Genomic DNA, 57,285 nt, shown 5'->3' on the forward strand with positions numbered 1-57,285 from the left:
CCTGATCGACTTGCTGGGCGGCGAAATAGTCGTCGAATACCGCCTTGCGATATTCCTGCTCCGTCCAATCGCGGTCTTTCAACGCCTGAAGCTGAATCTCGCGCGCGTGGTTCTTTTGATCAAGATCGCGTGCCTTGTCCAGTGCATCGATCGCCCGGGTCACGTTGTCCTGGCAGGCAACTACGTCCCCGCCTTGAGCCTTGCAGGCCTCACGCGCGCGGTCAGCCTCCTCGATCTCACCATGCAGCAACCAGTTGTACTGGGTAGCACTGGCGTTGACCGCCGCTGCCACCTGCACGCTCTTGTCGTCACCGCCCTGCAACGACGCCGACAGCACGCCGATCAGTTGCGAGTTCATCACCAGCAGGCGCTGCTTGTCGTCCGGGTCCATGTTCTTGTAGGCGTCGGACAGCGACTTGACCATCGCCTCGTTGACCCCGGCCGCCAACGCGCCGGTCTTGAAGTCGCCGCCCATGGCTTCGGCCGCCAGCCCGCCCATCAGCGCGTGCAGGCCGATCTTCGCGGCGCTGCCATCGTCTAGGTGGTACTCATGACCGATATCGCCGACCAGGTTGAAGCCGGCAGCCATGAAGGTGTTGACCAAGCTCTGCTGCAACGCATCGCCCAGGCTGCCCTTCTGCCCCAGTGCCTTGCTGAGCAACGCCGAGGTGCTGTTCTGCAAGGCCTGGTTGGCTGCGAACTGGCCGACGCCCGACCAACTGGACAGCGGGCTGAGGGTCTGTACCGGGCCGCTATTGAGCAGCGCGGTGCTGTTGCTGCCGCTGTTCTGCGCCGTAGTTTGCGTGGCGCCTTGCGTGGTGCTCGGGCCGGTTTCGGTGCTGGTCCATTGATCGTAGAGGCCCGTGGTCAAACCGGCCGTCACACCGGAGATCGCATACCCCTTCAACGCATCCTTGGAGGTAGCCTGCTTGAGCGCCGCGCCGAGGTTGCCACCGTTGTTGATCAGGCCGATCGCGGCATTGGTTTCCATGCCCACCAGCACGGCGGTCATGGCGGCGTTGGCCCAGCCGGCAGCGACGGTGGTGGTGACCGTGGTGGTCGCCGCGCCGACGGTGGTGGTCGAGACCATGGTCGCCGAGCTGGCCCAGGCCGCACCGGCAGTCGTGGTTGCCCCCGCAGTACCCGCCGCGCCTGCTACCAGTCCGCTGGCTGCACCGGCAGTGAAGTAGGCGATGATGATGGCGATCACCAGCTGCGCCGCGCCACCCAGCCCGGAATGGCTGTACTTGTACGAGTCGTGCACCTCCTTGACCCGACGCCAGTCCACATCGCCACGTGCTTCGGCGTCCTTCAGCCAGGCCAGGTCCGGGTTCACCTCGACCATCGCGTCGATGGTCTGCTGCACGGTCTGCTGGTTGACCTCCCTGACGTCGACGGTGATGCGCTGCGCGGCCTGGATCATCAGCTCGCCCTGCACCGCCATCTCGGTCTGGCGCACGGTCTCGTCGGTGCGCCCCTTGCCGCTCATGCTGGTCCACACCAGCGAGTTGCTGCTCTTCTCGTGGCTTTCCTGGTGCAGGTCCTTGACTGCGGCAAAGGTGATCGCGCCGCCACTGTCGATGCTCAGGTCGCGCGCGGTTTCAAGGCGCGCGCCCTGGTAGGTCTGGTCGCCAGCGCTGGCCAGGGTGAGGTTGCCGCCAGCCTTGATCTGGCTGCCGACGTAGGTCACGTCGGTGACTTCGTCGCGGCGGGTCTTCTTGCTGCCCCAGCTGCCTTTGCTGCTCTTGTCGTACAGGCTGTAGTCGGTGTTCTGGGCGGCCAGCAGGTTGAGCTGGTCGCCGGCATACAGGTACGCCTCGCCGCCTGCGCTGATACGGCTGGCCGACAAGGTCAGGTTGTTCCCGGCAATGGCGTTGAGCGAGCCGCCGGCCTGAACGACACTTGCCACCTGCTGGCTGTGCTCCTCGCGCTGCTCGAGCTTCTTGCCGTGGCCTTTGTAGCGATAGGCGAAGCTGCTGTCGTTGGCCGCAGAGATCAACGACAGGTCGTTGCCCGCCTGCAAAGCAATGTCGTTGCCCGCCTTGAGCTGGCTGGCGATCACTGTCAGGTCGTTGCCGGCAAGGATGTTCAGGTTGGTGCCGGCGCTCACTTCGCTGGCGTGCTGGGTGGTGTCGCTGCGGCTGATGTTGTGGCGCTTGTCCTGGCGACTGCTGGCGTTGCTTTCTTCGGCGGCGGCGATCAGCACGTCGTTGGCTGCCTGAAGGGTGGCCTGCGCGCCGGCCTGGATGACGCCACCCACGTTGGCGATGCTGTTGCCGGCAGTGATGGTCAGGTCGTTGGCGGCTTCGATACGCGCCGCACTGTCGACCACGCTGGTGCGCTGGCTGAAGCCGGTGCCGCTGTTCTCGGTGCTGCTGACAGTGCGTTCGTTGATGAGGTTGCCGGTGATCGCGGTCACGCTCACGTCACGCCCGCTGAGGATTCCCCCGGCGCGGTTGCTGACGTCGACGCCAGCGGTAAGGTCGAGGCGCTCACCAGCCTGCATCAGGCGCGTGTTGGTGATGTCTCGGGCCGCTTGCACGCTGAGGTTGCGCGTGGCGCGCAGGGTGCCGCTGTTGAGCAGGTCCTGGCCGCTGATCAGGCTGACGTCGGTGCCTTGCACCAGCGCGCCGCTCGGCGCCAGGCGGGTGTTGGCGTTGGCCAGGTACAGTACCGGCACCAGCACATGCTCACCGCGCACCACCTGGTCTTCCATCCACACGATGTCGTGGGTCAGCGCCGCCACTTGCTCAGCGCTCAGGGCCACGCCCACGCTCAGGTTCAAGGCCTGCTTGCTGACCAGAGCGTTGTCCATCAGGTACTTGAACTGCGCCTCGTTGCTGGTCTGGCCATCGAGCAAGGCTTGGCCGGTGCGAGCGGTGATCGCCTGCTGCACCAGGCGCTGCTCGTAGAAACCATCGCCCAGGCGTTTCCAACTGCTGTCGGGGTTGTAGTCGAGCAAACCGAGCAGATAGTCGGAACTCATGAATTGGCGCATGTCGGTCAGCGCCGGGTTGGTCTCGATCAAATAGCGGTGCGCGATGCTGGGGTTGTTGGCCAGCGTGACCGCGCCTGCGGCATCGGCAAGATCGGGGTCGCTGAGGCGGAACAGGCCGTTTTCACCGCTGGGCAGGTCGAAGCCGGGCAGCGTGGTGGGGTTGACCTGCTGCTGGGCAAGGTCGGCCGGCAGTTGCGCATTGAGCTGTACCACCAATGGCTGGGCCACGCCGGTGGCGCGGGTGTCGCCCACTTGGCTGGCACCTGCGTCGGAGGCCTTGTACTCGACCACGTTGCTGATGTTCTGCGTGGCACTCAGGTGCACGCTGCCGGCAGCCTGGATCACCGCCGCGGCGGCAATACCGGTGTCGCTGATGGTGGTGATGTCGCTGACCTGCGACCAGCTGTTCAGCGCCCCCAGAGGCAGTTCCTTGGGCAAGCCCTGGACGTTGTAGGGGTACACGTAGGCGGCGCGGAAGCGCTCGTCGGTGCCGTCGGTGACCCGGCCGGTGTTCCAGATGCGCGTGCGCTGGGTGGTGGTGCTTGCAGCGCCTTGGTTGACGATGTTGTCGGCAGTGATGCTGATGTCGCCGTTGGAGGCGATGGTGCTGTAGTGGTTGGCCAGGCTGGCCGCGTCGACGATCAGGTTGCCGCCGCTTTGCAGCGTGGCCGCCGGAGAGTCCTCGGTGACCTGGCTGGTGAAGGTCTCCCGGGCCACGTAGTCGACGTTGTGGTGGTCGCCGCTGCAGTCGTAGCAGGTGACGGAAATGTTCCCCGCCGTGAGCTGGTCGACGTTGTTGAAGACATCCTTGCGGTTGGTCACCGTCGCGGCCCTGAGCAACATGCCGCTGCCTGACTCCAGACTGCCGGAAATGTTCTCCAGGCTCTCGGCGCGGCTGTTGCCATCGGCGCCATCGACCTGCATGCCGGCGAAGCTGTAGAGATCGCCGTAGCGGTTGGTCAGGGTGCGGGCGTGCAGGCTCATAAGCTCGCCGCTGAACACCAGGCCATGGTCGTTGAGCAGGGTGTCGACCCAGGCTTCGAGGCTACCGGCGCTGCCCAGGGTGCCCTGGTTGTGCAGGGCATTGGCACGCAGCAGCAAATCACCGTTGCTGGTGACGCGCCCGGCACTGGTCAATGCACCGGTCACGTTCAGCTGACTGTCGCCTCCCGCGCGCAGCGTGGCGCTGTTCCCCAGGTTGACGCTGGCGGCGCTCAAGCCCAGGGTGCCGGCTGCGTCGGCCTGGCCGGCGCCGCTGTAGGCGCCGCCAAGGGTGAGCGACAGGTTGCCGTCGGTGGCGATCTCGCCGTCGTTGACCCAGTCGCTGCCTTGGCCGGTGAAGCCGTTGATGCCGAGCAACTTGCCTCTGGCAGTCTGGGTCAGTTGGCCGACCTCGACGTTCAGCGCACTGGCCAGAATGGCCGTGCTGTTGGTCCAGCTGTCGCCACGCAGGTCGAGCGCGCCTCGCGTGCTCAGGGCGCCACCGGCATCGTTGAGCAGGGACAGCGAGACGCCCAACTGGCCACTGCCGGCATGGGTGATCTGCCCGCCACCGTTGCTCAGGCGGGCGGCGCTCAGGCTGAGGTCCTGGTTGGCGCTTTCCAGGGTGCCGTTCTGGTTGTCGAGCAGACCTTGCAGGTTCACCTGGGTACTGTCGCTGCTGCCCAGCGCACGCAGGCTCCCGCTGCGATTGTCGAGGCTGGCCGCCTCCAGGGTCAGGCTCTGGCTGCTTTCGATGATGCCGCGCTGGTTGTCCAGGACGCCGCTGAGTTCGGTGCTGATGCTGTTGGCCGCCACCTGGCCGTGGTTGGCGAAGCTGTCACCGATGACCTTGAGCAGGCCCTGCGCGACCAGGGTGCCGGTGCCGTTGTCGTAGGCGCCCACCTCAAGCAGCGCAGCGCCGCTGTTGGCGATCAGGCTACCGCCGTCGTTGCTGGCACGGGCACCAGTCAGGGTCAGGGTTTCGCCTTGGGTGAGGCCACCGCTGTTGTCGAAATGCCCGGCGTTCAGGTCCGCACCACCGGCCTGGCTGTAAAGCAAGCCGCCATCGGTGTTGTCCAGACGGCCGCCGACCACGATGCGCAACAGGCCGGCGCTGGCGGTGTTGCCTTTCTGACTGTTGTCAAAGCTGCCTGCCAGCAGGCTCAAGGCCCCCACGCTGGTCAGGCTGCCGCCCCGGTTGCTGAAGGCTGCGCCCTGGTTGTCGATGCTCAGGCCGCTGGCGCTGTATAGGCTGCCGCCATCGTTCTGGCTGGCGCCGCTGAGGGTCAGCGTGGCCAGGCCCTGGGCCTGAACCTGGCCACCACGGTTGTCGAAACCACTGGCATTGAGGGTCAGGGTGGTGCCGGCATCGATCAGGCCGAGGCTGGCATTGAGCAGTGCGGTGCTGGCCTCAAGGGTCAGGGCCGCGCCACTGGACAGCACACCATTGCTGTTGTCGATTCGCGCGGCACTGGCCTCGACCTTGCCCTTGGCGACCAGAGCGCCCTGCTCGCGGTTGTCCAGCGTGCCGCTCAAGGTAACCTTGAGGTCACCGTCGCGGCTGGCGACGGTGCCGCTGGCGCGGTTGTCCAAGTGCTGGCCGGCCAGCGTTACCCCTTGCCGCCCGGACAGCACGCCGGCCTGGTTGTTCACCGTTGCGCTGGCAGTGACGTCCAGCGTGCGGCTGGCGATCACTTGGCCGTGGTTTTCGACCGTCGCGCCGCGCAGGGTCACATCCGCGCTCTGGTTGCGGGTGTTGTCGCGGTTGACGCCCGCTTCGACGATGGCGCTATTACGCAGCGTGCCACCAGCGGTCAAGGCCACATCACCGGCAGCCGCCAACGTGCCGCGGTTTGTCAGGGTGGTATCGGCCTGCACCGTCACCTTGCCGGCCGCGTAAGTGGGGCCGGTCAGTTCGACACTGCGGCCATGCACGTCGATGTTGCCACTGGCAGCGGCCTGGGCCACGCGCAAATGGCCATTGGCGTCGAGCTGCATGTCACCGGCGCTGGCCGCCAGGTTGCCGTCCAGCTTCACACCGACACCCGCCTCGTTGCCCACCAGGCGAATCGTGTTGGCGTACATGCCACCCAGCGCCGAGGCGTCGATGGCAAGCTCGGGGGCATTACCATCGCTGGCCCGCGCGGTGGTGGCCAGGGTATCGGCGGCGACGTCGTTCTGGCCGGCGATGATGGTCAGTTTGCGGGCGTGGATCTCGCCGTTGATCTTCGCCGAGCGGGTGATGATCTCGAACTGGTCGATATTGCTGGCATCCAGCCCGTCGCCCTCGATGCCGACCTGTCCACTGTCGACCTCGAAGCGCTGCAATCGGCCGTTGTCGTCGAGCACCGGCTTGCCAGTGGTGAGCGTGGCGCGTGGGGTGTTGATGAAGCCGCAGCCGTTGCAGGTGATGCCGTAAGGGTTGGCGACGATCACCCGTGCCGAACGCCCGGCCACTTCCGTGTAGCCGTTGAGCTGGCTGGGGCTGCCGCCCTTGACCTCGTTGAGGATCGTGCTGGCGGCGTGCCCTTTGAGGTTGGGGTTACCGACGATGATGCCGCCCAGCTGCGTCGATTGCAGGTTGCCGGTGGCATTGTTGAGGATCAGGCCTTCCTTGCCGACGTTGTAGGCCTGGAACTTGTTATGCGACAGGCCGCTGCTGTTGGGCGCAGCAATGTTCACCACCGGCACGCCGTTGCCCGCCTGGGTCAATTGGGTGGTGCCGTTGCTCACCACGATGCCTGGGGCAGCCTGCGCCCAGAGGGGTTGCCAGAACAGTGCGTTGATCAGCAGCAGCACGATGCCGCGCTTGGGCAGGCCGCAGAAGGTGGCCGGGCGTGGGAGGGCGTCCATGTCGTGTCCTCGAAACAGCGGTGAAATGACTTACAGGAAAAAATCGACGCTGAAATACAGCGGGTGCTCGCGCTTGGGCAGCGCCTCGGGGCGCTCCAGTGAGCGGGCCAGGGTCAGGCTCACGCCCATATGCTGGCCACGGGCAAACAGCTCGAAAGCGTTGCCGGTGACCCGACCACTGCCGCCCTGGTTGTAGCGGCCATGTTCGATCACACCGACGTCGTAGCCCACGCTTGCGCCGTACTGCTGGAACAGCGGCTGCAACGAAGGTCGGGTGACCGGGCGCACCCAACGCAGGTCATTGCGCCAATAGCCGCCGCTGTCACCGGTCAGGAACTGATTCTTCAGACCGCGAATCGAGGCCAACCCGCCCAGACTCATGCGCTGCGGGCTGTACAGCGCATCTTCACTGTGCTGCCAGGTGCCCAGGCTGGTGAACTGCAAGCGCTCGCCGAACAGGTCGAAGCCTTGCAGGTAGCTCAGGGTGCCGGTGTATTTGTTGTATCGGGCGGTGGGCTCGCCCGGTTCCGGGTGGTCATCGCCCTGGGCGTCGAAGGCGCCGATGCCGCGCTGCCAGCCCAGGTCGAGGTTGACGAAGGCATTGCCGATACGCCGGCCGTGGTTGAAGCCAAACTGCGCCTCGGTGATGCGGTTGCTGCTCAATTCCAGCCAGTTGTCGTCGATGTAGTTGTTGGTGCGCAGCACCGACAGGCCGGCACTGAGCGCGGTCTTGCTCACGCTATCGCGATGGATCACCCGCTCGGCACGGGCGCTGTGGTTCTGGCTGTCGCCGGTCTGAGCGAACGTGCGGCCCTGGGCGTCGAACTTCGAGCGGAAGTCGCTTTGGCTGTAGCGGTAGTCGAAGGTCCACCACCCCCACGGCAGGCTGTAATCGATGCCGCCACTCTTCGAGGCGCGGGTGTGGTCGCTGACCGCATCGTGGCTGCCGCGCACGCGCAACTGGTCGGCCAGGCCCAGCGGGCTGTCCCACTCCAGGGCCGCACTCCACTGCTGCTCGCCGGTGCTGCGCTGGCCGTTGTTGTGTCGCGACAGCGACGCGCGCCAGGGCTTGCTGGTGGTGTTGTTGACCTGTACCTGGCTGGCGCCGATCTGCTGGCCGGGTATCAGGTCCATCTGCACTTGGTTGGACGGCAAGCGGTTCAACTGATCGACCATCTGCTCCAGTTCACGCAGGTTCAGGGCATGCCCAGCTTCGCCAGGAAACGCCATGGCCAGCTCACGCGGGCTCAGCCCACTGCTCTCGCCCGGCGCCAGGCCCTCCAGACGACCTTCGACCACCTGAACGCGCAGGTTACCGCTACTCAGGTCCTGCTCGGGCAGGTAGGCGCGGCTGGTCACGTAGCCCCGGGCAATGTATTGGGCGGTAATGGCCTTGAGCAGCGCATTGAGTTGCTGCACCCCCACGCAACGGCCTTCATAGGGGGCGACCAGCTCGCGCCGGGTTCTCTCGGGCAGCAAGGTCACGCCGTCGAGTTGTACATGTTCGATGGGAAAACAACGGCTGGGCTCGGCACCGGCGGCTTCGGGCGTTGCCTGCTGCTGACCGGGCAAGTTGCGCAGCTCGTCGATACGCCGCTGCTGGTCGTCCAGCAAGCGCCGCTGGCGCTCCAGCAACAGGTCTTGCTCCCCCGGGGTGGGGGCTGCGTGCACACCGAGGCTGACTAGCAGGCAGGCGGCGGCAAATAAGAGATACTTCATTCTGCTTCCATGCAATATCAAGGCGACATCAATGCAGAGCGCACATTGCTGGCACTTGAGTCGGGCTGTGATTAACCGCAACTCTGATAGCGCATTTCGTATTTAGTTCTGGCCCTGCCCATCTTTGATCTGCGTATTGCGGAGCAATTCTCAAAACCGCTGAGCGCCACGGATTACCTGGCCTGGACGTAAAAATCGGTATCTTTTTGCACCCGTTTGGATAGCGCGCGCGAAGGAAAAACTGCCGAACGAACACCCGACAACAAGCGTTTGGCCCGCATGTGGCGTACCGGACTGGCCGATGTTTTCCAAGACCGATGCAACATGCGGCCATGACGTTTTTCAATCGCCTCCATGCCGTTTCCTGCATTGCCGTGCAGAGCCGGGTGCCGGATGCTTTATTTACTCCGACACATCGCTTTTTCCACCCACCGAGGCCTGTATGAAGAACGTCGAGCAAATCCTCAAAGCCAAGTCGCAGCACAACACCGTGTACACCATCGGCCCCGATGACTCGGTACTCGATGCCCTGAAGCTGCTGGCGGAGAAGAACATCGGCGCATTGCCGGTGGTGGAAAACCAACAGGTGGTGGGGATCGTCAGCGAGCGCGACTATGCGCGCAAGCTGGTGCTCAAGGGGCGCTCTTCGGCGGCAACCCCGGTGCGCGAAATCATGAGCGCGCCGGTGGTCACCGTGGAGCCGAAACAGAACCTTGAGTACTGCATGAACCTCATGACCAACCGCCACCTGCGCCACCTGCCAGTGGTGGACAACGACAAGCTGCTGGGGCTGTTGTCGATTGGCGACCTGGTCAAGGAAACCATCGCCGAGCAGGCCAGCCTGATCGCCCAGCTGGAGCAGTACATTCGCGGCGAATGACCGCGCTCAGTGGTAGCCGCGCTCCAGCTCATCGAGCTGATGATCGAAACTGCGCAGCCGCGCCGACCAGGTGTACACCAGCACCTCCAGGTCGCGGTTGAGCACTGCCGTGTTGCCACCGTCGCGGGCGGGGGCATCGCACAGGTCCAACTGGTAGCGCTCACGGGCCATGGCCGTGGCCACGCTGGACAGGTCCCGGGCATTGGCCAGCCAGTGGTGATGGTGATCGTGGGTCTCACGGTCGAGTTCGCGGCACTGGCGCTTGAGCGCCTCCAGGCTCTGCTCCAACGGTGTGCCCCTGAGTTCGCCCATGACCTCTTCGAAGGTACGCCCGGAATGCCAGTAGCTGCCCCAGAAGTACCGGTCGAACACCGTCTCGACCCGGCGCAGCGCGACCTTGGTGTTCCAGATGGTCAGCAGCGTTCGGCCCTGCGCCACTTCGCGCCGGTTCAGGTGCAGGTACTCCCAGGCGATCCAGGCGAGCGCGCACAACGCCACAGCTGCGGTGATGGCGGCAGCGGCGTACAGGAACTGCACAGCCTGGTTCATCTGCTGGGTATGCCGGATACCGTAGAAGTAACCGGTGGTCAGGGTGCCCAGGATCGTCACGGTGCACCAGAAACCCGGTGCGTAGGGATCTTTCATCGCGCCATCCCCTTATTGTTTTCCTGAGCATAGCAACGGCCCGACCACCATCAGGTGCCGCTCGGCGCTTTATTTTCGGGGGCGTCGCAACGCCTCATTGAGTTGATCGAAGGCCACCGCCCAGTCGGCATCCTCGATGATACTGTCACGCAGGAAGGCGCGCTGTGCGTCATTCCAGAACGGTGCGTCCACCAGCTTGATGTCGTTCTTGAGCGGAGAATGCGAGGTGATGAACTGATCGATGCTCGTCGCATCGTCTGCCAGCCCTAGTTGCTTGAACAGTTCGGCGAATGGATGGATCGGAGCCTGCATGTGTCCTCCTCGAACCGAGCAGGCCCTCCACGACGCCGGCCCGGCATGGGTTGCGAGCATCAGCTCTGGGCGCGTTCGCATGCGCGTGAGGCGCTCCTCGAAGCGCATGCCAGGCAGGTGATCGTGGTCACCCGCCTGGCCATAGACATCGCCTGAGCAGGAAATGCTGCGCACCGAGCACCGGAAGCTGTCCACGGGACAAGCAAGCGGTGAGGCTCAGGCGCTTATCAGAGCGGCGCGCGACGTAGCGTGGCGAGGAACGTTGCCGCGCCGAGGAACAGCCCGGCGAAGGTGCGGTTCATGCGCTTTTGCTGCTTAGGCGTGCGCAACAGGCGCAGCACTTTCGACGCAAGGCCGGTGTACCCCGCCATCACCAGCATGTCGACACCGATCATGGTCACGGTGATCGCGACGTACTGCGCCAGCAGCGGCTGGTGTGGATTGATGAACTGCGGCAGTACCGCGAGCATGAACACCAGCGCCTTGGGGTTGCTGACGTTGACCAGAAAACCCCGAAATACCAGGCTCAGCGGCTTACCGATCGGACGCACGGCAGCGTCATCGCTCATGTCCATGGGCAGCGCGCGCCATTGCCGATAGGCCAAGTAGACGAGGTAGGCAACGCCGAACCACTTGATGATCAGGAAGGCCGTGGCCGAGGCGGCCAGGATGGCGCCGACGCCAGCGGCGATGATGGCGATCTGCACGATCAACCCCAGTTGCAGGCCCAGGGCGTTCCAGTAGCCACGCCAGAAACCGTATTGCAGGCCACTGGACATCGAGGCAATCGCCCCGGCGCCCGGCGACAGGCTGATCACCCAGCACGCGGCAAAGAACGCCAACCACGTTTCCATCGACATCACACACCTCGCTCGCACAGATGTTGCAAAACGTTAAGCTAAGGTCTTGATGAAAAAATAACCAGTGGTTTTTGCAAGGCTCACCGCGAGCACCACGCAGGTCAGTCGTTGGCGACCGGGGTTTCCTGCAAGGCAACGCTGGCCTCGGGCCCGCGCCAACGCCGGACGGCCTTCTGGAAGAACTGGCTGTTGGGCACCTGCACCAGCGCCCCGCCGGCCTCCGGGGTTTCCATCAAGGTGGTATACAGCAGGTTGATGGCGATCACCCGGCCCTTGACGCCCGGCTTGTCAGTGGTGTCGACCAGCTCGACCACATCGCCGATACGAAACGGCCCGACCGTGAAGATCAGCACGGCGCAGAGCAAGTTGGACAGCACGCTCCAGATGGCGAAAAACGCCACTGCTGCGACGGCGACAAAGCCCGACAGCGCCGTCCACAACACCGTTGCCGACACCCCCAGGCGCTCCAGCACGAACAACAGCGCACTGCCCATGATCAGCCAGCGCAGTGCACCCCGTACCGGCACCAGCAGCTCGTGGGGCAGCGGATAGCGTTCGCCCAGGCTGTGCAGGCCACGGGCGACCATGCGCTGCAAGACGAAGGCGATGGCCAGGATCAAGACGATCTGCAAGCCCAGCCATAAGGTGTCCATCCACTGCCCCGGCAACAGCGCGCGCAGCTCGTCCATCAGGACAGCGCCTCAAGCTCGGCCTGCATGCTCTCGAGGGTTTCCAGCGCCTCCATCCAAGCCTCTTCCAGCTCGCCTTCGCGTTGCTTGAGGGTGCTCTGGCGGGCCAAAAGGTCGCGCAATTCATCCTTGCGCGCCGCTTCGTACACGCCGCTGTCACCCAAGGCAGCCTCGACCTCGGCCAGCGTCTTGTGCAACTGGTTGAGTTCGCTTTCCAACTTGTCGGCGGCTTTTTTGTGCGGCGCCAACTGCTGGCGCAGCGCGGCGGCGGCCTGGCGCTGGGCTTTCTTGTCGGTCTTGTCCGGGTTGGCCGACGCACTGCTGGTCGGTGCATTGCGCTGGCGGTACTCGACCAGCCAACGGCTGTAGTCGTCCAGGTCGCCATCGAAGGTCTCGACCTTGCCATCGGCCACCAGCAGGAAATCGTCGGTGGTGCTCTTGAGCAGGTGGCGGTCGTGGGAGACCACCACCACGGCACCGGCGAACTCCTGCAACGCCATGGTCAGGGCCAGGCGCATTTCTAGATCGAGGTGGTTGGTCGGCTCGTCGAGCAGCAACAGGTTCGGCCGCTCCCAGGCAATCAACGCCAGCGCCAGGCGGGCCTTCTCGCCACCGGAGAAATTCACCACCGGCTCGTCGACCCGATCGCCGTGGAAGTCGAAGCCACCAAGGAAATCGCGCAGCGTCTGCTCACGCTCGGCCGGAGCGATGCGTTGCAGGTGCAGCAGCGGGCTGGCCTTGTCATCCAGCGAATCGAGCTGGTGCTGGGCGAAGTAGCCCACGGCGAGGTTCTCGCCGCGCACCAGGCGCCCACCCAACGGCTGCAACTCGCCAGCGAGGTTCTTGATCAGCGTCGACTTGCCCGCCCCGTTGGGGCCCAGCAGGCCGATTCGCGCACCAGGGGTGAGCTGCAACTTGACCTTCTCGAGAATGGCCTTGTCGCCATAACCCAGGCGCGCTTCGGACAGGTCCAGCAATGGGCTGGAGATCTTCTGCGACTCGCGGAAGACGAAGTCGAACGGAGAATCGACGTGGGCTGCCGACAATTCCTCCATGCGCTCCAGGGCCTTGATCCGGCTCTGCGCCTGGCGTGCCTTGGTGGCCTGGGCCTTGAAGCGGGCAATGTACTTTTCCATATGGGCGCGTTGCGCCTGCTGCTTCTCGTAGGCCTGCTGCTGCTGCGCAAGGCGTTCGGCGCGGGTGCGCTCGAAGGCGGTGTAGCCGCCCTTGTAGAGGTTGAGCTTGCGCTGCTCGACATGCAGCACGTGGTCGACCACCGCGTCGAGGAAGTCGCGGTCGTGGGAGATCAGCAACAGGGTGCCCGGATAGCCTTTAAGCCAGTCCTCGAGCCACAGGATGGCGTCGAGGTCCAGGTGGTTGGTGGGCTCGTCGAGCAGCAGCAGGTCGGACGGGCACATCAGGGCCTGGGCCAGGTTCAAGCGCATCCGCCAGCCACCGGAGAAGTCGCCGACACGCCGGTCCATCTGCTCGTTGGTGAAGCCAAGGCCAGCCAACAGCTTGCGGGCGCGAGCATCGGCGGTGTAGCCGTCGGCACTGTCCAGCTCGCTGTGCAAACGGGCCAGGGCCGCGCCGTCGTGCGCCTGCTCGGCGGCGGCAAGCTCGGCCTGCACCTTGCGCAAGCGAACGTCGCCGTCGAGCACATAGTCCACGGCGATACGCTCAAGGGTATCGACCTCCTGACGCATATGGGCGATGCGCCAGTCGCCAGGCAGTTGGCAATCGCCGGCATCGGGCGACAGCTCACCGCGCAGCAGCGCGAAAAGGCTGGATTTACCGGCGCCGTTGGCACCGATCAGGCCGGCCTTGTGACCGGTGTGCAGGGTCATTTCAGCGCCTTCTAGCAGGCGCTGAGGACCACGCTGTAAAGTGAGGTTCGATAGTCTGATCATGATGGTCGCGGAGTCTACCAGCTTCCCCGATCACTGGCGCGAGCGAAACCATGCACACCGACCTGTGGAACCATGCCCTGACCCTGTACGCACGACCGGGAGTCGAAGCCGCCTGCCTGGCCCTTCAGGGACTGGGCGCCGATGTCTGCCTGTTGCTCTGTGGCACCTGGCTACAGGCGCGTCAGGTGCGTGCCGACGAGCAACGCATCGCGGCCTTGCAGGCGCTGGCCGAACCCTGGCAGCGGGAGGTGGTGACACCTCTGCGCACCGTGCGCCAACAGTGGCGCGCGCAGGCGCAGGCCGAGCCGCAGTTGGCGCGTCTGCGTGAACAGGTCAAAGACTTGGAAATGCAGGCTGAGCGCACCTTGTTGGAGCGCCTGGAAGCGATCACCGACGCATGGCCGGCCGAGGCAGGCAACGGCGAGGACTGGCTGAGCCGACTGGTGCCCGTGCAAGCCCGGGACCACGACGCGCTGCATCGTTTGCGCGTCGCGGCCCACGCGCTTCAGGAGGCCGAGGAAGGCGCCTGAGTGGAGGGATTGGCTGGCGCAGCCGGGCTGGCCGCAGGTGCCGGCGCAGCGGTGCCGGCAGCGGGCGCCGCAGGCTTGCTGGCCACGGGCTTGGCAGCTGCCGATCTTGTCGCCCGGGTGGCGGGTTTTGCCGCAGGCTTGGTCGAGGCTTTTGCAGCCGCTGGCTTGGTGGGCGCTTTAGCGGCGGCTGGCTTGGCTGCGGACTTGGCCGCCGGCTTGGCTGGCGCCTTGGACACTGCTGGCTTGGCGGCTGCTGGCTTGGCAGGTGCCTTTGCCACCGTAGGCTTGGCGGCCGCAGGCTTGGCTGACGCCTTGGCAGCGGCAGGCTTGGCAGCGGCAGGCTTGGCTGCGGCGGGTTTGGCCGCAGCGGTTTTGCTCGGTGCCTTGGCCGCCACCGACTTGGCGGCGGGTTTGCCTGGCGCCTTGGCAGCAGCAGGCTTGGTAGCGGCTTTGGCCACCGCAGGCTTGGCAGCAGCAACCTTGGCTGCGGCAGGCTTGGCGCTCGCCTTCGGTGCCGCCGCGCGGGCGTCCAGTGCCTTGGCAGCCGCTTCACGCACCTTGCCAACACCTTGGGCCAACTTCAGGCTTTGCTGGGCATCGCGCTTGAGTTGCTGGATATAGGCACGGGTCTGGGTCTGGCGCTCTTTGAGCGAATCGAGCAGTTGCTCAAGTTCACCGGCAGCTTTCTGGGCCTTGCCCTGTGCCTTGGCTTTACCGGCCTTAGCCGCGTCCTGCAACTTCAGGCGGGCGTTGTGCAGTTTTTCTTGCGCCTTGCCCCGTTGTTTTTCCAACTTGGCGAGCAGTTTCTCAGCATCCGCCAGCGCTTGAGTGCAGGCGTCTTCCAAATGTTCGAGCAGGCTGCCCGAAAGTTGTTGAAGCAGGTGCAACGGCGTACTGACGGGCTTCTTCTTGGCCGACATGGTTTACCTCCTGGCTGACGAGAGTGCGGCTCATACTATGCTTCTGCTGCTACCGCCGCTAGGGCATGTTGACAGTATCGGTAGCGCCACGTTGCATGCCTGGGCAAAGTTGTTGTCTTGCAGCAAAAAACCAGTGTAGTTGCCAGTGACTTGCATGCGGATATTTAACCTTCCCTGCGCAACAACGCTGGCATACTTTGCCGTCATTGCAGCAGGAGTCGAGCATGCCCCGTTACCTGATTCTCGGCCTGTGCCTGGTGGCCCCACTGTCACAGGCCAGCCCACAGACCACGCCCGCCAGCGAAAGCGACCTGTCCTACAGCATCGGCGCCAGCGTGGGCGAACGGCTGCGCCAGGAGGTGCCGGGCTTGGAGCTGGATGCACTGGTCGAAGGCCTGCGCCAGGCCTATCAGGGCCAGCCCCCACGCCTCGACAAGTCGCGTATGCAGGCCATCCTGCAGCAGCATGACGAACAAGCCAGCGCCGCCGCCGAGCAGGCCGAGGTCGACAAGCAACTGGCCACGGAGAAGCGCTTCATGGCCAACGAGCGCGCCCGCGCCGGCGTGCACGAGCTGCCCGAAGGCATTCTCTACAGCGAACTGGCCAGCGGCAGTGGCGCACAGCCCGAACCCAGCGGTAGCGTGCAGGTGCGTTACGTGGGGAAACTGCCAGACGGCACGGTGTTCGACCAGAACCAGCAGCCCCAATGGTTCAAGCTGGACTCGGTGATCGAAGGCTGGCAAGTGGCACTGCCGAACATGAAGGCTGGGGCGAAATGGCGCCTAGTGATCCCATCGGCGCAAGCCTATGGCGCGGAAGGCGCGGGCGACCTTATAGCGCCCTACACCCCCCTGGTATTCGAAATCGAGTTGCTGGCAGTCGCCAACTGAATCAGGCCTGCACGACGTCTTCCTGCTTGTGTGCGTTGTGCAGCACTTCGATCAGGCAGTCTTCGAGTTCGAAGCGCTCGTGCAGCAGGCTGCCGAGCTTGCCGAGCTTCTCTGCGAAGCGTTCGGTGTCGGTGCATTCGCCCTTTTCGCAGTGGTCATTGAATGCCAGTGCGATCTGGGTGATATCGTTGATGCGCGGGTTGATCTCTTCGGCCAGCTGGAGGGCCTTTTGATCACCGAAAGCCTTGGCTTCGGTCACCAACTGCTCGCTGACCTCGAAATGCCACGCCGACACATAGTCGACCAGCACCGCGCAGAAGTCGCGGTTCTTGTCCTTGTCGGCGAACGCCGGACGGACATCGCGCAAGGTACGAAAAGCCTGGACCAGCTCCTCTCGCTCCTCGAGCCAACGATCGATCAGCTTGTGAACACCGCCCCAGCGTTCCTGAGCGTTCTGGCAACTATCGAGCATGGCGATCTCTTCCCTTTTGGATAGATGCCGCTGCACTTAATGACACAAGTCCGTGGCACAAAAGTGACGTCAGCAGAACGGCATCGAACAGGTGTGTTTTCGGTATGCGTGCTGGGAGATTATTCCCGCACGTCTTGCCCTTCAAGGTACGCAGCACACAAGTTTCATACAAGCGTTTAATACCGTTCCTACAACCCACTGGTCGAGCCATGACTTGCACATTGCTCTGGATCAAGCCGTGACAAGCTGGCGGAAGCGATACGTCAGCAACCAGGACACCGGGGGTACGGCCAGCAGCACGAACGACAACAGACTCCACTCTGGCAGGGTCAGGTCCAGGAAGCTCCAACTGATCGACACGCAGTCCGGCCCACCCAACAGCAGCCGGCCCAGCACGTCGCCCACGGGCTGGTCGAGCAGCGGCCCAGGTGGCAAAGGACAGCCCGCCGGAGGCAGCACCTCGCCTTGCAGCCACACTTGCCGACCCGCCAGCCATACCCCAGCCAACGCACACAACGCCGCCAGCCAGGCATATCTACGCCGCCCACGACGGCGCGGCCCATGCACCAACGCCAACAGGCACACCAAGGCATACAGCGCGAGCATCAGCCGCTGGCTAAGGCACAACGCGCACGGCGCCAGCCCAACAATCGGTTCGAGCCAATACGAACCCGCCAGCACGCTCAACGAGGCAAGCAAGCCGGGAAAGAAAAAGCTGCGCAGGCAGGCCAGCGACATGGGGTGTCCGCGAATAGGGAAAGGGTTCTGAACGGTAGAGGAAACGCGCGCTTTGTATCAAGGCGCTACAAGGCGGATTCGTCGCTATTTGGCAATGAATCGACACCGATGCGGGTAGGAGCTTTCTGAGAGATCCGTAAGTAGTATCAGCCTATACCCGCAAGAGCAGGTGGAACTGCCCGCTGGCCCGCGCCTGGCGTGGGCCAGCACAGCCTTATGCGCGCACGCCTTCAGGCAACGGCAGGGCTAGCAGGCGCTCGTCCAACAACCCCAGCCCTTCCTGGAACAACTGATTGCTGCGCTCGGTCTCACCCAACCCTGCCAGCAAGCGGGCCAGTTCTGCGCAGGCCTCAGGATTGCGCTCCATGCGCAGGCTGCTTTCGAAGTAGTCCCGGGCTTTGCCCCACAAGCGGTTCTGCAAGCTCAGTCGGCCCAGCGTCAACAACAGGCTTGGATCCTGTGCATGCTCCTTGAGCCAGCCCTCGGCGGTCTGCAACTGACGCGCCGGGTCGTCACCACGTACCAGGCCATACAACCGCGCCAGATGGCTTTCGTAACCACGCTTGAGGGCGGCGCGTAGCGCCTGTTCGGCTTCACCCTGAGCCCCCAGCTGACGCAGTTGCTCGGCGTAGGCCAGAACTAACTGCGGCTCCTGGCGCTGCGCGGCGGTCAGCTGTTGCCAGGCACGCTCCAGGGCTTGGCGCGCGGCCTGCTGGTCTTCACCACGGGTGGCGGCCAGGTTGAGGTTCTGGCCCCATGCGCGTTGCTCGAGCATAGCCAGCTCGCTGGCCGGCAACACCTTATGCTTGCGCAGCTCAGGCAACAGACGGATCAGCGCCGGCCAGTCGCCACGTTCCTGGTGCAGGCGTTGCAACAGGCGCAGCACCTGGGCGTTGTGCGGGTGACGCTCATGCATGGCCTGCAGGGCTTCAAGGGCGCCTTCGGTCTCGCCGCGGTCCATCTGCAACTGAGCGTGAGTCAGGGCTACGGCAAGCTCGGCCTGAGGCTGGCGCTCCAAGGCGCGCTCCAACAAATTGTCACGCTCCTCGACACGGCCCAGCTCGTTCGCGGCGCGGGCTGCGCCGAGGTAGTACAGCAGCGGCTGGCGGTCGGACTCGGCGGCCCGTTGCAGGTGGCGCTGGGCACTGGCCCAGCGGCCTTCGGCCAAATCCAGCTGGCCTTGCTCGACAGCAATACGGGTGCGGCGGCGACGGTTGCGCCCCGACCACGGGTTGACCGCACCGGTCGAGGTCAGCACCAACCTCACCAGATAGCGCAGCAGCAACAGCAGCAGGACCAGCACCACCAGCGCGCCCAGCGCCGCCCACAGGCCGGACTGGTAGCGGAAGCCGCCATAGGCGATCAGCACGTAGCCGCTATGCTTGGCGATGGCAATGCCCAGCGCCGCGGCGATCGCGATCGCCAGCACCGCCAGCAGGTAGACGCGCTTCATGGCTTGGTCCCCTCGGCTTCGGCCGGCAAGTGGCGGCGCTGGATGTAAGCCTGCACCGCAGCCAGGCTCTCGCTCAGGTCAGGCGTGACCACCGAGACCGGCTGGTCGGCCAACTGGTTGAGACTGTCGAGCATCGCCTTGCTCTGCGGGTTGTCCGCATTGAAGTTGGCCAGCAACACGCTGCGCGCATCGTCCAGGGCCTGCCGGTAGACCTTTTCCTCGCCATTGAGCGCCGCCCATTGGGCCTGCTCGATGGTCAAGCTCAGGGCCAGGCGCAACTGATTGAGCGATTGGCCCGAGAGCAGCGGACGCACGTTATCGTCGGCGTTGAATTCGATGTGGAAGTACTTGGAAATCTCGGCCCACCAGCGTGACCAGCGGCTTGCACCGTCACCGTCGCCCGTCAGCGCACCGAGCGCATCGGCGTTGCTGGCGAACTCGGGAGACTGCGCGCTGAGTTGCTGGACCAATTCACGCTGCGCGGCCAGCTTGAGGAACAGCCCGGTGCGGTCGGGCTGCTGAGTGCTGTTCAGCGTGGCCAGGCTGCGCGCCAGTTGTTCGCGGGCGGCGAAGGCGCCTGGGTCACTCTGCTCGCGCAGAATCTCGTCGGCGCCTTCCACCAGGGCCTTGGCGCTGGTGATGTCCTGCAACGCCGACAGGCGCAACGTGGCCAGGCGCAGCAAGTGCTCGGCCTCGGCCAGGCGCCACTCCTTGCGGCTCTCGCCCAGTACGGTTTCCAGGCGCTGGCTCAGGCGCTGCTGGTCGCCCTGTAACTGCGCCACCAGTCGGCGGCGGTCCTCCAGCTCGCTGGCCGGCGGCAAGCTGGCCAATTGAGCAGTGAGTTGTTGCTCACGCTGCTGCAACGCATCGGCGCGCTGGTTGAGGGCTTGCAGGTGCTCACCCTGGCCTTGTTCGCTGCCTTGTAGCTGACGCACCTGCCAGACGCCCCATCCGCCCACCGCGACGCCGGCAGCGCCGACCAACAGGGCCAGCAGCGCAAGGCCGGTGCCGGAACGACGGGCTGGCGTGGCAGTGGATGTTTCCGGCGCATCAGGCGCCGCAGGTTGTTCGGTGTGGGACAAGACAGTTTCGCTCACGTATCCATCCTTTGCATGGTGGCCCAGCGCTCTTGAGCGTGGTGCCTTAAAGGGCAGGCGCAGCGGTACGCTGCACGGCTGCCAGCAAGGCCGCGGCACCTGCGCCACGGCAATCCACAATCTGCAGGGCTCCCAGCTCGCGAGCCTGGTCGGCAACACGCGGGCTGGGGACGAACAATGGCAGGCATGAAAGCCTTGGCCAATCCGTACCTGCTATCTGCTGCAAGTGTGCAAGACCCTGCCCACTGCTGACCACTAGGCCGTTGAGGCGTTCCCCATCGATCCGACGCGCCAGCGTGCCCGGCGGGTACGTTGGCAGGCAGCGACGATACAGTTCCAGATAATCGACACTAGCACCTTGCTCTGCAAGACGCTCGGCCAGCAGTTCGCGACCTCCCTGGCCCCGCACGATCAGCACCTGTGACGCCGGGGCCGCCAACACCTGGCGCAAGGTCGCCAGCGCCAGCAGCGCTTCGCTGTCATCGCCCGCCGAGGGAAACGCTACCGTCAGCCCGCGCGCCTGGAGAATCCGCGCGGTCGCTTCGCCGACGGTGAACCAACCGGTGGCGGGCAAAGCGCTGCCGGCCTGGTCGAGCTGTTCGAGCAACAGGCGCGCTGCAGGCTTGCTGACCACAATGATCGCCTGAGCCTGGGCAACCTTGGCCAAGCCCTGGCGCAACGCTGCGTCCGGCGCCAGGGGCTCGATCGCCAACAACGGCAGGCTGGCACTGGTGATGCCCGCCTCGGCGAGGGTCTGGGCCAGTGCCGCACACTCCTCTTCAGGGCGGGTCAGCAGCAGGCGCCAGCGGCTCACGGATGGCCGGCCTCACCGTAGACCGCCTTGAGGATCGCCTCGGCGCCCTGCCCCAGCAGGGCATCGGCCACTTGCATGCCCAAGGCTTCGGCGCTGCCACGCGGGGCTCGCGCGTCGGCCACCAGCAAGGTGCTGCCGCAGGGCTGGCCGACCAACCCACGCAGCCACAACTGCTCACCTTCGAGCACCGCGTAACAGGCGATCGGTACCTGGCAGCCACCGTTCAGGCGCTTGTTCAGGGCACGTTCGGCCACGACCCGATCGGCAGTGTCGGCATGGTGCAGAGGTGCCAGCAGCGCGTGAATCTGCGTATCGGTACTGCGGCATTCGATGCCTACCGCACCCTGCCCGCCCGCAGGCAGGCTATCTTCGACGCTGAGGGTCGAGGCGATGCGCGCCTCGAAGCCCAGCCGGATCAAACCGGCAGCGGCGAGGATGATGGCGTCGTACTCGCCAGCGTCGAGCTTGGCCAGACGGGTGTTGACGTTGCCGCGCAGGAACTGGATTTTCAGGTCTGGACGGCGCGCCAACAACTGGGCCTGGCGGCGCAGGCTGGAGGTCCCGACCACGCTGCCAGCCGGCAGCGCGTCGAGACTGGCGAAGGTATTGGAGACGAACGCATCGCGCGGGTCTTCACGTTCGCAGATGCAGTACAGGCCCAGGCCCTCGGGGAAGTCCATGGGCACGTCCTTCATCGAATGCACGGCGATGTCGGCTTGGTTTTCCAGCAGGGCGGTTTCCAGCTCCTTCACGAACAAACCCTTGCCGCCGATCTTCGCCAGCGGCGCGTCGAGCAACTTGTCGCCACGGCTGACCATCGGCACCAGGGTGACCCGCAGGCCGGGGTGCGCCTGCTCCAGGCGGGCTTTGACATACTCGGCCTGCCACAGGGCCAAGGCACTTTTACGGGTGGCAATGCGGATTTCGCGAGTGGACATGAAGCGCCCCGATGCAGAGAAATGCTGCCGATGATAACAGCTCTGCCAGGCCGGCAAGCAGATGTGGGTCAATCGCAGGGGCGGCCCCTCCCCCACGCGTGCGAATACCCCACGCGCTTGCGTTCAGAGGGTCTGCATCATCTTGCGCACACCCGCAACATGGCGCCGGCTGACGGTCAGGGCATCGCCGTCCAGGCCTTTGAGATACAGCTGGAAATGCCCAAGCGGCGTGCGTTGCAGGCGTTCGATACGCTCACGGGCGACCAGTGCATTGCGGTGGATGCGCACGAAGCGCTCGCCGAACTCGTCCTCCAGCGCCTTGAGCGGCTCATCCAACAGCACCTCACCGGCCTCATGGCGCAAGGTGACGTACTTGTGGTCAGCGATGAAGTAAATCACTTGCGGCAGCGGGATCAGTTCGATGCCTTTGCGGGTCCGTGCGCTGATATGGCTGCGCGGGCCACCCGCGGTGTCACCGCCCGGACGGGTCAGGGCAGCCAGCTGGGCGCGGTTGGGTCTCTCGGCGCGACGCAGTGCATCGCGCAGCGACTGTGGCTGAATCGGCTTGTCGACATGGCTGAGGGTGCTGTCGCGAAACGCCTGGCTGCCGTATTCGTCGTCGCCAGTGCAGAACACCACCGCCGGCGGTGCATCGCGCTCGCATAGCCGGGCAGCAACCTGCAGGCCGTCCAGACCTGGCATGCCGATGTCCAGCAACACCACGTCAGGCTTGAGGCTTTCGATCAGAGCCAGAGCCTCTTCGCCGTTGGTGGCGCTGGGCTCCATCAGGGTGTAACCCTCCAGCTCGCCGAGCACCCGGCTCAGGCGCTCGCGGGCTTGGGGTTCGTCATCAACGATCAGGACATTCATAATTGCGCTGGATTCCTGAGTGAGTCTCGCACGGGTATAGCGTAGACAGGTGTGGGGTGACCATAGCCTCTGCACAAAAAGCCTTGATACTTGTTCATGCTGCGTTGAAAACAGCCTCGCAATGCTCGTGTACTCCAGCACACGGCGCTTGCTCGCCTGTTTTCGCCTTGCCTGACCTGCGTCTCATGACTTTTCATGCAGAGCCTAACGCGTCACGCTACAGACCGATGCGAAGGCCAAAGATTCACTGGCCTGGCAGAATCACCGCCAGTCCTTTGTCCAACTGTAGACGCTCCGTGGAACACTGCCGTTCATTCGTTGAATAAGCCTCACCCCCCACTTCTGGCACGATTCTCGCGACCGGCGCCCTGCGGTGGCGGGCCCAATCCTGCTATGATCGGCGCCACTTTTTTCCGTTCACGCCTTCAACGAGTGAATCCATGAGCACCGACAAGACCAATCAGTCCTGGGGCGGCCGCTTCAGTGAGCCCGTCGACGCCTTCGTCGCCCGCTTCACCGCCTCGGTCGATTTCGACAAGCGCCTGTATCGCCACGACATCATGGGTTCGATCGCCCACGCCAGCATGCTGGCGCAGGTCGGCGTACTCAGCGACGCCGAGCGCGACGCGATCATCGATGGCCTGAAGACCATCCAGGGCGAAATCGAGGCTGGCAGCTTCGACTGGCGCGTCGACCTCGAAGACGTGCACATGAACATCGAGGCACGCCTGACCGACCGCATCGGCATCACCGGCAAGAAACTGCACACCGGTCGCAGCCGTAACGACCAGGTGGCCACCGACATCCGCCTGTGGCTGCGCGACGAGATCGACGTCATCCTGGCCGAGATCACCCGCCTGCAGCAGGGTCTGCTGGAGCAGGCCGAGCGCGAAGCCGAGACCATCATGCCCGGCTTCACCCACCTGCAAACCGCTCAGCCGGTCACCTTCGGCCACCACCTGCTGGCCTGGTTCGAAATGCTCAGCCGCGACTACGAGCGCCTGGTAGATTGCCGCAAGCGCGCCAACCGCATGCCCCTGGGCAGCGCCGCGCTGGCCGGCACCACCTACCCGATCGACCGCGCGCTGACCTGCAAGCTGCTGGGCTTCGAAGCGGTGGCCGGCAACTCGTTGGACGGCGTCTCGGACCGTGACTTCGCGATTGAATTCTGCGCCGCCGCCAGCGTCGCGATGATGCACCTGTCGCGCTTCTCCGAAGAGCTGGTGCTATGGACCAGCGCGCAATTCCAGTTCATCGACCTGCCGGATCGCTTCTGCACCGGCAGCTCGATCATGCCGCAAAAGAAAAACCCTGACGTACCGGAACTGGTACGCGGCAAGAGCGGCCGCGTGTTCGGCGCCCTGACCGGCCTGTTGACCCTGATGAAAGGCCAGCCGCTGGCCTACAACAAGGACAACCAGGAAGACAAGGAGCCACTGTTCGACGCCGCCGACACCCTGCGCGATTCGCTGCGCGCCTTCGCCGACATGATTCCGGCGATCAAGCCCAAGCACGCGATCATGCGCGAAGCGGCGCTGCGCGGGTTCTCCACCGCCACCGACCTGGCCGACTACCTGGTACGTCGTGGCCTGCCGTTCCGTGACTGCCACGAAATCGTCGGCCATGCTGTGAAGTACGGCGTCGACACCGGCAAGGACCTGGCCGAGATGAGCCTGGACGAGCTGCGCCAGTTCAGCGACCAGATCGAGCAGGACGTGTTCGCCGTACTGACCCTGGAAGGCTCGGTCAATGCCCGTGATCACATCGGCGGTACCGCACCTGCGCAGGTGCGTGCGGCGGTAGTACGCGGCAAAGCGCTGCTGGCTTCGCGTTAAGCGGCAGCTGCAACACCCCGCGCGGGGCAAGTCGCATCGGTGCATCGATGCGGCTTGCCCCGCGCTCGTTTGCGCCTAGCGCTTGCCGCTCTTGATCATCTCCAGGAACGCTGGCATCGTCGCTTCCTTGTCCGCCACGATCTGCGCCATATGCGGGTTCTGGCGCAGCGTCTCGAGCAGCGCCGCTGCCTGCGGGAAGTCCGCCAGAAAATCGAGGTTCAGCACCTTCTTGCCCACCAGGCAGGCCAGGTCCACCGAGAAGCAGAACATCAGGTCAGCGATGCTCAGTTGTTCACCGGCCACATAGGGCGCGAAGCGTCCATTGCGCTTCAAGGTGGCGAACCCGGCCAACAGGTCGGCGCGCGCCCGCTCCTTGATCAACGGCTCCACTGCCGTGCCGAAGAACGCCTCGGCGTAACAGGTCCGCGCAGGCAGCTCGATGTACAGCTCGATCTCCTTGAGCAGCTCGCGCACCTTGGCCTGACCGAAGGCATCGGCCGGCAGCAGCGCCTTGCCGGGCTGGGTCTGCTCGATGTAGTCGAGGATCACGCCGGTCTCGCTGATGAAGCCATGTTCGGTCTCCAGCACCGGTATCTTGCCGCGCGGGCTGACTTTCAGCGCCTGGGGCGACTGACCACCGAAGAACAGCACCTCCTCGAAGGCCAGGCCTTTTTCCAGCAGGGCCAGCTTGACCATGTTGTAGTAGTTGCTGACCGCGAATCCATGAAGCTTGAGCATTGAACAGCCTCCAGGCCGTGTGGGGATGGCCCGGCTTTTATAGCCGCCTTGCCAAGCCTTGGCCAGCGCCATACCCGGCGTCGATGATCGGGCATTGCCGTGACGGGCATGGCACACTGTACGCCTCACCACAGGAGTATCGCCATGCGCGAGCGCAACGACATCGACAACAACGATGAAGAGGCCTTCACCGAGGCCACCCTCACCCAGGCCATCGAGAACCAGATCGAGAGCGGCGAACCGGCAGCGGCCAAGGCCACCTTCAACAAGTTGACCCTGGTCGGCTACGAACGCGAAGACATCCTCAACCTGATGGCCCACGTGCTGGCCATCGAGATCGATGCCATGCTCGACGAAGACCGCCCGTTCAACACCGAATGGTACGAAGGCGCCCTGCGCGCACTGCCCGAGCTGCCACCTGAGGCGGATCAAGGCGAGATCGAATAAGCCTGACTACACTCCTGGCTTCCATCCTTGTCTGGAAGTCAGGAGTCGAACCATGTCCTTCACCCCCGAACTGATCGCCGAACTGGAAGTCCTCGCCCTGTTCAACCTGGACAGCCACAAGGAAGGCATCAAGGTTCACAGCAATGCCTCCCCTGCCCTGATCGCCGCCGCCCAGCGCCTGCACGACAAACAGCTGACCGATCAACCCGATGGTGGTTACCTCACCAGCCTCGGCCTGGATGCCGCGCAAAGCGTCCAGCAACTGCTGACCATCCTCAAGACCCCGCAGCCAGCCTGAATCCCTGTCGACCGCTTCGCGGCACTGTCCGCGAAGCAATCGACGCAGCGCTGAATAAATGACGTCAAAAAACCATTTAACCCTTATCCGAGTTGCGCGCTCAGGCTAAACTCGCCAGTGCTTCCCCGGCCCGCCTGAGTGCCCCATGAACCACCCCCACGAAATCCGCCCCGATATCGCCCAAGGCATCGACCGCAAGGAGCTGTCACGCCTGCGCGCACGCTTCCTGAAGCTCAACCAGGGGCGGCTGGCGCGGGCGATGGAGGGCCTGTCCACGCGCCAGCAGCAGGTGCTGACGCTGCTGCCGCTGTTCTTCCACGTCAACCACCCGTTGCTGCCCGGCTATGTCTCCGGCAGTACGCCGGCCGGGGTGTCGGGGTTTGAGCCAGACCCGGACCTGCTGGCCGAGGCCCAGCGCCTGACGCGTTCGTTCACCTACCGGGCGCGCCACGGCAATTCACCCCAGCCGATTCACGGCCTGTTCCTGATGGGCAGCCTCGGCACCCTGGCCCAGGCCGAGCAGAGCGACATGGACCTGTGGGTGTGCCACGCACCGGACCTTGGCGAGCGCGCCCTGGCAGAGCTACGGCGCAAATGCCAGTTGCTCGAAGCCTGGGCTGCCAGCCAGGGCGCCGAGGCGCATTTATTCCTGATCGAGCCGCAGCATTTCGTGCAGGGCGAACGGGACAGCCAACTCAGTTCCGATGATTGCGGCACCACCCAGCATTACCTGCTACTCGACGAGTTCTACCGCACCGCCCTGTGGCTGGCCGGCCGTACCCCGCTGTGGTGGCTGGTGCCGGTGTATCAGGAACATGACTACCACGCCTACACCCAGACCTTGCTGTCCAAGCGTTTCATCCGCGCCCGCGACAGCCTCGACCTGGGCAACCTGGCGCATATTCCGCCCGGGGAGTACGTCGGTGCTGGCCTGTGGCAGTTGTACAAGGGCATCGATTCGCCCTACAAGGCGCTGCTCAAACTGCTACTGACCGAGGCCTACGCCAGCGAGCATCCCAACGTGCGCTGCCTGAGCCTGGCCTACAAGCAAGCGGTCTTCGCCAACCGCCTGGACCTGGACGCGCTCGACCCCTACGTGATGGTCTACAGGCGCATCGAGCATTACCTGCAACAGCGCGGCGAGCACGCGCGCCTCGAACGGGTACGCCGGGCGCTGTACCTGAAGGTAAACAAAAAGCTCAGCGGCCTGGCCCGTTCGCGCAGCGGTGGCTGGCAACGCCGGCTGCTCGCGCGGCTGGTCGAAGAGTGGGGCTGGGACGAGCGCCAACTGGCGCTGCTGGACAGCCGCAGCCAATGGAAAGTGCGCCAGGTAGCCGTCGAACGTCGCGAGCTGGTGGCCGAACTGAACCACAGCTACCGCTTCCTCACCCAGTTCGCCCGCCGCCAGAACGCCAACAGTCGCGCCGACCAGCGCGACCTCAACGTCCTCGGCCGGCGCCTGTACGCCGCCTTCGAGCGGCGTGCCGGCAAGATCGAGGTGATCAACCCTGGCATCGCACCGGACCTGGCCGAAGATACCCTCACCCTGGTGCAATCGCCCAACCGTAAGGAGCCCGGCACCCATCACTGGGGTCTGTACAACGGTAATCTGGGGGTCAACGAGTGGGAGCATTTCAGCCCACTCAAACGCTGTCGCGAGTTGCTTGAACTGCTGACCTGGGCCCATCGCAACGGTGTAATCGACAGCAGCACGCGCATCGCCCTGCATCCGGGCGCGAGCGACCTCAGCGAGTTCGAGCTGTTCAACCTGCTCGGCAGCCTGCAGCAGGCGATCCCGCTGCCGCTGGAGCCCGTCAGCGAAGTGCGCCTGCTGCAACCGAGCGTGGCCGATGACATCCTGCTACTGGTCAACGTCGGCATCGATCCGCTGCGCCATCACCGCGACTTGAACATCCTGATGACCACCGAGCGCACCGATTCGCTCAGTTATGCCGGGGTGCGCGAGAACCTGGTGCTGACACTCGACCAGATCACCCTCAACAGCTGGAACGAAGTGCTGGTGCATCGCTACGACGGCGAGCACGCACTGGTGCGTTGCCTACGCGACTTCCTCAACAGCCTTGGTCAGCGCAGCCACCGCCCGCGCGTTCGGGTGCGCTGCTACTGCCACAACCGCGCCCAGGCGATCGCCCAGCGCGTCGAAGAGATCTTGGACACACTGCAGTTGCTGCTGGACCAGCAGCTAAACCATCGCTACCTCTTGCAGGTGGCGCAGCACACCCACGTGCTTGAATTGCTGCCCGGCCAGGTGACCCTGGCCACCTTCGACCAGCATGACGCCGTGCTCGCAGCGCTGGGCGAGGAGCGCGGCGTCTACAGCCCACTGCACCTGGACAGCAACGCACTGCAGGACCACGACCTGCCGCTGGTGCTGGGGCAAGGCCAGCCTGGCTGTATCCAGGTGTTCTATCGCCTGCTTGATGGCTGGGCCGACCTCTACGTGCTCGATGAGCACAACGCCCTGTGGCAACAGCGCCTGCCCTTGCAGGACGAGCAACACCTGCTGCTGCCGTTGCAACGCTTCCTGCAATCGACCGTGGTCCGCCGCGACGCCCTGCTACCGCTGGACACCCTGCAACAAGCTTCGCTCGACATCACCTACCAACAATTGCTGCCCAGCGGCATTGGCAAGGCACGCAGCCTGGAACCACGCCTGGCACCCCAGGACAGCCCGAACCAGCCGTACTACGAGGTGCAGGCGATTCTCCAGGCGGGCGCGGGGGATGCGGTGCATGTGACACTGTACTGCGACCAGCAGGAGTTCTCGGAGCTTGAGCACGGCGACCAGTTGTACACCATGGTCGCCCGGCAAATCCTGCAGCAGCGCCGTAGCGCCGGTAGTTACCGCTGCTACATCACCGACCTGGATCTCTCCGAGCTGCTGGGCGACGAACAGGGCTCGACCAGCTTGTGCCTGCGCTACAAGCGTGAGCTTGAACAGGCACTCAACGATGGGCTGGAACACGTGCAGGCACTGTTGGAACCCTGAGTCGGTGCCTTAGAGGTCGAAATCACCCGCCGCTTCGGGCTGGTATTCGACCGCCAGCAGTTCGAGCTTGAGGGTCTTGCCACCTGGCGCCGGCCAGTCGATCTGGTCACCTACCGACAACCCCAACAGCGCACAACCGATCGGCGCGAGGATCGAGACGTTACCCTCGGGGCCAGCGTCCTTCGGGTAGACCAGGGTCAGGTGGTAGTCCTTGCCACTGGCGCTCTCCCGACAGTGCACGCGCGAGTTCATCGTCACCACGCCAGCCGGCACCTCGTCATGGCCGACCACCTGTTCGGCGCGGTCCAGCTCGTCCTGCAGGGCCAGCACGCCGGGGGTGCTCTCATCCAGGCTGTCGAGCAACCGCTCCAGGCGCTGTACATCCAGGCGGGTGAGGGTGAGGGAAGGCTTGGTGCTCATGATCCAGTCAGACTCCTTTGAACGGGCGATTTTCCTGAGGCAGATAAAGCAAAACCCCGCCCAAGGGCGGGGTTTGTGAATGCTTTGGCGTCATCGACGCAAGGCCTGACACTACCACAGCGGGGCAAATACTCAAGCCCACGCACCGGTTGTGGCTAGGCCTGCGCGCGTGCCTTGAGCGCCAGGGCCTCGCGGCAGATCTGCCGGCGCCGTTCGTCGTCGGCGGCCCGCCACTCGCGGATATGCTCGACGTGGCGGTGGCAACCCGTGCACACCCGCTGCTCATCCAAGCGGCACACGCTGATGCACGGTGATGGCACCGCAGGGCTGACATTGCTGTACAGCGGTTTGGCTGGCCTGGGCGTCGCGCTCATCTCAGATCTCGTCGAAGTCCAGCTTTTCGCCGGCACGTTCCCAGACGATGCGCTCAAGCATCTCGCCCAACAGCTCTTCGCTCTTCTCGCACACCCACTTGCCGCTCTCGTCGTCGTAATCGAAGTGGAAACCGCCCGAGCGGTCCGCCAGCCACAGTTGGCGCAGCGGTTCCTGGCGGCTGAAGATCAGCTGGCTGCCGTTGTCGAACTTGATGGTCAGGACACCCGCGGAGTTCTCCATGTCCAGATCCAGGCCGCTCTCGTCGAACAGATCCTCCAGGGCCTGTTGGGTCGCGTCGACCAGGTCGTGGAAACGCGCTTCGCTCAAACTCATTGCAAGGACCTCGAAAAATGGCTGCATACACGCAAGCCGGGCACGATAAGGGCGAAAGCTCCAAGCTACAAGTTTCAAGCCGCAAGAAAAAGCCGAGCGGACACTGGCCACTTGCGCTTGTCGCTTGATACCTGAGGCTTGTAGCCGGTCCTCCGGCCCTCGCATAGGCAATCGGGTGGTCGCTGGGTATACTCGGGCGCAATACTGCATATTTCCAAGGATTTCACCCATGAAACGCCTGATTTCCTCACTCGCGGCACTGGTCGCGGTTGCCTGCCTCGTTTCCGCCTGCGGTCAGAAAGGCCCTCTGTACCTGCCTGAAGATGGCAAGGACGGCAAAGCCTCGAAAAGCTCGCACCAGCACAAGCATGCGCATCCCGCCCAGCAGCAAGACGACGCGGACCAAGCGCTGCCCGAGCAGTAAGGAAATCCCATGGACGCATTCAACTACCGCGACGGTGAACTGTTCGCCGAAGGGGTGTCGCTGTCGGCCATTGCCGAACGCTTCGGCACGCCCACCTATGTGTATTCGCGCGCCCATATCGAGGCCCAGTACCGCAGCTACACCGATGCCCTGCAAGGCACCGAGCATCTGGTCTGCTTCGCGGTCAAGGCCAACTCCAACCTGGGCGTACTGAACCTGCTGGCGCGCTTGGGTGCAGGTTTCGACATCGTCTCCGGTGGTGAGCTGGAGCGGGTACTGGCCGCCGGCGGGCGCGCCGACCGCGTGGTGTTCTCCGGTGTAGGCAAGACTCGCGAGGACATGCGCCGCGCGCTGGAAGTCGGCGTGCACTGCTTCAATGTCGAGTCCACCGACGAACTCGAACGCCTGCAACAGGTGGCCGCCGAGATGGGCAAGGTTGCCCCGGTCTCGCTGCGGGTGAACCCCGACGTCGATGCCGGTACCCACCCGTACATTTCCACCGGTCTCAAAGAGAACAAGTTCGGCATCGCCATTGCCGACGCCGAAGCTATCTACGTGCGTGCCGCACAGCTGCCGAACCTGGACGTGGTCGGTGTCGACTGCCACATCGGCTCGCAACTGACCACCGTCGCGCCGTTCCTCGATGCACTGGATCGCCTGCTGGTGCTGGTCGACCGCCTGGCCGAGTGCGGCATCCACCTGCGTCACCTCGACCTGGGCGGCGGCGTCGGCGTGCGCTATCGCGACGAGCAACCACCGCGTCTGGCTGACTACATCGAGGCGATCCGCGCGCGCGTGGGCGAGCGCGACCTGGCCTTGGTGTTCGAACCGGGCCGCTACATCGTCGCCAACGGCGGCGTGCTGCTGACCCGCGTCGAATACCTCAAGCACACCGAACACAAGGATTTCGCCATCATCGATGCGGCGATGAACGACCTGATCCGCCCGGCCCTGTACCAGGCCTGGATGGGCGTCAGCGCGGTCAAGCCACGCGAAGGCGAAGGCCGCAGCTACGATCTGGTCGGCCCAATCTGCGAGACCGGTGACTTTCTGGGCAAGGAGCGCGTGCTGAACCTGGCCGAAGGCGATCTGCTGGCAGTGCAGTCCGCCGGCGCCTATGGTTTCGTCATGAGTTCGAACTACAACACCCGTGGCCGCTGCGCCGAAGTGCTGGTCGATGGCGACCAGGCCTTCGAAGTCCGCCGCCGCGAGACAATTGCCGAACTGTTCGCCGGCGAAAGCCTGCTGCCGGAGTGAACTTATGCTGCTGCGCTTTACCAAGATGCACGGGCTGGGCAACGACTTCATGGTCCTCGACCTGGTCAGCCAGCATGCCCACATCCAACCCAAGCACGCCAAGCAATGGGGTGACCGCAATACCGGCATCGGCTTCGACCAGTTGCTGATCGTCGAGGCCCCGAGCAACCCGGACGTGGACTTCCGCTACCGGATCTTCAACGCCGATGGCTCGGAAGTCGAGCAGTGCGGCAACGGGGCACGCTGCTTCGCCCGCTTCGTGCTGGACAAACGCCTGACTGCCAAGAAGCGCATCCGCGTCGAAACCAAGGGCGGCATCATCGAACTCGACGTGCGCAACGACGGGCAGATCTGCGTCGACATGGGCCCACCGCGCTTCGAGCCGGCCGACATCCCGTTCGTGGCCGACGCGCAAGCGCCGAGTTACCCGCTCGAAGTCGACGGCAAGATCTACCCGATCGCGGCGGTGTCCATGGGCAATCCGCATTCGGTGCTGCGCGTGGACGACATCCGCAGCGCGCCGGTGCATGAACTGGGGCCGAAGATCGAGCACCATCCGCGCTTCCCACAGCGGGTCAATGCCGGCTTCATCCAGGTCATCGACCGCCACCGCGCCAATCTGCGAGTGTGGGAACGCGGTGCAGGGGAAACACAGGCCTGCGGTACGGGCGCCTGCGCTGCCGCAGTCGCGGCCATCGCCCAGGGCTGGATGGATTCGCCGGTCACCCTCGACCTACCAGGCGGACGCCTGCACATCGAGTGGGGTGGCCCTGGCCAACCGGTACTGATGACCGGCCCGGCCGTACGCGTCTTCGAAGGACAGGTTCGTCTCTAAGCGAGTATCCGTCATGACCGATCAGCCCAAGGTTGCACCCCAGCTCGATGCCGACGCGGTGGTTGCCTATCTGCGCGCCCACCCCACGTTCTTCGCCGAGCATGACGAGCTGCTGATCGAGCAGCGCATTCCCCACCAGCGCGGCGACAGCGTGTCGCTGGTGGAGCGCCAGCTCAAGCTGCTGCGTGACCGCAATATCGAGATGCGCCATCGCCTGTCGCAACTGATGGATGTGGCGCGCGACAACGACCGGCTATTCGACAAGACCCGCCGGCTGATCCTCGACCTGCTGGACGCGAGCAGCCTGGAAGAAGTGGTCATGGCAGTCGAAGACAGCCTGCGCCAGGAGTTCCAGGTGCCCTTCGTCAGCCTGATCCTGTTTGGCGACAATGCCGCACCGGTAGGGCGCTGGGTCTCCGGGGCGGAGGCGCAGCAGGCCATCGGGGGCTTGATCGGCGGCGGCAAGACTGTCAGCGGCAGCCTGCGCGAACACGAACTGGCGTTCCTGTTCGGGGGCGAGCAGCACAAGGAGGTCGGCTCCAGCGCCGTGGCCACCCTCGAATACCAAGGCCTGCACGGCGTATTGGCGATCGGCAGCCGCGACCCTCAGCATTACAAGAGCAGCGTCGGCACCCTGTTTCTCAGCTATATCGCCGAAGTGCTCGGCCGTGTAGTACCGCGCTTCACCCACACGCTGCGCCCGGTTCGCTGATGGAGCGCCAGCTGGAGGCTTATTGCGCGCACCTGCGCAACGAGCGCCAGGTGTCCGACCATACGCTGCAAGGCTACCGCCGCGACCTGGAAAAGGTTATCGAATACTGCAACAGCCAAGGCATCGCCGGCTGGGGCGCGTTGCAGGTCCAGCAGTTGCGCCAACTGGTCGCCCGCCAGCATCACCACGGCCAGTCCTCGCGTAGCCTGGCACGCCTGCTCTCGGCGGTACGCGGCCTGTACCGCTACCTCAACCGCGAAGGCCTGTGCCAGCACGATCCGGCCAATGGCCTGTCGCCGCCCAAGGGCGAGCGGCGCCTGCCCAAGGTGCTGGACACCGACCGCGCCCTGCAACTGCTGGACGGTGGCGTGGATGACGACTTCATCGCCCGCCGCGACCAGGCCATCCTCGAACTGTTCTATTCCTCGGGCCTGCGCCTGTCGGAGCTTACCGGGCTGGACCTGGAACAGCTGGACCTTGCCGCAGGCCTGGTACAAGTGCTCGGCAAGGGCGGCAAGAGCCGCGTCCTGCCAGTCGGGCGCAAAGCCCGCGAGGCCCTGCACGCCTGGCTGCGCCTGCGCGGTATCGGCAACCCACAGGATGCGGCAGTGTTCATCACCCGCCAAGGCAAGCGCCTGAGCCCACGGGCCATCCAGTTACGGGTCAAGACAGCCGGCGAGCGCGAGCTAGGCCAGCATCTTCACCCACACATGCTCCGCCATTCCTTCGCCAGCCACCTGCTGGAATCGTCCCAGGACCTGCGCGCAGTGCAGGAGATGCTCGGGCATGCCGACATCAGCACTACGCAAATCTACACCCACCTGGACTTCCAGCATCTGGCCGCCGTGTACGACAGCGCCCACCCAAGGGCCAAACGCAGCAAAGGCACAGACTCATGAGCATCAAGCTGATCACCTTCGACCTCGACGATACCCTGTGGGACACCGCACCGGTGATCGCCAGTGCCGAAGTCGTCCTGCGTGACTGGCTGCACGCCAACGCGCCAATGTTGGGTGGCGTGCCGGTCGAACACCTGTTCGCCATCCGCGAGCGCCTGGTACAGGCCGAGCCCGCCCTCAAGCACCGTATCAGCGCGCTGCGCCGACGGGTGCTGTTCCATGCCCTCGAAGAGGTCGGATACAGTGAGAAACAGGCACTGGCGCTGGCCGACGAGGGCTTCGAGGTATTCCTGCATGCACGTCATCAGGTGCAGGTATTCCCCGAGGTCCAACCGATGCTGGAAGCCCTGCGCCAGCACTACACCCTGGGTGTGGTCACCAACGGCAATGCCGATGTGCGCAGGCTTGGCCTGGCGGACTACTTCCGCTTCGCCCTGTGTGCCGAGGACCTGGGCATCGGCAAGCCGGACCCGGCGCCGTTCCTGGAGGCGTTGAAGCGTGGAGAGGCGCCTGCCAGCGAGGCGGTGCACATTGGCGATCATCCGGGCGACGACATCGCCGGGGCCCAGCGCGCCGGGCTGCGCGCGGTGTGGTTCAACCCGCGCGGCGCGGCCTGGGCGGGCGAGCAGGCGCCTGATGCCGAGATCCAGCAACTGTCGCAGTTGCCCGAGGTCCTCGCGCGCTGGCGCTGAAGCCTCCGAGGCATGCCCACCGCGGCGTAACCAGCACGCACAAAAAAGCCCGCAGCGACGGCGGGCTTTTCTGCACTCAACCACTCAGATAGGGCGGCTGCCGTACTTGTTGTCCGGCTTCTTGGGCGGATCGGCGACCACGTTGGCCTCCACTTCCTGAACCTTGCCACCGCGGGCCAGGAACTCTTCCATGGCCTTGGCCAGGGCATCGCGTTCCTTCTGCTTGGCTTCCATGCTCGGCATCTCGTCTACCGAGACGGCCGCCTTGGACTTGCCCTTGGCGGCAGGCGCCGGGCTGCTGTCGTCATCGCCGGAATCTTCCGCGACGTCATCAGTTGCCGCTTCAAGGCCTTCATCGCCCTCGTCTTCGTCGCCTACTTCCAGGTCGTCGTTTTCCAGATCGTCGTCGCTCATGTTCTACCTCATGACTTGCGAAAAGCAGGTTAGTTATAGACCGGTGCAGCCGTAGACCGGCGGCTATCGGTGAAAATTCAACTGGCCGTGGGTTGGCCACTGCCTTGGGTGTCCGCCTCCTGATGGGAGGCCCGGCACCCTGCAGGCCCTGCTCCTGGCAGGCCCTGACGAAATCGTTTTGACCCTTGCTGGCCACAGGCTACTAGCAAGCCTAGCAAAGGGTGACAAAGTGTGTGGGCTGCGCGTGCAGCACCCTTCGGCGCGCATTCTAGCGCGCTCGGAGAAAAAGCAAAGCACCAGAAATGCACTAGGGGTTGTAAGTTTTGTACCCACGTCGCGAACACCACCACGAAACCGTTTGCCCGGCCTGAAGCGGCAATTTACAGACAAAAAAATGCCCGGCAAGCCGGGCAAGTTTTTTTGCGTGGCGGTTACAGGTTGTAGCCGCGCTCGTTGTGCTGAGCAAGGTCGAGGCCGACCGACTCTTCTTCTTCGCTGACACGCAGCCCCATCACCATGTCCAGGACCTTGAGGATCACGTAGGTGACGATGGCGGTGTAGACCACGGTGAAGATCACACCCTTGGCCTGGATCCAGAACTGCGCACCGATGTCGGTGACCGCACCGAAGCCGCCCAGGGCCGGTGCTGCGAACACGCCGGTGAGCAGCGCGCCGACGATACCGCCGATGCCGTGCACGCCGAAGGCGTCGAGAGAATCGTCATAGCCCAGCTTGCGCTTGAGGCTGGTGGCGCAGAAGTAGCAGATCACGCCCGACGCCAGACCGATCACCAGCGCACCCATCGGGCCCACAGTGCCGGCAGCAGGGGTGATGGCCACCAGACCTGCGACCACACCCGAGGCGATGCCCAGTGCGCTCGGTTTGCCGTGGCCGATCCACTCGGCGAACATCCAGCCCAGTGCGGCGGCGGCGGTGGCGATCTGGGTCACCAGCATGGCCATGCCGGCGGTGCCGTTGGCTGCGGCGGCGGAACCTGCGTTGAAACCGAACCAGCCGATCCACAGCATGGCCGCGCCGATCAGGGTGTAGCCCAGGTTGTGCGGGGCCATCGGGGTGGTTGGGTAGCCTTTGCGCTTGCCCAGCACCAGGCAGCAGATCAGACCTGCGATACCGGCGTTGATGTGCACCACAGTGCCACCCGCGAAGTCCAGTACGCCCCAGTCCCACATCAGCGCGCCGTCACCGCTCCAGACCATGTGCGCGATGGGCGCATAGACCAGGGTGAACCACACGGTCATGAAGATCAGCATCGCCGAGAACTTCATGCGTTCGGCGAAGGCACCGACGATCAGCGCCGGGGTGATGATCGCGAAGGTCATCTGGAAGGTGATGAATACCGCCTCGGGGAACAGCGCGGTAGCCGACGTCAGGCTGCTGGGCGTCACGCCGCTCAGGAATGCCTTGGACAGGCCGCCGACGAAGGAATTGAAGTTGAGTACGCCTTTTTCCATACCGGTGGTATCGAAGGCCAGGCTGTAGCCGAACACCACCCACAGGATGCTCATCACGCCGGTGATGGCGAAGCACTGCATCATCACCGACAGGACGTTCTTCGAACGCACCATGCCGCCGTAGAACAGCGCAAGGCCGGGAATGGTCATGAACAGCACCAGCGCCGTGGCGGTGAGCATCCATGCGGTGTCACCGGAGTTCAGCGCCGGGGCAGCAGCTTCCTCGGCCAGGGCCAACCCTGGCATTACGAGGGACAATAGGGCTCCTAGCCCTGCGATCTTGCGCAGAGTCATGTTGTTTTCTCCTGGGGCGTTGGGTTTGGTGAGGCTTTTTTGTTGGCGCTTAGATCGCGTCGGTATCGGTTTCGCCGGTACGGATGCGGATCGCCTGCTCCAGATTGACCACGAAGATCTTGCCGTCACCAATCTTGCCGGTGTTGGCTGCCTTGGTGATGGCTTCGATTACCCGATCAAGGTCCTTGTCGTCGATGGCGACATCGATCTTCACCTTGGGCAGGAAATCGACCACGTATTCGGCGCCGCGGTACAGCTCGGTGTGACCCTTTTGCCGGCCGAAGCCCTTGACCTCGGTCACGGTGATGCCCTGCACGCCGATTTCCGACAGCGATTCGCGCACGTCGTCCAGCTTGAACGGCTTGATGATGGCAGTGACTAGCTTCATGAAACTCTCTCCCGATTTGGTGGACTTGCCCCAGGAAAACAAACCCGTCTCAAGTCTAAGCGCAGCGCCTGGCTTTGTAACGCATCGTCGGCTCCATCCTCCCCGCCGAGACACGTTGCGGCTGTGACGAAGGACCTCATGGCTGGGCCTGCGCACTGCATGTTCTCAACGGACTGCATCAGTGCACGGCTCGATCAGGTCGTTGCAGAAACCTTGCCAGGTCCGAGAAACCCCTTAAAAACAGGTAGTTGCACGAAACAGTCGGGATTGGCCAGTCGCCAGCAGGCGCGCGACGCACAAAATCGGTGCGTTACAGGCAGCAGCCCTGCGCAAAAAGTGTGCAACACAAGGGGATACAGGGGCCGTGCTACACTCCCGCCCTTTCAGTGATCAGCGGATAGCCAACATGCTCGCGCCCAAAGCCTTTCTCGATGCCCTGAGCGACCAGGCCTCGCGCCTGTTCAGCAGCGACACTGCACAACCCCGCGCCGAACTCGAAAGCCAGTTCAAGGTGTTGATGCAGGGCGCCTTCAGCAAGCTGGACCTGGTCAGCCGCGACGAATTCGATAGCCAGATGGTCGTATTGGCCCGTACCCGTGCGCGCCTCGAAGCGTTGGAGAAGCAGGTGGCCGAGCTGGAAGCACGGATGGCACCGCCCGCTGCGGATTAACCCTCGCGACACACCATGTTCCCGATGAACGCCGGGGCACGCCCGGCCTTCACATGCACCGTCAGCACGGCGCAGCCAAGACGGGGCCGTAGGCTGATAGCCAAGTCCCCCGGTCTAGGGGAGAAGACTTACATGAAATTTCCTACATATAAGTTACACCATAAAAAATGAAACTTTGTTAATGCCCGATTATGGGTTGACTTACCCGCTATGCTTTCAATAAAGTTCACCCGCCCCGAAAACGGGCGCTTATTTCAACTCACGAAGAATTCAATGGACACAGTATCTAGTCGCTGCCTGGCCGCCCTTGGCTGCCAGGCATCTGAACCGGAACTCCGGGCCCGCCTCCCAGGTCGGGCAAGCCGCGCCAGAGCCTGATGCTCCGCCGTAGCTTGCCACACCGGGTGCCAGCCCGGTCGGAGGCAAGCTCATGAACCTCATCACCTTCATCCGCCATCGCCTGCAGACTCACTTGGGTCCGCTGCACGCGCCTGCCCACGCGGCTTCGCGCCCCATAGATCAGCCTATTACGCGTGGCCCACGACTACGCGTCACCTGGCTGGCGCCCTCCAGCCACGGCCGCTTGCGCCTGCACTGGCAGGTCGACGACAGCCGGGAACCTCCAAGTCGATAGCGCGCCCTGCTCTGCTTTGGCTGACAGGCGCGGTCATTACTGAAACTTGCTGACGTATGTAACAAACCCCGAACTTTAAACAATAAAGTTCGCGGACTCTTATTATCTAAGCATTTACAGAGCGCTCGAAAACATCATGGAATCAGCCAGTAGAACGTTCGCTGCCGATAATAAGACCGGCACTCGCCAGCGAACTGAAAACCGCCGGACATTTGGACAAGACCACCGATCGAACGATTGCGGCCCGACACTCGCGTACTCACCCGCCCCCGCGTGAGCCGGCTGTGTGTCGTGCCGCCTCCTGCGGCAGGAGCACAGCCAATGACCGTAAAAGACCGCAACACCCAAACTCGCGAAACCTACGCTGCCCGCGAAGCACGTAACGGACTTGCCGTCACCTTCGCCAACCTCGACGCCAGCGAACACGGCCTGACCGAGTATGAAGCCGCCAAGCGCCTGCAACGCGACGGTGCCAATCAGATCGCCCACGACAAACCCAAGCCTGCCTGGGTGCAACTGCTGCTGGCGCTGCACAATCCCTTCATCTATGTACTGCTGACGCTCGCCGCCATCAGTTTCGTGACCGACTACTGGCTACCTTTGCAAGCGGGCCAACGGGACGATCTCGACCTCACCAAGGTGATCATCATCCTGAGCATGGTCAGCCTCAGCGGCCTGCTGCGTTTCTGGCAGGAATACCGCTCGGGCAAGGCCGCCGAAGCGCTCAAGGCGATGGTCCGCACCACCGCGACCGTACTGCGACGCGACAGCCACGATCAACCTGCCCGCCTGCGTGAAGTGCCGATGAGCGAACTGGTGGCCGGTGACATCGTGCAACTGGCTGCCGGCGACATGATCCCCGCCGACATCCGCCTGATCGAGTCCCGCGACCTGTTCATCAGCCAGGCCGTACTTACCGGCGAAGCGCTGCCGGTGGAAAAGTACGACACCCTCGGCCACGTCGCGCAGAAGTCCGCCGCCGAGCCGGCCAGCGACTCCGGCAACCTGCTGGACCTACCCAACATCGGCTTCATGGGCACCAACGTGGTGAGTGGGCGCGCCCGCGCCGTGGTGGTGGCGACCGGCAAGCGCACCTACTTCGGCACGCTGGCCAAAGCCCTCGCCAGCTCGCGCAGCCAAACAGCCTTCGACCGAGGGGTGAACAGTGTCAGCAGCCTGTTGATTCGCTTCATGCTGGTGATGGTGCCGGTGGTGTTCGTGCTCAATGGCGTGGTCAAAGGTGATTGGGGCGATGCCTTCCTGTTCGCCCTGGCGGTGGCCGTGGGCCTGACCCCGGAGATGTTGCCCATGATCGTCAGCGCCAACCTGGCCAAAGGCGCCATCGCCATGGCCCGGCGTAAAGTGGTGGTCAAGCGCCTGAATGCCATCCAGAACTTCGGCTCGATGGACGTGCTGTGCACCGACAAGACCGGCACCCTGACCCAGGACCGCATCATCCTCGAACACCATGTCGACCCCAGTGGCCGCAGCTCTACGCACCTGCTGGCGCTGGCCTGGCTCAACAGCCACCACCAGAGCGGCGTGAAAAACCTCATGGACCAGGCCGTGCTGCGCTTTGCCGGCGAAAACCCCGAGTTCCAGCCGCCACATGCCTACACCAAGGTGGACGAGCTGCCCTTCGACTTCGTCCGCCGCCGCCTGTCGGTGATCGTCAAGGATGCCCTGGGCACGCACCTGTTGGTGAGCAAGGGCGCGGTCGAGGAAATGCTCGCCATCGCCACGCACCTCGAACAGGACGGCCAGCGCCTGCCACTGGACGAGGCCCGGCGCCAGCAGCTGCTGGCAACCGCCAGCCGCTACAACCAGGATGGTTTCCGCGTGTTGCTGGTGGGCACCCGGGAAATCCCCACCCAGCAACGCAAGACGCAGTACCACACAGATGATGAACGTGAGCTGGTGATCCGTGGCCTGCTGACCTTCCTCGACCCGCCCAAGGAAACCGCAGGCCCCGCCATCGCAGCCCTGCGCGAGATGGGCGTGACGGTGAAAGTGCTCACCGGAGACAACCCGGTGGTCACCTGCAAGGTCTGCCGCGAGGTGGGCCTGGAGCCCGGCGAGGCCTTGCTCGGCCAGGACATCGAGCACCTGGACGACAGCCAACTGCGCGCGCAGGTCGAACAGCGCACGGTGTTCGCCAAACTCACGCCGCTGCAAAAATCGCGGGTGCTCAAAGCACTGCAAGCCAATGGTCATACCGTCGGTTTCCTCGGCGACGGCATCAACGACGCCCCGGCCCTGCGTGATGCCGACGTGGGTATTTCGGTGGACAGCGGCACCGACATCGCCAAGGAGTCAGCCGACATCATCCTGCTGGAAAAAAGCCTGATGGTGCTCGAAGAAGGCGTGCTCAAAGGCCGCGAAACCTTCGGCAACATCATGAAGTACCTGTGCATGACCGCCAGCTCGAACTTCGGCAACGTGTTCTCGGTGCTGGTGGCCAGCGCGTTCATCCCGTTCATGCCGATGTTGGCGATCCACCTGCTGCTGCAAAACCTGATGTACGACTTCTCCCAGCTGTCGCTGCCCTGGGACCGCCTGGACAAGGAATTCCTGCGCGCACCGCGCAAATGGGACGCTCGCAACATTGGCCGCTTCATGCTGTGGATCGGGCCCACCTCGTCGATCTTCGACATCACCACCTTCGCCCTGATGTGGTACGTCTTCGCTGCCAACAGCGTGGAAATGCAGGCGCTGTTCCAGTCTGGCTGGTTCATCGAGGGGCTGCTGTCGCAGACGCTGGTGGTGCATATGCTGCGCACCCGCAAGGTACCGTTCTTCCAGAGCACTGCCGCGCTGCCGGTGATTCTCGCCACGGGGCTGGTGATGTGCCTGGGCATCTACATCCCGTTCTCGCCGCTGGGGGCGATGGTCGGACTGGTGCCACTGCCGTGGGACTACTTCCCTTGGCTGGCCGCCACCTTGCTGGGGTACTGCCTGGTGGCCCAAGGCATGAAGAGCCTGTACATCCGCCGGTTCGGCCAGTGGTTCTGACCTAGCGCTCGTTGCAGCAGGCGTGCAGGGATGCCGCCGCGCTGCCGATCCGATCACCGGCAAAACCTCGATGCACTTTTTCAGGCGGCGTGCCACACCGGCCAACTACGCTTCGCCAAGCCGCAGGATGCGGCTTTTTTCTGGCAAACCCCGGAGTGCCCATGTCCCTTGCCCTCGTTCACAGCCGCGCCCAGGTCGGTGTGCTGGCCCCCGCTGTCAGCGTCGAAACCCACCTGGCCAACGGCCTGCCCTCACTCACCCTGGTTGGCTTGCCCGAGGCCACAGTCAAGGAAAGCAAGGACCGGGTGCGCAGCGCCATCGTCAACGCCGGGCTGGACTACCCCGCCCGGCGCATCACCCAGAACCTCGCCCCCGCCGACCTGCCCAAGGACGGTGGGCGCTACGACCTGGCGATTGCCTTGGGCATCCTCGCGGCTAACGGTCAGGTGCCGGTGGCCACACTAGACGACATCGAATGCCTGGGCGAGCTGGCGTTGTCCGGTGCGTTGCGCCCCGTGCAGGGCGTACTACCCGCCGCACTGGCGGCGCGCGATGCCGGGCGGGCGCTGGTGGTGCCACGGGAAAACGCCGAGGAGGCCAGCTTGGCCAGCGGGTTGGTGGTGTACGCCGTGGGCCATCTGCAAGAACTGGTGGCGCACCTGAGCGGGCAATTGCCGCTGGCGCCGTATGCGGCCAATGGCCTGTTGCTGGAGCAACGCCCCTACCCCGACCTGAGCGAAGTGCAAGGCCAGGTGGCCGCCAAGCGCGCGCTGTTGGTGGCTGCGGCCGGAGCGCACAACCTGCTTAGATTGTGTAATAATGCACCAAAACCACAACGAGCATCCCCAATGAAGCCCAAGGCGTACAGCTACATTCGTTTCAGCAGCCCTGAGCAAGCGAAGGGGGATAGCTACCGGCGCCAGCGAGCAGCGGCGTTAAAGTACTGTGCGGAAAATGGCCTAGAGCTGGCCGATACCAAGGAGTACAGATTCTTTGATTCTGGAAGGTCCGCTTACACGGGCAAACACATCAGTGACGAAGGCGAGTTCGGCCGTTTCCTGAGTCTGGTTAAAGAGGACCGGATCAAGCCCGGCTCGTTCCTGCTTGTCGAGTCACTGGATCGGCTATCTCGTGACAAGGTGAACATTGCCCTGGGACAGCTCCTCAATCTGCTGGGGACTGGTATCAAGGTTGTGACCCTATCGGATAAACGAACCTATTCAAACGACTCTCCTGATCTGGCAACCGAATTGATTGTCAGCATTGCCGTGATGATGCGGGCACACAATGAGTCGAGCGAGAAAGGAAACCGGGTAGCAGAGGCTTGGCGAAAGAAGCGGGAGCTTGCACGATCGGATAAGACCCCAAACGGGGCTGCGTGCCCCTATTGGTTGAAGCTCGTTGACGGAGCTCATCAGCCCGTTCAAGAGCGTGTCGATGTGATCCGCCGGATCTTCGATATGACAATCGCGGGTTACGGCCAAACAGCGATTTCTCGAAAACTTAACGAAGATGGGATTCCAGTCTTCGGAAGCACGCGTTCGACGAGGGAAAAACCAAGGAACAAGAGCGGCTTGTGGGGCACTAGCTCTGTACAAAAAATCCTACAGAACCGAGCGCTGCTGGGCGAGTACCAGCCGACGCACTTAATAGGGCGCGTCCGGCAAAACGACGGCGACCCCATCCAAGGCTACTATCCGGAAGTCATCACCCAAGATGTGTTCTTGCAAGCGAAGGCTGCACGAGCACAACGGCAAACCAGCGGATCTACCAAGCAGTCGAGGAACTTCAACATTTGGCAGGGCATTGCCAAGTGCCAGCTCTGTGGCGATGCGATGCACTTGATCAACAAGGGACGGCCACCAAAGGGTTACACCTACCTGCAATGCTACTCAACCAAAAAGGGCAAGTGCGGTAACGGCAGCATCCGAATCGAACAGACTGAAGCCGTCTTCAAGGAAATCTTAACCAACGTGGACAGCATGTCGCTGATTCACGGACGAAGTGCCGAGGTACGCAAAAACCTAGAGGTCGAAGAAGGCAAGCTGGCGTTGATAGCCAACAAGCTTGAGCAAGCAATCGAAGCGCATACTGCCTACCCCTCGCTGAGTGGCGCCAAGCTGCTTCACGACTTGGAAGAAGAACACACCAAAATATTGGCTGCACGAGATGACCTGAGAGGGCAGCTGGCGTCGCATCGAGTTATCAACAAGGACGACTATTTCGAGCAACTTGATCTTGTAACCTACGAACGCAGGGCAGCTGCCAACGGCCTGCTAAAGCGACTGGGTATTCAGGTGCAGCTCAAACGCGATAACCCGAGCCGCTTCCAGTGCCGTGTGCTGGACAAGTCTGACGAAGCAACCACTGACGAAATACAGCAGATACTGTTCGGTGTCTTGTACGAAGACGGAAAGGTAACCACCCAAGCCCTAGACCCTGATATCTTCAATAGACAGGTCGAGCAAGGTGTAATCAGCTCCATTGCAGCCATCCGCGAACAGGAAGAAGATGGCGTCGGCTGGCAGTGGTTTAGCGGTAAACTGACACGATAATGGTTTGGGCAGAGGAAAGTACCAACACACAACAGGGCAGAGCTTGCCCTTCCCTAACGCTGCTCGGTGGCCGACAAATATCACCAATACATTAGGGCGGGAAGATTGAACCAAATGTGGGTCGGTGCCTAACCCCTGCGTCTGCTTGCAGCCAGCCCACCCAGCACTTCTACCGAATATCGCTGGCACGAAAAAGCCGCCTTGATGGCGGCTAAGAGCGTAAGCGTTTGATGGCTGACCCAATGGCTTCCGCGTTCGTATCGAGCGTCTGAAGGGCTCCCAGCACATTATGGTGGATGTGTGTCGAGCCACGCTGGCTGATCCATAACGAGACTTCTTCCAGAGCCGCCCTTATGGCGATCTGGTTTAGCATCAGAAGTTCAAGCGTGTCGGCGGTAGTAGCGGCCTTCTCATCCATGTCGAGCGTCCTATCTACGTAGTGGGGTTCTGCAAAAGCTCTCGCTTGATACGGTATACCGTGGCTACGCCTACATCCGCAATCTTGGCAATCTCTTCAATCTTGAAGCCATCCCGCTTCAGCAGGTCGGCCACCTTGTTCCACATCTTCTGATCTCGCCCCTTGCCGCCTACCTTTTCGCCACGAGCACGTTTCTTGTCTAGTCCCTGCTTGATTCGTTCAACCCGCTTCTCCTGGTCCAGGCGTGCCATAGTTGCCATCAAGTCGATCAGCATGCTGTTGATCACCTGCATCACCTGCCCCGTGATCCCTTTGTCGTTGACGAGCATATGGCTTGTGGGCAGATCGGCCACTACCAGTCGCAAGCGCTTGGATTCAATCACGCCCTTCAGGTGCGACCAGTCTTCCTGTGAAAGGCGGGATAGGCGATCAACCGACTCGACCAGCAATACGTCACCAGCAGAGGCGGTGTCCAGCAGGCGAGATAGTTCAGGGCGCTCCAGCTTTGTACCGCTCACGTTCTCTGCATAGATGCCAGCCACTTCCAGGCTGTTGTTCTTGGCGAAGTCCAGAAGTAGTTGCTTGGCTCGTTCTGCATCTTGATCTTTGGTGGATGCACGGAGGTAGAGATGGGCGTTGATCATGGATATTATCCTTTGTCCAAGATTCCTATGGACTAATGATAATCTATCGGTTGCCTATGTTTCAACTGTTGAATGATAGGTTCGGGTGTGGAGTTATCAGCGTCTCGGATAGCTCTACTCATTTGATAGGGCCCTGTCGAGCAAAGCACCATGCCACGAGCGGGGTTATGTCAGTGGCTGCTATCGAACAAAGCAGCCTTCATCAACGAGAGCTATCGGCCAAAAGCTGCCAGTCATGGGACCTCCCGCCCCAGGGCTATCCCGCAATGGCAGTCAGCCTCCGCCTATGCTGTGGCTGATATACAAATTGTTAGAGCGGTGCTAGCCTCCCCATATAACAATAAGAGCCTTCCTCCTATTTGCAGCACTCTTTAGCCTGCCTAGCTAGGAGCGCAAATTCTCAAAATCCTAGACTTTGAGCTTTCCGCTGAGCCACCAGTCTAGGTAGACAGGCAGAGACGTAGCAGCCCACGTTCGGCTATCGTCCTCATGGCTCCAAACGAACACGTCATTCCTACGTATGATTCCTGCTTGAATAGAAAAGGCGAATTGATCGCCGTTTCCAGCATCAGCAAAGAAGAGAAGACAATCAAACGGCATGTACAACTCTTTGAACTCGGTATTTTTTCTAAAACTCAGGTTATCTTCAATTATGCGGTTGAGCGACCAGACAAGACCGAGACCATACTCACCTTCGAGGCCGTCGGACTCTAGTAGAAGATTTTGTAGGTCACTTGGGAATCTGACGCCAATAGCCTTTTCAGCGGTTTGAATGGCTTCTTCAGATGCGCCGCTGCTAGTGGTTATGGCGCCACTGTGTCTTTCGAAAAGCTCCTGCCACATTTTATCAATTCCATGTGATGCCTACTTCAATGCGCTCCGCGAAGCGAGAGCTGTGTGAGGGAGTTATACACTGAATAGCCCCCTATTTCGTAGATGCACCGGTCATCAAGACTGTCCGCTTCTGGCCGATTCCTGCCCTTCACGAATGGGTCGATAGCTGCCGGTCGCGGTGCGAACCCTGCGCCGTGTCTCGGGGTAAAAGCTCACCAACAATGCCTCAAGCTGTATAAGCCATGTATTTTGTATGGTTTTTTTCGGCGATGGCCCACTCTGCTTAACCCGTGTGCGGCGAACCCCAATGTTTCCTGGGCTCCGGACGAGTGCAGTAGCTCAAGGACTGCGATGACGACGAGCAGGAGAGTAGTTGTGCATTGGTTTAGGCAATAGATAGCCGAGCCAGAGTTTCCCGCTCACATTCCCTCGAACAGAGCTGAGATGGACACGCCCAGGGCGTCAGCCAGTACCTTGATGGCGTTGATGGACGGGTTCGCACCGCCCGTCTCTATGCGGGACATGTAGGTCCTGGCGAAGCCGCATCGATCTGCAAACGCTTCCTGGCTCATGCCCATGGCAAGCCGCAGCTCCCGAACTCGGATGCCGAATTGATGCTGAAGCGCTGGGGAGGGAGGTGGTGCAGGCATTCCCCAATGCTGGGTTCATGTGATGTAATCGTGAACACACTAATCGTGACATCCGAGGGTTGGCCCCGCTGATGTCCAAAGGATCGAGGCTATGACCGAATTGGCTACACAATCCCCTACATCCCCCGCTGCGGTGTTCTTCAAGCCAGAAGCCATGGCGCACTTAGTCAGGTTGGTGCTCACGGATCGTTCTGCTGCTGCAACCCTGATTGCTCTTTGGTCGAACGTGGGAGAGGGTGGGACAGTGCGTGTGACACAAGCAGCCATCGCCCATGAGTGCGACATCACCCTACGCAGGCTCTCTAAGGACCTCGCCTATCTTGTTGATGGCGCTTGGATCGAGTTGGTGGAGGTGAGCTTCGAACCGGGTGGTCCGCTTGTATGCGTCGTTAACAAGTCCATCCTTCAGATGATGAAGCCCGAAGAGCTGGCTTGACGGTGCTGCTGGGCTGAGCAGGGCTAGTCTTTGGTCTACGCGGCGTGAGAAAAGCGTTCTGCTGCAATTGGCGGGAACTCTAGCCATGCGGGGAAGCGCTTGAAGGGCACATGCCAAGTTGTATAGCAAGGCTGCTCTAGGTACGCCTGACGGGCATGCTCCACCGCATCGGTAAGACTGTCCAGCACGGCATTATGAGCATCAAGTACCTGCTCTTCAGTGCACAGCCCCACGTCCAGCAGGGCTTGCCATGTTGGTTCAAGCGAGGCGTACAAGTTGTCGATGTAGGTCAGCCAGTCTGAACCATTGTCCTCCCAACTCCACTGGTCCGGAGCGGCAACTACTGGATTCAATGTCCTAAGGATAAGACGCTTCAGCACCCGGTTACGGATGTGGTCACGATCAATGTCCAGCCCCTGCAATACAGCTTGAGCCATCGGGACGATGCCCGGCTTCAGCTCTCGGCCCTTCACGTCATATACACCGTTAAGCAACCCATCCAAGTCTTCTGAAAGCAGGTGGGCCGGTGTACGCCACGGCTGGCCCTGATACAAGTACGACAGCGGCGACCAGACAGCACTGCCAATCTTCAGGAAGCGTGGGCGTGCTGTGCCTTGTTTATCATTGATCTGAACAAGGTAGATGCCTAACACATGCACCAGCGTCAACATGAATCGGCAGTTTTCCCGGTGCTGGCCATCCGACAACACCTCAACGAAACGTGCAAGTTCGTCGGCTAGTACGCCCAGCTCTGAATCTATGGGGCACTTGCTATAGTCGGGGGCTCTAACACTGGTCCGCCCCTGCTGGGTGGCATCCAGGATGTGCAACTCTTCAAACGTCAGAAGCTTGAGGTCAGCCAGCGTATACAGCTGGCCCAGCGGATTGTAGCCGTTATCGTCCGAGAGCAATTGCTCCTGCCGCCTGAATATGCTATTAGCCAGACGCAGGCGCTTTGTGCGTGGCGGAATCTTATCCAGTTCGTCTAGAAAGATATCCAGCTCAGGACCAAGGAAGTCGCAAATCTTCTGTAGCACCTGATCTTGGGTCATCCTCTTGGTGACGTCCCACTTCCGCTTACGCTCTGACAATGGAATTGAGGCGCCAGCCCAAGCGTTTACCGGCTTGTTGCCTTGCTTCTGGTTGAGTCGGCCTATACCAGTGAATAAGTTCTCCGGGGTAGTCAGGCCAACACTACCATCACGACCAACAAGAGGCTGAACGTGGCAAAGATGATATATATCTTTGCCGTGCTCACTGCCAGCCCAGCCGAATCGGCGCTCCCGGTAGTTGTACAAGTCATGAAGAGCGTGAAGTTTTGCAGCAGTCATCCCCTGATAGGTTTGAACTGTTCCCGCTCGTCTAGGATGGCTTAGAAGAAAGTAACCGAGGCCACACTCCTTCATTCGTTCGGTACGGCGCTCAATCTTCTTCTCTCTGGCTGTTAGGGTTGGAGCTTTCTGCTTCCGCTCTGCTGCTTTTGCACAAGTTCGAGTGCATGTTACTCGCCCGCCTGGCCTACGCTTGAACATCATGCCGCAATGAGTGCACGGGTACTCAAGTTGCTTTTTGCTGTTCTCGGTTGTTGCCATCGGTGTCCACGCTTGTAGGGATCAAGTTGTTAAGGCTGGCCAGTGTGATAAGAACATTCAGGCCGTGGGTTGGGTTGGTAATGCCACGCGATACCATAAAGGCAAGCAGGCGCGCACTAGCAGTTTCATTCAGTGAAATCCGCATATTCGTAATTCCGTAAATTAAGAGTTTTGTAAGACTGAAGAGAGGGAGGCCGCGTGGCAGTAAGGCTGCAGCCAGATATTGCGACAAATGCGTACCTACCTCGCATGAACCCTTAGCTATTATCCACCTTGGCCAAGATATCCATAACAGCTTGCTGGGTAACTCGCCAGTCAAATGCCATCTGCTCAATTGTGTAATACCGACAATTCTTGAGCACATAATCTACTAGTGCGACCTCTTCTACAGGCGTCAGTTGCAATATCTCAGGGACTACTGGCCTAGGGAGAACAGAATAGATATTGATGGGCTCGTCGTGTTTAGCTAGTCCAAGATACCGAGTCAATCGAGATTTCCCTGCAGGGTAAAACTCAATGTCATCAGTATTGCTCGGCATCGCTGACGAGTGAATAACACGCAAGATAGTGTTGGACTTTTTCTGTACTGCAAAGTAATTCAAATTTACTTCCTTTTAATATGTGTTTAACCTCACCCCCAATAACCGTATAAGTAGACGGGAACGCCCAAGTCCATTGCGAGCCTTGGTTTTTTATTCTGCTGTCATGTTTCACTGCACACTATCTGGCAAGTACGCATTGCTGAAACGAACGAAAATAGAGCAGGCGAGAAGAGACTTGCCGAAACTATTCGTGCTCAGAAGTTTAGAGATTTGGTAAGAAATGTGTTGCGATAGAGTTGGTGAGAAGCCCAACCGAAAGAGATAGTCCCACGATTTCCTATCCTGTCAAGGGGTTTCAGGCATTCATCGCAAAATAAAGTTTCGGGCGTTTCGGGGTAAGTATTCACGGAGCTGGCGACTGTATGAATCGTAACGTCCCCTATTGTACAGCCCGAGAACGGAGCTTGTGCTGTAGGTGCATATGCTTACAACCTGCTGTTCACCGGCCCTCCAGGCACCGGCAAGACCCTGCTCGCCAGCCGCCTGCCCGGCCTGCTGCCGCCGCTGGACGAGCGCGAAGCCCTGGAAGTGGCGGCGATTCGTTCGGTCAGCGGCCACGCGCCGCTCGACAGCTGGCCGCAGCGCCCATTCAGGCACCCCCATCACTCCGCCTCCGGCCCCGCACTGGTCGGCGGTGGCTGTAGGTTTCTGAAATAGATGCGACGCTTCTGAAATAATTGCGACGAAATTCCGCAGAGATTGATAGGCGGATGCAGGACTGGGAAATCCACGCGCTCGCCACGCAGGATGACCTGAGCGGACGCTTACAATAATGGCTGCGTCCGAATCTTTCAGGACAATCGTCCTCATCCATAGCAAAAAGTAGGCATTGATAGTGTTTTTCGCTACTCGACCCTATCTTTTGCTACGTTTGGGATGTGAGGTGCGCTGGCGCATTGAGACCCAGCCGCGCGCATGCGAAGCTGAACGCCCTTCCAAGAGTTTTAGACAGAGACCAAACCTCCTGGTTGGCTATCCGATCATCAGTAGTGCTGAATACAGTGCAGCTATCGACTAGATTCAAATTCGACAATTATCTTACTATGCTTATCCACCATCGACCTTGAATGCCGTAAAGCTGCTATTTTAAGATGCTCCACCAAGCTTCTCCCATGATAAGTTTTGTTAAGAACTGCTGAGTCTACACAGCTCGCATGTCGAGATTGAACTCCTCCTGAATCAGTTATTTTCTTAACTGAGACTTCAGCCTGCCTACTTAGCACCTTGTGCGCCGAGTCAGAAATAGTTTTACCAATTTCCAGAGCAGCCTCCGATATTATCAAAAGAACTTCTTCACCAAATGAAATAGCTTCATCCCTTGTTGGGATATGCCCTTTATGAACAGAAGAGTTCCTCAACTTAACCTGAGACTGCGTGAGAATTCTTGGCCGGCCCTTAAAATGTATAGCATATAAATAGATGTACGCGCCTAACTGCCGTTCGGATTGGGTGGAAATTTCCTTCCAACAGCTACCCTCTTCTTTCTCCGGAAGTCCGTAATGTAAGGCTATCGCCCGACTGGCGAACTCGTAAAATCGTTCAAGACTTGCAGCGAAAGAGGTTATCGCCTCCCTATAATAGCCATCGATAATAGAGTGAACGCCAATCTCAAATAGGATATCGTGCTTAGACATATTAATCGAAACGGCTGACGAATGACCAAACACACACTTCACCTCATAGGAGACCTCATTAGTCAACTGTACCGGATAAGTAGAAAGCCGCTTTTTAGTTCCTGGGCAGTCGGGCTTCTCCGATGACTTTTCGTGACGCGCCTGCTCGTCAATACAGTCCGGACAATTTAGATATATCTGCATAACAACCACCCTCTAATTACGTGATTTTGTCTAGATCTAGCTGAAAAACAGTGAGCCAAGCACTCGCTGGGCAATATAGGTATCGCCGGAAGCTTGCAAGCTCTCTAAACGGTGCTTCACAAGCATGAAAATTATTTTCAGAGCAGTAAAACAATCCAACTTCAAATCAAATTTAATCGAGGACCACTGGAAGTTCTTCAGGCGACACTCTTCGACTCAGCAACGCCGACCCTATACTACCAAAGGTTCTATCTCAGGCATGGTATTGGCGCAAGGCAACTCCAGCAGTCACTGGCGGCTTTACCCCAAAGCCGCCATTCGGGGTATCTACGAGGCCTGGGTCGATTCACAAAGCTTTAAGTGTGGGGGTATCTGGCGTCTAAATAAGGAAACCAGTTAACATTCAGTAATCACTCAAGCTGAGTTCGAGGCTGCCGAACTATCAGAGTTCTTGTCTGGCAAGTCCTGCGGCGCTACCGCTATACCGTAGGGCGTGTCGAAAGCGCAGAACACACTGGAGCTTGCCAAATAGACGCAATGCCTATTAAACGCACCAAGCATAGCCATGTTATTTATTTCTTGACCGACATGAATCAAGTTATCCTGCCTAAGATTCACCGCCTGTAGCTCTGGACCCAACGGGAAGAACCCCTGTTTTTTTGCCTCGATGAGCAACACAACGACAAAAGAACTTGAATCCAAGTTGAACATTTGTTGCTTAACACCTTCTCCATATTCCAGATCAATCATTTGGTCACAAAGCAAAATACCTTTATCGAGATCCGTATACCGATGCACTGTAAAGCTCTTTATGGCATCCGGATTACTGAACAGGCTATGCATCAAGGCCTCTAGCAGGTTCATTTTCCCCTGAACAGGCTGCAAGATAACCAGATAGAGTATATTAAGCCAGGCAATATATTCGCCCTCTGAGACATCAAATTCAGCGCACGTTTTTACTATCTGAGGGCGACTGGCGCCACGAAATGATTCAAAGTGAGCGCGCAGCTTTTCATCGCGAGGTACAGCGCCATTCAGCTCACTGAACATTTTTAGCGTACGCTTTATAGCGTAAGGGTTTCGTATCATATTCAACAGTTTTAACGCGTAAAGCCTACGCAACTCTTCGCCGAGTGCCTCAGTGCATGAGGAATCGAGCTTTTCGAAAATAGATCTCACTACACTCGAACTGTCATTCTCATACTGACCAAAAGCATCTTCTAGATTGTACTGTTGACCATTACCCAATACGCTAAGTGCATAGAGATCGAGCCTGGAGAGATTATCTTCAATTCTGACGCCACTCGGAGGGCCCGCCCTCAAGCTAGGAGGTTCGCGACACAAAACTTCAAACTTGAAAATTCGCTGATTTTTCTTTTTAACAGTTTTATCAATCGCATTCAGGCGCTGCTCTGCCTGTGAAATGAAGTGATGATTCCTCGCCACACTTTCTTTCATAACCCCCCCTAAAAACCAAGCAACCACTTTAACACCTAAATTACAATAACATGTTCGTGTGATGCGCCCCAAGGAGCGCGTGATCGCTGAACACTGAAAAAATGTTCCTTAAGCGAGTCTAACAGTCCCGCTACCGCAGGTACGCCCCACTGTAGTGACGCGGTAAGCGCCTACGAACCGGGCCATTAAACAGCTCACGCGCTGATGGTTGCGCTCCACTGAATCGCCTCACCAAGCTTGGATTTTGTCTATCAGTATCTGAATCGCCTTTATGTTGGCGACGGAATTAGTATTCAGTTGCGCGCCTGATTTCGCTAACGCGATTTGGCTATTCAACGTGTTGAGAACTCGGCGGAGCGACAGAGAAGGATCAGCACGATGTGGCCACTTCGGTGAAAAGCCGGGTGCGAGAGGCCAACGTCTAGGATTCCACGATCCAGGATGCGCGTATTTACGCTCATCCTCAGACAGCATCCCATCGTGGTAGGTAAAACCTATATCATAGTTACCTGCCGAAATATCGAAGTAATGCGCGACGTCAGAATCCCAATCATCTGGCACAACATCCCAAGTAAATGAGTCTGACCCCATGAAGCAGCGCGTGGGATATTGATCAACGAGAGGCCGATTATCGCCATAGGCCTTTTTTCCAGCATCCGCAGCCGCTTGGTAATCGACTATTGCTGATTCAGAGAGCCAGTTCACGATGTTGGACTTCACTGATTCGATTGCAGAAACGGGTGACTGAGCGATACGAAACGCTGTAAAGGCTGTCACCACTGCCGACCCTACTGGCCCCCAAGACACTGCGCCCCACGGGAAGATGGTGTAGGCCTTCTCTGCAGCCTCTAGGGCGAAGTGTTCAAATTCAGATTTTTGTTCTGGTGTAGGGTTGCGAGGATCTACAAGAAGGTTAATTCGGTCTTGTAGACCGAGGCGCAGCGCATCTATCTCTCCCGCGATGAATCTCCGGAGAAGATCTTCGCCAGTACGAAGAATGTACGGCTTGAGGTCTTCGATCGACTGCAGAACCTGCTTCAGCTGCTCCTGAATGACATACAACTCCCGCCGCAATTCATTCAAGGATGCCTGGGTATTCTGTTGGAAGCTTGCATTGGATATCGCACCCAGTGCTCCTCCTACTGCAGAAGCAACCGTCAATGGATCCATGGTGAAAACCCTGATTCGGTTGGATAGGAGTTAAGCGTATTCGGCTCAGGTCTAGTGGTGATAGCCGCCTGGCGCCTGTAGCGCGAAGCAAGAATCCTTCGATTCTCCGCTTAACAGACACTAGCACGCCAATTCAGACGCTGCCCGGGCAGACTACTAGTGTTCAGGGCATCAGCACCATGCTCAGCGGAAGGTTGCCAGCTAGTCGAAAAACGAACCTTCTCGAATCGTCGCTCGGTCTGGTGGAATATCTTGAGCATTTTGATGCGCCCTTATCGCCTCAAGAGCTTCGCGCAGCAGCGGCTCGCCAGCTTTGGCCATGCGTGGCAGTGTCGGCTGACAATCACGCTCGCCGCCAAACATTTGCTTGGAATGTCAGATAAAGCGTTTAATATCTGACATAGCTAATCTTGGAAACTACCGATGTCCTTACCGTCGATCATTCTGGAACGCTCCCACGCTTTGCCGGCGGGCACCATTCTGTCCCCCAAGGAGTTTTTGCACTTGGGGAGTCGGGCCGCAATTGATCAGGCGTTTTCCAGGCTGACGAGGGGAGGAATGCTTTGCCGAGTAGCGCGAGGCATCTACGTACGGGCGGTTTCAGGAGCCAAAGAAGCTGTGCCTGCCCTGGAAAAGGTGGTGAAGTCCATGGCAGACAAGGGTAAGGCGGCTATTGTCTTGGCAGGTGCGCAAGCAGCGGCGCGCCTCGGCCTGACCTTCACCCAACAGGGCAATGAGGACTTTTTAACCTCTGGCCGCACGCAGCACCTGAAAGTCGGGAGTCAGTTGGCGCTGGTCCGGCATGCGCCCCAATGGATGCTGGCGTTGGGTAGCTCCAGAGCCGGGAATGCGCTTCGCGCGCTGGCGTGGCTAGGGCCAAAGCACGCCGAAGAGAACGCTCGCCAGATTCGTTCCAAGATGTCTGGCGTGGAGTGGGAAGAACTGTCATCGATCCGCGGTCGCCTTCCTTCCTGGATGGCAATCGCCGTAGGCCGAGCGTCAGCAGCAAAGGACCGCGAGTGACCAACGGCCTCATTTTGAGGGCGTAAGCACGGAAAGCATTGGGTCAGAACGTTTACACTATCGATATCGAAAAGGCAGGAAAACCATGGCTAGCGGCGAGCACTTGAAGGCACTTTTACGTTCCCACATCAAAGGGGACGATAGCCATTTCCTTTCCGTCGCCATGCAGATGGCTGCCCATGAAGCCAAACAAGGTCATGGAAAACTCGCCCAGGATCTGCGTACGCTCATCGACGCGGCGGTCAGCAAGCGAAATCAACTGCCACCCAACCAACCCGTACCTATTGGTCAGCCGCGCGGCGAGTTGAGCAACCTTTTGTCGGTGGCCATGCCGAGCACTCGCTTCTCGGAAATGGTGCTCGACGAGGGCACGCACGGCCGCCTGGCTCGGATTATCAGCGAGCAACGCAACTTCGAAAAGATCCGTGCCCACGGACTATCTCCGCGCAGGAAGCTCCTCCTCGTGGGGCCACCAGGTACCGGCAAGACCATGACCGCGTCGGCACTCGCGGGTGAACTCAAGATTCCGCTGTACGTCGTCCGCCTGGACAGCTTGATCACCAAGTTCATGGGCGAGACAGCAGCCAAACTGCGCCAAGTGTTCGATGCCATTCGTGATACTCGAGGTATCTACTTCTTCGACGAGTTCGATGCCATCGGCTCTCAACGTGGTTTGGCAAATGACGTCGGGGAAATTCGCCGGGTGCTCAACAGCTTCCTGCAGATGATCGAGCAAGACCAATCGAACAGCCTGATTATCGCGGCCACGAATCACCCTGAAATTCTCGACTACGCCTTGTTCCGCCGCTTCGATGATGTTATCGAATATGGGTTGCCCAACATCGAACAGATCCAGGCCGTACTCAAAAGCCGCCTGGCGAACTTTTCGAAGAAACTCGGTAAGTGGGATGCATTAGCCGAGGCTGCAGCCGGCCTTAGCTATGCGGAACTGACGCGGGCAGCAGATGACGCTATCAAGGATGCGATCATAGATGACCGTGCCCAGGTAGATGCTAGGGACGTGGAAAGGCACCTTGGGGAGCGCAAGGCCTTCCACCAACGACAACGGATATGAGTCGGTAGAGCTTTTCGATGACGGAACCGAACGCAGGACAGCGACGACACTTCCACTTCAAGCAGACAGGGAAAGCCGAAAGGTTCCAGTCGACGATCAGCGCCAAGCGGGATCCTTGGTACCCTGAACGAGACCGCCGGACTCACGGGGAATTACTGAGACACCAGCTGCAGCGTGTACAAGAGCAGCTCGACGAGGCCGTGAACCTCCAACGGGCAAACGGCCAAGAAAAAGGCCTCGGGCTTCAAATTGAGTTCGTAAGCGAACCTTCCTTCCCCCTCGTTTTTGAAGGGCTGGCCCGCGGACCACAGCGAATAGAGCTGTTAAATGTCCGGTTTGATAAAGCAACCGACACTCACTTCGCAACAGTCTTCGTCCCCGATGGAAAGCTGGTTGCGTTCGAAAAGCTGGTGACGAAATACCTCACCGAAAGCTCGAAGAAAGACATTCCCCTCAACACTCCGCTGCTTAATCCCATTGCCGAAATCCGCTCAGCCACCTTCGAAGCGTTGTGGACAGATGCCCCCCATATGCTGCCCGAGGATGACCAGCAGGTTGTCTGGTGGGAATTCTGGCTTCCGGCGCGCGATAATCAGGCCGCCGTTGAACAACGATTCAGGGCAATAGCTGCAGTGCTAGGTATCAGAACGTCAGAGCACGTGCTGACGTTCCCCGAGCGCACGGTCATCAACGTGTTTGCGTCGCGCGCAGCAATAGTCGAATCGATTCACTTGCTCAACGAGGTGGCGGAGATCCGGAGGGCGAAAGAAACGGCCGAGTTCTTCGATGCTCTACCGCCCATCGAGCAGCAAGCCTGGGTCACTCATCTCACCGGCAGAACTACGCCGGCTGCGGATGACAATCTTAGAATTTGCCTGCTGGATACCGGCGTGAACCCCGGCCATCCCTTGCTATCAGCGCACATTGATCTCGCCGATCTGCACACCGTTAATGCCGCATGGGGCATCGATGACCGTCAGGGGCATGGAACAGGGCTCGCTGGCGTCGCACTGTATGGCGATCTGATAGAACCCCTCGACGGCAACAGCCCAGTCACTATTTCTCATCGGCTTGAATCTGTGAAGCTACTTCAAGCGGATCGGAGCGATTCCAGCGAGCCTTATGGTGCACTGACCTTGCGAGCAGTGGCCTATCCCGAAATATCCAACCCCTTCAAACAACGCATCTTCAGCATGGCGGTCACCAGTATCGATGACCGAGACAGGGGACGGCCTTCAGCATGGTCATCCGCGGTGGACATGCTTACCTCTGACTCCCTGGGC

The 57,285-nt window shown here is 61.2% G+C and carries 50 protein-coding genes and 3 pseudogenes (1 of these 53 only partly in view); 23 read left to right on the top strand and 30 right to left on the bottom strand.

Annotated features, from left to right (window positions below):
- Positions 1-6,832: DUF637 domain-containing protein (locus FEM01_RS16625; protein ID WP_138220582.1), on the bottom strand; the 6,832-nt coding region annotated here is incomplete at its 3' end.
- Between the two features lie 30 nt (positions 6,833-6,862).
- Entirely contained in the window at positions 6,863-8,551 is a 1,689-nt protein-coding gene (locus FEM01_RS16630; protein WP_138220583.1) for a ShlB/FhaC/HecB family hemolysin secretion/activation protein, read from the bottom strand.
- A gap of 442 nt (positions 8,552-8,993) precedes the next feature.
- Here FEM01_RS16630 and FEM01_RS16635 point away from each other — a divergent pair, with 442 nt between their 5' ends.
- Complete coding sequence (locus FEM01_RS16635; protein ID WP_138220584.1) at positions 8,994-9,431, top strand: CBS domain-containing protein; 438 nt, start codon at positions 8,994-8,996, stop codon at positions 9,429-9,431.
- 6 nt (positions 9,432-9,437) lie between these two features.
- Here the strand turns inward: FEM01_RS16635 and FEM01_RS16640 are convergent, their stop codons facing one another.
- The 5 genes from FEM01_RS16640 to FEM01_RS16660 form a co-directional block, all read right to left on the bottom strand.
- Complete coding sequence (locus FEM01_RS16640) at positions 9,438-10,076, bottom strand: NADH:ubiquinone oxidoreductase subunit N (protein ID WP_138220585.1); 639 nt, start codon at positions 10,074-10,076, stop codon at positions 9,438-9,440.
- Positions 10,077-10,145: 69 nt separating this feature from the next.
- Positions 10,146-10,388, bottom strand: coding sequence for a DUF2789 domain-containing protein (locus tag FEM01_RS16645; protein ID WP_138220586.1), 243 nt, complete (start codon positions 10,386-10,388; stop codon positions 10,146-10,148).
- Between the two features lie 227 nt (positions 10,389-10,615).
- On the bottom strand, positions 10,616-11,248 hold the full coding sequence (locus FEM01_RS16650; RefSeq protein ID WP_138220587.1) for a LysE family transporter: 633 nt from the start codon (positions 11,246-11,248) through the stop codon (positions 10,616-10,618).
- 101 nt (positions 11,249-11,349) lie between these two features.
- Complete coding sequence (locus tag FEM01_RS16655) at positions 11,350-11,937, bottom strand: mechanosensitive ion channel family protein (protein ID WP_138220588.1); 588 nt, start codon at positions 11,935-11,937, stop codon at positions 11,350-11,352.
- Complete coding sequence (locus tag FEM01_RS16660; RefSeq protein WP_138220589.1) at positions 11,937-13,847, bottom strand: ATP-binding cassette domain-containing protein; 1,911 nt, start codon at positions 13,845-13,847, stop codon at positions 11,937-11,939. Before FEM01_RS16660 ends, FEM01_RS16655 begins: the two co-directional genes overlap by 1 nt.
- A gap of 50 nt (positions 13,848-13,897) precedes the next feature.
- On the opposite strand from FEM01_RS16660, the gene FEM01_RS16665 reads away from it, so the two are divergent.
- Entirely contained in the window at positions 13,898-14,377 is a 480-nt protein-coding gene (locus FEM01_RS16665; protein WP_138220590.1) for a TIGR02444 family protein, read from the top strand.
- On the opposite strand, the gene FEM01_RS16670 is transcribed toward FEM01_RS16665, so the two are convergent.
- Positions 14,353-15,297, bottom strand: a complete 945-nt coding sequence (locus FEM01_RS16670) for an AlgP family protein (protein ID WP_138220591.1) — start codon at positions 15,295-15,297, stop codon at positions 14,353-14,355. The two genes, FEM01_RS16665 and FEM01_RS16670, sit on opposite strands and share 25 nt — an antisense overlap.
- Positions 15,298-15,521: 224 nt before the next feature.
- Between FEM01_RS16670 and FEM01_RS16675 the strand changes: the two genes are divergently transcribed.
- Positions 15,522-16,187 carry an FKBP-type peptidyl-prolyl cis-trans isomerase gene (locus FEM01_RS16675; RefSeq protein WP_138220592.1) on the top strand — a complete coding sequence of 222 codons (666 nt, stop codon included), beginning with the start codon at positions 15,522-15,524 and terminating at the stop codon, positions 16,185-16,187.
- A 1-nt stretch (position 16,188) separates the two neighbouring features.
- Here the strand turns inward: FEM01_RS16675 and rsd are convergent, their stop codons facing one another.
- The 7 genes from rsd to FEM01_RS16710 form a co-directional block, all read right to left on the bottom strand.
- A complete protein-coding gene (gene rsd, locus FEM01_RS16680) occupies positions 16,189-16,659 on the bottom strand; it encodes a sigma D regulator (RefSeq protein WP_138220593.1) in 471 nt (156 codons plus the stop codon).
- Positions 16,660-16,890: 231 nt separating this feature from the next.
- A complete protein-coding gene (locus FEM01_RS16685; RefSeq protein ID WP_138220594.1) occupies positions 16,891-17,397 on the bottom strand; it encodes a disulfide bond formation protein B in 507 nt (168 codons plus the stop codon).
- Positions 17,398-17,611: 214 nt separating this feature from the next.
- Positions 17,612-18,850 (bottom strand): heme biosynthesis HemY N-terminal domain-containing protein, encoded by a 1,239-nt coding sequence (locus FEM01_RS16690; protein WP_138220595.1) that lies wholly within the window; start codon positions 18,848-18,850, stop codon positions 17,612-17,614.
- The gene (locus FEM01_RS16695) at positions 18,847-19,947 is read right to left on the bottom strand and encodes a uroporphyrinogen-III C-methyltransferase (protein WP_138220596.1); all 1,101 of its coding nucleotides are present in this window, start codon (positions 19,945-19,947) and stop codon (positions 18,847-18,849) included. The genes FEM01_RS16690 and FEM01_RS16695 overlap by 4 nt, the downstream gene beginning before the upstream one ends.
- A 46-nt stretch (positions 19,948-19,993) precedes the next feature.
- Positions 19,994-20,761 (bottom strand): uroporphyrinogen-III synthase, encoded by a 768-nt coding sequence (locus tag FEM01_RS16700; RefSeq protein ID WP_138220597.1) that lies wholly within the window; start codon positions 20,759-20,761, stop codon positions 19,994-19,996.
- On the bottom strand, positions 20,758-21,699 hold the full coding sequence (gene hemC / locus FEM01_RS16705) for a hydroxymethylbilane synthase (RefSeq protein ID WP_138220598.1): 942 nt from the start codon (positions 21,697-21,699) through the stop codon (positions 20,758-20,760). Before hemC ends, FEM01_RS16700 begins: the two co-directional genes overlap by 4 nt.
- A gap of 123 nt (positions 21,700-21,822) precedes the next feature.
- Positions 21,823-22,569 (bottom strand): LytR/AlgR family response regulator transcription factor, encoded by a 747-nt coding sequence (locus FEM01_RS16710; protein ID WP_138220599.1) that lies wholly within the window; start codon positions 22,567-22,569, stop codon positions 21,823-21,825.
- A 440-nt stretch (positions 22,570-23,009) separates the two neighbouring features.
- Between FEM01_RS16710 and argH the strand changes: the two genes are divergently transcribed.
- Positions 23,010-24,404: an argininosuccinate lyase gene (gene argH / locus FEM01_RS16715; protein WP_138220600.1), complete on the top strand. Its 1,395-nt coding sequence runs from the start codon at positions 23,010-23,012 to the stop codon at positions 24,402-24,404.
- Positions 24,405-24,479: 75 nt separating this feature from the next.
- Here the strand turns inward: argH and FEM01_RS16720 are convergent, their stop codons facing one another.
- Complete coding sequence (locus tag FEM01_RS16720) at positions 24,480-25,142, bottom strand: glutathione S-transferase (RefSeq protein ID WP_138220601.1); 663 nt, start codon at positions 25,140-25,142, stop codon at positions 24,480-24,482.
- 144 nt (positions 25,143-25,286) lie between these two features.
- Between FEM01_RS16720 and FEM01_RS16725 the strand changes: the two genes are divergently transcribed.
- From FEM01_RS16725 to FEM01_RS16735, 3 genes are all read left to right on the top strand, one after another.
- Positions 25,287-25,589 carry a hypothetical protein gene (locus FEM01_RS16725; protein WP_138220602.1) on the top strand — a complete coding sequence of 101 codons (303 nt, stop codon included), beginning with the start codon at positions 25,287-25,289 and terminating at the stop codon, positions 25,587-25,589.
- A gap of 52 nt (positions 25,590-25,641) precedes the next feature.
- On the top strand, positions 25,642-25,887 hold the full coding sequence (locus FEM01_RS16730) for a TIGR02647 family protein (RefSeq protein WP_138220603.1): 246 nt from the start codon (positions 25,642-25,644) through the stop codon (positions 25,885-25,887).
- Between the two features lie 145 nt (positions 25,888-26,032).
- Positions 26,033-28,897: a class I adenylate cyclase gene (locus tag FEM01_RS16735; protein ID WP_138220604.1), complete on the top strand. Its 2,865-nt coding sequence runs from the start codon at positions 26,033-26,035 to the stop codon at positions 28,895-28,897.
- Positions 28,898-28,906: 9 nt separating this feature from the next.
- Here the strand turns inward: FEM01_RS16735 and rnk are convergent, their stop codons facing one another.
- From rnk to cyaY, 3 genes are all read right to left on the bottom strand, one after another.
- Positions 28,907-29,317: a nucleoside diphosphate kinase regulator gene (gene rnk, locus FEM01_RS16740; RefSeq protein ID WP_138220605.1), complete on the bottom strand. Its 411-nt coding sequence runs from the start codon at positions 29,315-29,317 to the stop codon at positions 28,907-28,909.
- 155 nt (positions 29,318-29,472) lie between these two features.
- Positions 29,473-29,691 carry a DUF1289 domain-containing protein gene (locus FEM01_RS16745; protein WP_138220606.1) on the bottom strand — a complete coding sequence of 73 codons (219 nt, stop codon included), beginning with the start codon at positions 29,689-29,691 and terminating at the stop codon, positions 29,473-29,475.
- Between the two features lies 1 nt (position 29,692).
- A complete protein-coding gene (gene cyaY, locus FEM01_RS16750; protein ID WP_138220607.1) occupies positions 29,693-30,025 on the bottom strand; it encodes an iron donor protein CyaY in 333 nt (110 codons plus the stop codon).
- Positions 30,026-30,254: 229 nt separating this feature from the next.
- On the opposite strand from cyaY, the gene lptM reads away from it, so the two are divergent.
- The 6 genes from lptM to FEM01_RS16780 are packed head-to-tail and all read left to right on the top strand — an operon-like array spanning position 30,255 to position 34,844.
- Positions 30,255-30,449: an LPS translocon maturation chaperone LptM gene (gene lptM / locus FEM01_RS16755; protein ID WP_138220608.1), complete on the top strand. Its 195-nt coding sequence runs from the start codon at positions 30,255-30,257 to the stop codon at positions 30,447-30,449.
- A gap of 9 nt (positions 30,450-30,458) precedes the next feature.
- On the top strand, positions 30,459-31,706 hold the full coding sequence (lysA, locus tag FEM01_RS16760) for a diaminopimelate decarboxylase (RefSeq protein ID WP_138220609.1): 1,248 nt from the start codon (positions 30,459-30,461) through the stop codon (positions 31,704-31,706).
- Between the two features lie 4 nt (positions 31,707-31,710).
- Positions 31,711-32,541, top strand: a complete 831-nt coding sequence (dapF, locus tag FEM01_RS16765; protein WP_138220610.1) for a diaminopimelate epimerase — start codon at positions 31,711-31,713, stop codon at positions 32,539-32,541.
- A 13-nt stretch (positions 32,542-32,554) separates the two neighbouring features.
- Positions 32,555-33,253 (top strand): DUF484 family protein, encoded by a 699-nt coding sequence (locus FEM01_RS16770; protein WP_138220611.1) that lies wholly within the window; start codon positions 32,555-32,557, stop codon positions 33,251-33,253.
- The gene (xerC, locus tag FEM01_RS16775; protein WP_138220612.1) at positions 33,253-34,152 is read left to right on the top strand and encodes a tyrosine recombinase XerC; all 900 of its coding nucleotides are present in this window, start codon (positions 33,253-33,255) and stop codon (positions 34,150-34,152) included. Before FEM01_RS16770 ends, xerC begins: the two co-directional genes overlap by 1 nt.
- Entirely contained in the window at positions 34,149-34,844 is a 696-nt protein-coding gene (locus FEM01_RS16780) for an HAD family hydrolase (RefSeq protein WP_138220613.1), read from the top strand. The genes xerC and FEM01_RS16780 overlap by 4 nt, the downstream gene beginning before the upstream one ends.
- 84 nt (positions 34,845-34,928) lie before the next feature.
- Here FEM01_RS16780 and sutA read toward each other — a convergent pair whose 3' ends face one another.
- The 3 genes from sutA to glnK all read right to left on the bottom strand — a co-directional run bounded on the left by sutA (position 34,929) and on the right by glnK (position 37,412).
- A complete protein-coding gene (gene sutA, locus FEM01_RS16785; protein WP_138220614.1) occupies positions 34,929-35,258 on the bottom strand; it encodes a transcriptional regulator SutA in 330 nt (109 codons plus the stop codon).
- 431 nt (positions 35,259-35,689) lie between these two features.
- The gene (locus tag FEM01_RS16790; RefSeq protein ID WP_138220615.1) at positions 35,690-37,024 is read right to left on the bottom strand and encodes an ammonium transporter; all 1,335 of its coding nucleotides are present in this window, start codon (positions 37,022-37,024) and stop codon (positions 35,690-35,692) included.
- A gap of 49 nt (positions 37,025-37,073) precedes the next feature.
- Complete coding sequence (gene glnK, locus FEM01_RS16795; protein WP_002555808.1) at positions 37,074-37,412, bottom strand: P-II family nitrogen regulator; 339 nt, start codon at positions 37,410-37,412, stop codon at positions 37,074-37,076.
- 406 nt (positions 37,413-37,818) lie between these two features.
- Between glnK and FEM01_RS16800 the strand changes: the two genes are divergently transcribed.
- The 4 genes and pseudogenes from FEM01_RS16800 to FEM01_RS16810 all read left to right on the top strand — a co-directional run.
- Positions 37,819-38,082, top strand: coding sequence for an accessory factor UbiK family protein (locus tag FEM01_RS16800; RefSeq protein ID WP_138220616.1), 264 nt, complete (start codon positions 37,819-37,821; stop codon positions 38,080-38,082).
- 955 nt (positions 38,083-39,037) lie between these two features.
- The gene (gene mgtA, locus FEM01_RS16805) at positions 39,038-41,728 is read left to right on the top strand and encodes a magnesium-translocating P-type ATPase (RefSeq protein WP_138220617.1); all 2,691 of its coding nucleotides are present in this window, start codon (positions 39,038-39,040) and stop codon (positions 41,726-41,728) included.
- A 161-nt stretch (positions 41,729-41,889) separates the two neighbouring features.
- A pseudogene (locus FEM01_RS24430) lies at positions 41,890-42,534 on the top strand (magnesium chelatase domain-containing protein); the annotation flags it as partial.
- 66 nt (positions 42,535-42,600) lie between these two features.
- Positions 42,601-44,283 (top strand): annotated as a pseudogene (locus tag FEM01_RS16810) (recombinase family protein); the annotation flags it as partial.
- A gap of 211 nt (positions 44,284-44,494) precedes the next feature.
- Here FEM01_RS16810 and FEM01_RS16815 read toward each other — a convergent pair.
- The 4 genes from FEM01_RS16815 to FEM01_RS16830 all read right to left on the bottom strand — a co-directional run bounded on the left by FEM01_RS16815 (position 44,495) and on the right by FEM01_RS16830 (position 46,829).
- On the bottom strand, positions 44,495-44,701 hold the full coding sequence (locus FEM01_RS16815) for a hypothetical protein (RefSeq protein ID WP_138220619.1): 207 nt from the start codon (positions 44,699-44,701) through the stop codon (positions 44,495-44,497).
- Positions 44,702-44,715: 14 nt separating this feature from the next.
- A complete protein-coding gene (locus FEM01_RS16820; RefSeq protein WP_138220806.1) occupies positions 44,716-45,342 on the bottom strand; it encodes a recombinase family protein in 627 nt (208 codons plus the stop codon).
- A 411-nt stretch (positions 45,343-45,753) separates the two neighbouring features.
- Positions 45,754-46,188 carry an SMI1/KNR4 family protein gene (locus FEM01_RS16825; RefSeq protein ID WP_138220620.1) on the bottom strand — a complete coding sequence of 145 codons (435 nt, stop codon included), beginning with the start codon at positions 46,186-46,188 and terminating at the stop codon, positions 45,754-45,756.
- 410 nt (positions 46,189-46,598) lie between these two features.
- Positions 46,599-46,829 carry a helix-turn-helix domain-containing protein gene (locus tag FEM01_RS16830; protein WP_138220621.1) on the bottom strand — a complete coding sequence of 77 codons (231 nt, stop codon included), beginning with the start codon at positions 46,827-46,829 and terminating at the stop codon, positions 46,599-46,601.
- 91 nt (positions 46,830-46,920) lie between these two features.
- Here FEM01_RS16830 and FEM01_RS16835 point away from each other — a divergent pair, with 91 nt between their 5' ends.
- Positions 46,921-47,265, top strand: coding sequence for a hypothetical protein (locus FEM01_RS16835; RefSeq protein WP_138220622.1), 345 nt, complete (start codon positions 46,921-46,923; stop codon positions 47,263-47,265).
- Between the two features lie 35 nt (positions 47,266-47,300).
- On the opposite strand, the gene FEM01_RS16840 is transcribed toward FEM01_RS16835, so the two are convergent.
- Entirely contained in the window at positions 47,301-48,857 is a 1,557-nt protein-coding gene (locus tag FEM01_RS16840; RefSeq protein ID WP_138220623.1) for a hypothetical protein, read from the bottom strand.
- Positions 48,858-49,876: 1,019 nt separating this feature from the next.
- On the opposite strand from FEM01_RS16840, the pseudogene FEM01_RS16845 reads away from it, so the two are divergent.
- Positions 49,877-50,104, top strand: a pseudogene (locus tag FEM01_RS16845) (ATP-binding protein); the annotation flags it as partial.
- 362 nt (positions 50,105-50,466) lie between these two features.
- On the opposite strand, the gene FEM01_RS16850 reads toward FEM01_RS16845, so the two are convergent.
- The 3 genes from FEM01_RS16850 to FEM01_RS16860 all read right to left on the bottom strand — a co-directional run bounded on the left by FEM01_RS16850 (position 50,467) and on the right by FEM01_RS16860 (position 53,904).
- Positions 50,467-51,276: a hypothetical protein gene (locus FEM01_RS16850; RefSeq protein ID WP_138220624.1), complete on the bottom strand. Its 810-nt coding sequence runs from the start codon at positions 51,274-51,276 to the stop codon at positions 50,467-50,469.
- Between the two features lie 414 nt (positions 51,277-51,690).
- Positions 51,691-52,761: a hypothetical protein gene (locus FEM01_RS16855; RefSeq protein WP_138220625.1), complete on the bottom strand. Its 1,071-nt coding sequence runs from the start codon at positions 52,759-52,761 to the stop codon at positions 51,691-51,693.
- 201 nt (positions 52,762-52,962) lie between these two features.
- Positions 52,963-53,904: a hypothetical protein gene (locus tag FEM01_RS16860; protein WP_138220626.1), complete on the bottom strand. Its 942-nt coding sequence runs from the start codon at positions 53,902-53,904 to the stop codon at positions 52,963-52,965.
- 252 nt (positions 53,905-54,156) lie between these two features.
- Between FEM01_RS16860 and FEM01_RS24195 the strand changes: the two genes are divergently transcribed.
- From FEM01_RS24195 to FEM01_RS16875, 4 genes are all read left to right on the top strand, one after another.
- Complete coding sequence (locus FEM01_RS24195) at positions 54,157-54,303, top strand: hypothetical protein (RefSeq protein WP_171030982.1); 147 nt, start codon at positions 54,157-54,159, stop codon at positions 54,301-54,303.
- 24 nt (positions 54,304-54,327) lie between these two features.
- A complete protein-coding gene (locus FEM01_RS16865) occupies positions 54,328-54,927 on the top strand; it encodes a DUF6088 family protein (protein WP_138220627.1) in 600 nt (199 codons plus the stop codon).
- 85 nt (positions 54,928-55,012) lie between these two features.
- A complete protein-coding gene (locus FEM01_RS16870; protein ID WP_138220628.1) occupies positions 55,013-56,002 on the top strand; it encodes an AAA family ATPase in 990 nt (329 codons plus the stop codon).
- Positions 56,003-56,019: 17 nt separating this feature from the next.
- Positions 56,020-57,285: the 5' portion of a S8 family peptidase gene (locus FEM01_RS16875; RefSeq protein ID WP_138220629.1), read on the top strand. 1,230 nt of this gene lie beyond the right edge of the window; 1,266 of the gene's 2,496 nt are visible here — the first part of the coding sequence; the start codon lies at positions 56,020-56,022; its stop codon lies off the right edge, out of view.

Origin of the sequence: Pseudomonas mosselii (assembly GCF_005796105.1) — a bacterium.
Classification (GTDB): domain Bacteria; phylum Pseudomonadota; class Gammaproteobacteria; order Pseudomonadales; family Pseudomonadaceae; genus Aquipseudomonas; species Aquipseudomonas mosselii_C.

Bases quoted from the DNA above. Each gene is read 5' to 3' on its own strand.
- dapF (WP_138220610.1), top strand. From the start codon at position 31,711: ATGCTGCTGCGCTTTACCAAGATGCACGGGCTGGGCAACGACTTCATG.
- FEM01_RS16770 (WP_138220611.1), top strand. From the start codon at position 32,555: ATGACCGATCAGCCCAAGGTTGCACCCCAGCTCGATGCCGACGCGGTG.
- FEM01_RS16835 (WP_138220622.1), top strand. From the start codon at position 46,921: ATGACCGAATTGGCTACACAATCCCCTACATCCCCCGCTGCGGTGTTC.
- sutA (WP_138220614.1), bottom strand. From the start codon at position 35,258: ATGAGCGACGACGATCTGGAAAACGACGACCTGGAAGTAGGCGACGAA.
- lptM (WP_138220608.1), top strand. From the start codon at position 30,255: ATGAAACGCCTGATTTCCTCACTCGCGGCACTGGTCGCGGTTGCCTGC.
- rnk (WP_138220605.1), bottom strand. From the start codon at position 29,317: ATGAGCACCAAGCCTTCCCTCACCCTCACCCGCCTGGATGTACAGCGC.
- FEM01_RS16870 (WP_138220628.1), top strand. From the start codon at position 55,013: ATGGCTAGCGGCGAGCACTTGAAGGCACTTTTACGTTCCCACATCAAA.
- FEM01_RS16865 (WP_138220627.1), top strand. From the start codon at position 54,328: ATGTCCTTACCGTCGATCATTCTGGAACGCTCCCACGCTTTGCCGGCG.
- FEM01_RS16660 (WP_138220589.1), bottom strand. From the start codon at position 13,847: ATGATCAGACTATCGAACCTCACTTTACAGCGTGGTCCTCAGCGCCTG.
- FEM01_RS16640 (WP_138220585.1), bottom strand. From the start codon at position 10,076: ATGAAAGATCCCTACGCACCGGGTTTCTGGTGCACCGTGACGATCCTG.
- FEM01_RS16675 (WP_138220592.1), top strand. From the start codon at position 15,522: ATGCCCCGTTACCTGATTCTCGGCCTGTGCCTGGTGGCCCCACTGTCA.
- mgtA (WP_138220617.1), top strand. From the start codon at position 39,038: ATGACCGTAAAAGACCGCAACACCCAAACTCGCGAAACCTACGCTGCC.
- hemC (WP_138220598.1), bottom strand. From the start codon at position 21,699: ATGTCCACTCGCGAAATCCGCATTGCCACCCGTAAAAGTGCCTTGGCC.
- glnK (WP_002555808.1), bottom strand. From the start codon at position 37,412: ATGAAGCTAGTCACTGCCATCATCAAGCCGTTCAAGCTGGACGACGTG.
- FEM01_RS16655 (WP_138220588.1), bottom strand. From the start codon at position 11,937: ATGGACGAGCTGCGCGCGCTGTTGCCGGGGCAGTGGATGGACACCTTA.
- FEM01_RS16720 (WP_138220601.1), bottom strand. From the start codon at position 25,142: ATGCTCAAGCTTCATGGATTCGCGGTCAGCAACTACTACAACATGGTC.
- FEM01_RS16815 (WP_138220619.1), bottom strand. From the start codon at position 44,701: ATGGATGAGAAGGCCGCTACTACCGCCGACACGCTTGAACTTCTGATG.
- FEM01_RS16670 (WP_138220591.1), bottom strand. From the start codon at position 15,297: ATGTCGGCCAAGAAGAAGCCCGTCAGTACGCCGTTGCACCTGCTTCAA.
- FEM01_RS16690 (WP_138220595.1), bottom strand. From the start codon at position 18,850: ATGAAGCGCGTCTACCTGCTGGCGGTGCTGGCGATCGCGATCGCCGCG.
- FEM01_RS16645 (WP_138220586.1), bottom strand. From the start codon at position 10,388: ATGCAGGCTCCGATCCATCCATTCGCCGAACTGTTCAAGCAACTAGGG.
- FEM01_RS16825 (WP_138220620.1), bottom strand. From the start codon at position 46,188: ATGTGGCAGGAGCTTTTCGAAAGACACAGTGGCGCCATAACCACTAGC.
- FEM01_RS16860 (WP_138220626.1), bottom strand. From the start codon at position 53,904: ATGGATCCATTGACGGTTGCTTCTGCAGTAGGAGGAGCACTGGGTGCG.
- FEM01_RS16790 (WP_138220615.1), bottom strand. From the start codon at position 37,024: ATGACTCTGCGCAAGATCGCAGGGCTAGGAGCCCTATTGTCCCTCGTA.
- FEM01_RS16800 (WP_138220616.1), top strand. From the start codon at position 37,819: ATGCTCGCGCCCAAAGCCTTTCTCGATGCCCTGAGCGACCAGGCCTCG.
- FEM01_RS16745 (WP_138220606.1), bottom strand. From the start codon at position 29,691: ATGAGCGCGACGCCCAGGCCAGCCAAACCGCTGTACAGCAATGTCAGC.
- FEM01_RS16830 (WP_138220621.1), bottom strand. From the start codon at position 46,829: ATGCCTGCACCACCTCCCTCCCCAGCGCTTCAGCATCAATTCGGCATC.
- FEM01_RS16840 (WP_138220623.1), bottom strand. From the start codon at position 48,857: ATGGCAACAACCGAGAACAGCAAAAAGCAACTTGAGTACCCGTGCACT.
- FEM01_RS16685 (WP_138220594.1), bottom strand. From the start codon at position 17,397: ATGTCGCTGGCCTGCCTGCGCAGCTTTTTCTTTCCCGGCTTGCTTGCC.
- FEM01_RS16725 (WP_138220602.1), top strand. From the start codon at position 25,287: ATGCGCGAGCGCAACGACATCGACAACAACGATGAAGAGGCCTTCACC.
- cyaY (WP_138220607.1), bottom strand. From the start codon at position 30,025: ATGAGTTTGAGCGAAGCGCGTTTCCACGACCTGGTCGACGCGACCCAA.
- FEM01_RS16730 (WP_138220603.1), top strand. From the start codon at position 25,642: ATGTCCTTCACCCCCGAACTGATCGCCGAACTGGAAGTCCTCGCCCTG.
- argH (WP_138220600.1), top strand. From the start codon at position 23,010: ATGAGCACCGACAAGACCAATCAGTCCTGGGGCGGCCGCTTCAGTGAG.
- rsd (WP_138220593.1), bottom strand. From the start codon at position 16,659: ATGCTCGATAGTTGCCAGAACGCTCAGGAACGCTGGGGCGGTGTTCAC.
- lysA (WP_138220609.1), top strand. From the start codon at position 30,459: ATGGACGCATTCAACTACCGCGACGGTGAACTGTTCGCCGAAGGGGTG.
- FEM01_RS16735 (WP_138220604.1), top strand. From the start codon at position 26,033: ATGAACCACCCCCACGAAATCCGCCCCGATATCGCCCAAGGCATCGAC.
- FEM01_RS16665 (WP_138220590.1), top strand. From the start codon at position 13,898: ATGCACACCGACCTGTGGAACCATGCCCTGACCCTGTACGCACGACCG.
- FEM01_RS16710 (WP_138220599.1), bottom strand. From the start codon at position 22,569: ATGAATGTCCTGATCGTTGATGACGAACCCCAAGCCCGCGAGCGCCTG.
- FEM01_RS16780 (WP_138220613.1), top strand. From the start codon at position 34,149: ATGAGCATCAAGCTGATCACCTTCGACCTCGACGATACCCTGTGGGAC.
- FEM01_RS16650 (WP_138220587.1), bottom strand. From the start codon at position 11,248: ATGTCGATGGAAACGTGGTTGGCGTTCTTTGCCGCGTGCTGGGTGATC.
- xerC (WP_138220612.1), top strand. From the start codon at position 33,253: ATGGAGCGCCAGCTGGAGGCTTATTGCGCGCACCTGCGCAACGAGCGC.
- FEM01_RS16850 (WP_138220624.1), bottom strand. From the start codon at position 51,276: ATGCAGATATATCTAAATTGTCCGGACTGTATTGACGAGCAGGCGCGT.
- FEM01_RS16635 (WP_138220584.1), top strand. From the start codon at position 8,994: ATGAAGAACGTCGAGCAAATCCTCAAAGCCAAGTCGCAGCACAACACC.
- FEM01_RS16630 (WP_138220583.1), bottom strand. From the start codon at position 8,551: ATGAAGTATCTCTTATTTGCCGCCGCCTGCCTGCTAGTCAGCCTCGGT.